The sequence below is a fragment of the Maritimibacter sp. UBA3975 genome, assembly GCF_002384975.1.
In the GTDB taxonomy this organism is placed as follows: domain Bacteria; phylum Pseudomonadota; class Alphaproteobacteria; order Rhodobacterales; family Rhodobacteraceae; genus Maritimibacter.
Genome location: NZ_DGCP01000017.1, coordinates 138,982 through 194,642, shown reverse-complemented (window position 1 = coordinate 194,642; position 55,661 = coordinate 138,982). Strand labels below are relative to the sequence as shown.

General features: G+C 66.1%; 53 protein-coding genes (2 of these 53 only partly in view). 28 read left to right on the top strand and 25 right to left on the bottom strand.

Annotated features, from left to right (window positions below):
* On the bottom strand, positions 1–1,551 hold the 5' portion of the coding sequence (locus B2585_RS17640; RefSeq protein WP_292025250.1) for an aminopeptidase P family protein. The gene continues 249 nt to the left of window position 1, outside the view; 1,551 of the gene's 1,800 nt are visible here — the first part of the coding sequence; its start codon is at positions 1,549–1,551; its stop codon lies beyond the left edge, outside the window.
* Complete coding sequence (gene cobT / locus B2585_RS17635) at positions 1,551–3,431, bottom strand: cobaltochelatase subunit CobT (RefSeq protein ID WP_292025249.1); 1,881 nt, start codon at positions 3,429–3,431, stop codon at positions 1,551–1,553. The genes B2585_RS17640 and cobT overlap by 1 nt, the downstream gene beginning before the upstream one ends.
* 169 nt (positions 3,432–3,600) lie before the next feature.
* On the opposite strand from cobT, the gene B2585_RS17630 reads away from it, so the two are divergent.
* Entirely contained in the window at positions 3,601–4,203 is a 603-nt protein-coding gene (locus B2585_RS17630) for an NADPH-dependent FMN reductase (RefSeq protein ID WP_292025248.1), read from the top strand.
* Between the two features lie 64 nt (positions 4,204–4,267).
* On the opposite strand, the gene B2585_RS17625 is transcribed toward B2585_RS17630, so the two are convergent.
* The 3 genes from B2585_RS17625 to cobS all read right to left on the bottom strand — a co-directional run bounded on the left by B2585_RS17625 (position 4,268) and on the right by cobS (position 6,837).
* Positions 4,268–4,651 carry a hypothetical protein gene (locus B2585_RS17625; RefSeq protein ID WP_292025247.1) on the bottom strand — a complete coding sequence of 128 codons (384 nt, stop codon included), beginning with the start codon at positions 4,649–4,651 and terminating at the stop codon, positions 4,268–4,270.
* Positions 4,652–4,874: 223 nt separating this feature from the next.
* Positions 4,875–5,867, bottom strand: a complete 993-nt coding sequence (locus B2585_RS17620) for a hypothetical protein (RefSeq protein ID WP_292025246.1) — start codon at positions 5,865–5,867, stop codon at positions 4,875–4,877.
* Complete coding sequence (cobS, locus tag B2585_RS17615; RefSeq protein WP_292025245.1) at positions 5,851–6,837, bottom strand: cobaltochelatase subunit CobS; 987 nt, start codon at positions 6,835–6,837, stop codon at positions 5,851–5,853. The genes B2585_RS17620 and cobS overlap by 17 nt, the downstream gene beginning before the upstream one ends.
* Positions 6,838–6,975: 138 nt before the next feature.
* On the opposite strand from cobS, the gene B2585_RS17610 reads away from it, so the two are divergent.
* The 6 genes from B2585_RS17610 (at position 6,976) to B2585_RS17585 (ending at position 11,426) form a co-directional block, all read left to right on the top strand.
* Positions 6,976–7,515 (top strand): sigma-70 family RNA polymerase sigma factor, encoded by a 540-nt coding sequence (locus B2585_RS17610; protein ID WP_292025658.1) that lies wholly within the window; start codon positions 6,976–6,978, stop codon positions 7,513–7,515.
* Positions 7,512–8,192 (top strand): anti-sigma factor, encoded by a 681-nt coding sequence (locus B2585_RS17605; RefSeq protein ID WP_292025244.1) that lies wholly within the window; start codon positions 7,512–7,514, stop codon positions 8,190–8,192. The genes B2585_RS17610 and B2585_RS17605 overlap by 4 nt, the downstream gene beginning before the upstream one ends.
* 76 nt (positions 8,193–8,268) lie before the next feature.
* Positions 8,269–9,168, top strand: coding sequence for a haloalkane dehalogenase (locus tag B2585_RS17600; RefSeq protein WP_292025243.1), 900 nt, complete (start codon positions 8,269–8,271; stop codon positions 9,166–9,168).
* 213 nt (positions 9,169–9,381) lie between these two features.
* Positions 9,382–9,936 (top strand): fasciclin domain-containing protein, encoded by a 555-nt coding sequence (locus B2585_RS17595; protein ID WP_292025242.1) that lies wholly within the window; start codon positions 9,382–9,384, stop codon positions 9,934–9,936.
* A 94-nt stretch (positions 9,937–10,030) separates the two neighbouring features.
* A complete protein-coding gene (gene msrB, locus B2585_RS17590; RefSeq protein WP_292025241.1) occupies positions 10,031–10,495 on the top strand; it encodes a peptide-methionine (R)-S-oxide reductase MsrB in 465 nt (154 codons plus the stop codon).
* Positions 10,496–10,664: 169 nt separating this feature from the next.
* Positions 10,665–11,426 (top strand): ion channel, encoded by a 762-nt coding sequence (locus tag B2585_RS17585; protein ID WP_292025240.1) that lies wholly within the window; start codon positions 10,665–10,667, stop codon positions 11,424–11,426.
* 16 nt (positions 11,427–11,442) lie between these two features.
* Here B2585_RS17585 and B2585_RS17580 read toward each other — a convergent pair whose 3' ends face one another.
* On the bottom strand, positions 11,443–12,300 hold the full coding sequence (locus tag B2585_RS17580) for a hypothetical protein (protein ID WP_292025239.1): 858 nt from the start codon (positions 12,298–12,300) through the stop codon (positions 11,443–11,445).
* Positions 12,297–12,926 (bottom strand): J domain-containing protein, encoded by a 630-nt coding sequence (locus B2585_RS17575; RefSeq protein ID WP_292025238.1) that lies wholly within the window; start codon positions 12,924–12,926, stop codon positions 12,297–12,299. Before B2585_RS17575 ends, B2585_RS17580 begins: the two co-directional genes overlap by 4 nt.
* A gap of 132 nt (positions 12,927–13,058) precedes the next feature.
* On the opposite strand from B2585_RS17575, the gene B2585_RS17570 reads away from it, so the two are divergent.
* Positions 13,059–13,316 (top strand): BolA family protein, encoded by a 258-nt coding sequence (locus tag B2585_RS17570; RefSeq protein WP_292025237.1) that lies wholly within the window; start codon positions 13,059–13,061, stop codon positions 13,314–13,316.
* On the opposite strand, the gene B2585_RS17565 is transcribed toward B2585_RS17570, so the two are convergent.
* Together B2585_RS17565 and B2585_RS17560 are read right to left on the bottom strand one after the other, a co-directional pair.
* On the bottom strand, positions 13,317–13,769 hold the full coding sequence (locus B2585_RS17565; RefSeq protein WP_292025236.1) for a DUF4177 domain-containing protein: 453 nt from the start codon (positions 13,767–13,769) through the stop codon (positions 13,317–13,319).
* Positions 13,770–13,840: 71 nt separating this feature from the next.
* Complete coding sequence (locus B2585_RS17560) at positions 13,841–14,314, bottom strand: thioesterase family protein (protein ID WP_292025235.1); 474 nt, start codon at positions 14,312–14,314, stop codon at positions 13,841–13,843.
* Positions 14,315–14,588: 274 nt separating this feature from the next.
* Here B2585_RS17560 and B2585_RS17555 point away from each other — a divergent pair, with 274 nt between their 5' ends.
* The 5 genes from B2585_RS17555 to B2585_RS17535 all read left to right on the top strand — a co-directional run bounded on the left by B2585_RS17555 (position 14,589) and on the right by B2585_RS17535 (position 19,762).
* Complete coding sequence (locus B2585_RS17555) at positions 14,589–14,918, top strand: zinc ribbon domain-containing protein YjdM (RefSeq protein WP_292025234.1); 330 nt, start codon at positions 14,589–14,591, stop codon at positions 14,916–14,918.
* 253 nt (positions 14,919–15,171) lie between these two features.
* Positions 15,172–16,854, top strand: a complete 1,683-nt coding sequence (locus tag B2585_RS17550) for a dihydroxy-acid dehydratase (protein WP_292025233.1) — start codon at positions 15,172–15,174, stop codon at positions 16,852–16,854.
* A gap of 117 nt (positions 16,855–16,971) precedes the next feature.
* On the top strand, positions 16,972–18,012 hold the full coding sequence (locus tag B2585_RS17545; RefSeq protein ID WP_292025232.1) for an aldo/keto reductase: 1,041 nt from the start codon (positions 16,972–16,974) through the stop codon (positions 18,010–18,012).
* A 114-nt stretch (positions 18,013–18,126) separates the two neighbouring features.
* Positions 18,127–18,711 (top strand): cell wall hydrolase, encoded by a 585-nt coding sequence (locus B2585_RS17540; protein WP_292025231.1) that lies wholly within the window; start codon positions 18,127–18,129, stop codon positions 18,709–18,711.
* Between the two features lie 25 nt (positions 18,712–18,736).
* Positions 18,737–19,762, top strand: a complete 1,026-nt coding sequence (locus B2585_RS17535) for a glutathione S-transferase C-terminal domain-containing protein (RefSeq protein WP_292025230.1) — start codon at positions 18,737–18,739, stop codon at positions 19,760–19,762.
* Positions 19,763–19,769: 7 nt separating this feature from the next.
* On the opposite strand, the gene B2585_RS17530 is transcribed toward B2585_RS17535, so the two are convergent.
* Positions 19,770–19,994, bottom strand: a complete 225-nt coding sequence (locus B2585_RS17530) for a hypothetical protein (protein ID WP_292025229.1) — start codon at positions 19,992–19,994, stop codon at positions 19,770–19,772.
* A gap of 125 nt (positions 19,995–20,119) precedes the next feature.
* Here B2585_RS17530 and B2585_RS17525 point away from each other — a divergent pair, with 125 nt between their 5' ends.
* Positions 20,120–21,709, top strand: a complete 1,590-nt coding sequence (locus B2585_RS17525) for a winged helix-turn-helix domain-containing protein (protein WP_292025228.1) — start codon at positions 20,120–20,122, stop codon at positions 21,707–21,709.
* Positions 21,710–21,721: 12 nt separating this feature from the next.
* Here the strand turns inward: B2585_RS17525 and gatB are convergent, their stop codons facing one another.
* Complete coding sequence (gatB, locus tag B2585_RS17520; protein ID WP_292025227.1) at positions 21,722–23,239, bottom strand: Asp-tRNA(Asn)/Glu-tRNA(Gln) amidotransferase subunit GatB; 1,518 nt, start codon at positions 23,237–23,239, stop codon at positions 21,722–21,724.
* Between the two features lie 175 nt (positions 23,240–23,414).
* On the opposite strand from gatB, the gene B2585_RS17515 reads away from it, so the two are divergent.
* Both B2585_RS17515 and B2585_RS17510 read left to right on the top strand, forming a co-directional pair.
* Positions 23,415–24,020, top strand: a complete 606-nt coding sequence (locus B2585_RS17515; protein WP_292025226.1) for a transglycosylase SLT domain-containing protein — start codon at positions 23,415–23,417, stop codon at positions 24,018–24,020.
* Positions 24,021–24,143: 123 nt separating this feature from the next.
* On the top strand, positions 24,144–25,229 hold the full coding sequence (locus B2585_RS17510; protein WP_292025225.1) for a transglutaminase-like domain-containing protein: 1,086 nt from the start codon (positions 24,144–24,146) through the stop codon (positions 25,227–25,229).
* Here B2585_RS17510 and B2585_RS17505 read toward each other — a convergent pair.
* Together B2585_RS17505 and pepN are read right to left on the bottom strand one after the other, a co-directional pair.
* Positions 25,226–26,272: a hypothetical protein gene (locus B2585_RS17505; protein ID WP_292025224.1), complete on the bottom strand. Its 1,047-nt coding sequence runs from the start codon at positions 26,270–26,272 to the stop codon at positions 25,226–25,228. The two genes, B2585_RS17510 and B2585_RS17505, sit on opposite strands and share 4 nt — an antisense overlap.
* 93 nt (positions 26,273–26,365) lie before the next feature.
* Positions 26,366–28,918: an aminopeptidase N gene (pepN, locus tag B2585_RS17500; RefSeq protein WP_292025223.1), complete on the bottom strand. Its 2,553-nt coding sequence runs from the start codon at positions 28,916–28,918 to the stop codon at positions 26,366–26,368.
* A gap of 115 nt (positions 28,919–29,033) precedes the next feature.
* Between pepN and B2585_RS17495 the strand changes: the two genes are divergently transcribed.
* Both B2585_RS17495 and B2585_RS17490 read left to right on the top strand, forming a co-directional pair.
* Positions 29,034–29,225, top strand: a complete 192-nt coding sequence (locus B2585_RS17495; RefSeq protein ID WP_292025222.1) for a hypothetical protein — start codon at positions 29,034–29,036, stop codon at positions 29,223–29,225.
* A 189-nt stretch (positions 29,226–29,414) separates the two neighbouring features.
* Positions 29,415–31,568, top strand: a complete 2,154-nt coding sequence (locus B2585_RS17490) for a malate synthase G (RefSeq protein ID WP_292025221.1) — start codon at positions 29,415–29,417, stop codon at positions 31,566–31,568.
* Between the two features lie 139 nt (positions 31,569–31,707).
* Here the strand turns inward: B2585_RS17490 and B2585_RS17485 are convergent, their stop codons facing one another.
* Complete coding sequence (locus B2585_RS17485; RefSeq protein WP_292025220.1) at positions 31,708–32,103, bottom strand: (R)-mandelonitrile lyase; 396 nt, start codon at positions 32,101–32,103, stop codon at positions 31,708–31,710.
* Positions 32,104–32,239: 136 nt separating this feature from the next.
* Between B2585_RS17485 and B2585_RS17480 the strand changes: the two genes are divergently transcribed.
* From B2585_RS17480 to B2585_RS17470, 3 genes are all read left to right on the top strand, one after another.
* Positions 32,240–33,295, top strand: coding sequence for an alpha/beta fold hydrolase (locus tag B2585_RS17480; RefSeq protein ID WP_292025219.1), 1,056 nt, complete (start codon positions 32,240–32,242; stop codon positions 33,293–33,295).
* Between the two features lie 95 nt (positions 33,296–33,390).
* Positions 33,391–34,170 carry a gamma-glutamyl-gamma-aminobutyrate hydrolase family protein gene (locus B2585_RS17475; RefSeq protein ID WP_292025218.1) on the top strand — a complete coding sequence of 260 codons (780 nt, stop codon included), beginning with the start codon at positions 33,391–33,393 and terminating at the stop codon, positions 34,168–34,170.
* 79 nt (positions 34,171–34,249) lie between these two features.
* Positions 34,250–34,699 (top strand): c-type cytochrome, encoded by a 450-nt coding sequence (locus B2585_RS17470; RefSeq protein ID WP_292025217.1) that lies wholly within the window; start codon positions 34,250–34,252, stop codon positions 34,697–34,699.
* A 5-nt stretch (positions 34,700–34,704) separates the two neighbouring features.
* Here B2585_RS17470 and B2585_RS17465 read toward each other — a convergent pair whose 3' ends face one another.
* From B2585_RS17465 to B2585_RS17455, 3 genes are all read right to left on the bottom strand, one after another.
* Positions 34,705–37,137, bottom strand: coding sequence for a Hint domain-containing protein (locus tag B2585_RS17465; RefSeq protein WP_292025216.1), 2,433 nt, complete (start codon positions 37,135–37,137; stop codon positions 34,705–34,707).
* A gap of 301 nt (positions 37,138–37,438) precedes the next feature.
* Positions 37,439–39,658, bottom strand: coding sequence for a xanthine dehydrogenase family protein molybdopterin-binding subunit (locus B2585_RS17460; RefSeq protein ID WP_292025215.1), 2,220 nt, complete (start codon positions 39,656–39,658; stop codon positions 37,439–37,441).
* Between the two features lies 1 nt (position 39,659).
* A complete protein-coding gene (locus B2585_RS17455; protein ID WP_292025214.1) occupies positions 39,660–40,124 on the bottom strand; it encodes a (2Fe-2S)-binding protein in 465 nt (154 codons plus the stop codon).
* Positions 40,125–40,235: 111 nt separating this feature from the next.
* Between B2585_RS17455 and B2585_RS17450 the strand changes: the two genes are divergently transcribed.
* Positions 40,236–40,838, top strand: coding sequence for a TetR/AcrR family transcriptional regulator (locus tag B2585_RS17450; protein ID WP_292025213.1), 603 nt, complete (start codon positions 40,236–40,238; stop codon positions 40,836–40,838).
* 30 nt (positions 40,839–40,868) lie between these two features.
* Here B2585_RS17450 and B2585_RS17445 read toward each other — a convergent pair whose 3' ends face one another.
* Positions 40,869–41,630 carry an SDR family NAD(P)-dependent oxidoreductase gene (locus B2585_RS17445; protein WP_292025212.1) on the bottom strand — a complete coding sequence of 254 codons (762 nt, stop codon included), beginning with the start codon at positions 41,628–41,630 and terminating at the stop codon, positions 40,869–40,871.
* A gap of 149 nt (positions 41,631–41,779) precedes the next feature.
* Here B2585_RS17445 and B2585_RS17440 point away from each other — a divergent pair, with 149 nt between their 5' ends.
* The 3 genes from B2585_RS17440 (at position 41,780) to B2585_RS17430 (ending at position 45,429) form a co-directional block, all read left to right on the top strand.
* Positions 41,780–42,229 (top strand): methyltransferase family protein, encoded by a 450-nt coding sequence (locus B2585_RS17440; protein ID WP_292025211.1) that lies wholly within the window; start codon positions 41,780–41,782, stop codon positions 42,227–42,229.
* 136 nt (positions 42,230–42,365) lie between these two features.
* Positions 42,366–43,940 (top strand): Re/Si-specific NAD(P)(+) transhydrogenase subunit alpha, encoded by a 1,575-nt coding sequence (locus B2585_RS17435; protein ID WP_292025210.1) that lies wholly within the window; start codon positions 42,366–42,368, stop codon positions 43,938–43,940.
* A 13-nt stretch (positions 43,941–43,953) separates the two neighbouring features.
* Positions 43,954–45,429 carry an NAD(P)(+) transhydrogenase (Re/Si-specific) subunit beta gene (locus B2585_RS17430; protein ID WP_292025209.1) on the top strand — a complete coding sequence of 492 codons (1,476 nt, stop codon included), beginning with the start codon at positions 43,954–43,956 and terminating at the stop codon, positions 45,427–45,429.
* A gap of 292 nt (positions 45,430–45,721) precedes the next feature.
* On the opposite strand, the gene B2585_RS17425 is transcribed toward B2585_RS17430, so the two are convergent.
* Together B2585_RS17425 and B2585_RS17420 are read right to left on the bottom strand one after the other, a co-directional pair.
* Positions 45,722–46,165: a hypothetical protein gene (locus tag B2585_RS17425; RefSeq protein ID WP_292025208.1), complete on the bottom strand. Its 444-nt coding sequence runs from the start codon at positions 46,163–46,165 to the stop codon at positions 45,722–45,724.
* Positions 46,166–46,486: 321 nt separating this feature from the next.
* Positions 46,487–47,032: a pseudouridine synthase gene (locus B2585_RS17420; RefSeq protein ID WP_292025207.1), complete on the bottom strand. Its 546-nt coding sequence runs from the start codon at positions 47,030–47,032 to the stop codon at positions 46,487–46,489.
* A 239-nt stretch (positions 47,033–47,271) separates the two neighbouring features.
* Here B2585_RS17420 and B2585_RS17415 point away from each other — a divergent pair, with 239 nt between their 5' ends.
* Positions 47,272–48,429, top strand: coding sequence for a type III PLP-dependent enzyme (locus B2585_RS17415; protein WP_292025206.1), 1,158 nt, complete (start codon positions 47,272–47,274; stop codon positions 48,427–48,429).
* A gap of 88 nt (positions 48,430–48,517) precedes the next feature.
* Entirely contained in the window at positions 48,518–49,804 is a 1,287-nt protein-coding gene (locus B2585_RS17410) for a DUF3422 family protein (protein WP_292025205.1), read from the top strand.
* Positions 49,805–49,885: 81 nt separating this feature from the next.
* Here B2585_RS17410 and B2585_RS17405 read toward each other — a convergent pair whose 3' ends face one another.
* Genes B2585_RS17405 through glmU form a run of 5 tightly spaced genes read right to left on the bottom strand, consistent with a single transcriptional unit; the run spans position 49,886 to position 55,455 of the window.
* Entirely contained in the window at positions 49,886–50,998 is a 1,113-nt protein-coding gene (locus B2585_RS17405; RefSeq protein ID WP_292025204.1) for a 5-methyltetrahydropteroyltriglutamate--homocysteine S-methyltransferase, read from the bottom strand.
* Positions 50,999–51,057: 59 nt separating this feature from the next.
* The gene (locus tag B2585_RS17400; protein WP_292025203.1) at positions 51,058–51,735 is read right to left on the bottom strand and encodes a DNA alkylation repair protein; all 678 of its coding nucleotides are present in this window, start codon (positions 51,733–51,735) and stop codon (positions 51,058–51,060) included.
* The gene (locus B2585_RS17395) at positions 51,732–52,274 is read right to left on the bottom strand and encodes a pyridoxamine 5'-phosphate oxidase family protein (protein ID WP_292025202.1); all 543 of its coding nucleotides are present in this window, start codon (positions 52,272–52,274) and stop codon (positions 51,732–51,734) included. The genes B2585_RS17400 and B2585_RS17395 overlap by 4 nt, the downstream gene beginning before the upstream one ends.
* 3 nt (positions 52,275–52,277) lie before the next feature.
* Complete coding sequence (glmS, locus tag B2585_RS17390) at positions 52,278–54,098, bottom strand: glutamine--fructose-6-phosphate transaminase (isomerizing) (protein WP_292025201.1); 1,821 nt, start codon at positions 54,096–54,098, stop codon at positions 52,278–52,280.
* A gap of 4 nt (positions 54,099–54,102) precedes the next feature.
* Positions 54,103–55,455, bottom strand: a complete 1,353-nt coding sequence (gene glmU, locus B2585_RS17385; RefSeq protein ID WP_292025200.1) for a bifunctional UDP-N-acetylglucosamine diphosphorylase/glucosamine-1-phosphate N-acetyltransferase GlmU — start codon at positions 55,453–55,455, stop codon at positions 54,103–54,105.
* An 87-nt stretch (positions 55,456–55,542) separates the two neighbouring features.
* On the opposite strand from glmU, the gene B2585_RS17380 reads away from it, so the two are divergent.
* On the top strand, positions 55,543–55,661 hold the 5' portion of the coding sequence (locus B2585_RS17380) for an HAD-IA family hydrolase (protein ID WP_292025199.1). It continues 541 nt past the right edge of the window; the window shows 119 of its 660 coding nt (coding positions 1–119); the start codon lies at positions 55,543–55,545; its stop codon lies beyond the right edge, outside the window.

Sequence of the window (55,661 nt, the reverse complement as noted above, 5' to 3'; positions counted from 1 at the left end):
ACCGAACGCGCCGTCGCGGTAATAGCCCGGCTCGTTCGACAGGATCATCCCCGGCTCCAGCGGCACGTCCGACAGGCGCGACAGGCGTTGAGGGCCCTCGTGGACGGACAGGTAGGAACCGACCCCATGACCGGTGCCGTGGTTGAAATCCTGATGCGCAAGCCAGAGCGGATAGCGCGCGAGCGCGTCGAGATGCGCGCCGGCCACGCCGGTCGGGAAACGCGCCCGGGAAATGGCGATCATGCCCTTGAGCACGCGGGTAAAGGCCGCACGCTCCTCATCCCCCGCGTCGCCCACGGGCAGGGTGCGGGTGATATCGGTGGTGCCGTCGGCATACTGCCCGCCGCTGTCCAGCACCACGAGGTCGCCGTCGACGAGCGTCCGGTTCGTCTCGCGGGTTACACGATAGTGCATGATTGCGCCGTTCGGGCCGGAGCCGGCGATGGTCTCGAACGAGATGTCGCGCAGCGCATTCGTCGCCCGGCGCTGGCTCTCAAGTTCGGTCACGAGGTCGATTTCGGTGATTCCGCCCTGCGTCACCGTCGCGTCATACCACGTCAGAAACTCGACAAGGGCCGCCGCATCGCGCAGGTGGGCCGCGCGCGACCCTGCCACTTCGGCCTCGTTCTTGCGCGCCTTGGGCAGGGCGCAGGGGTCTTGGCCCCACTCTACCTCGATGCCTTCGTCTTCGAGAATACGCGAAACGGCAATGGGCGCGGTCGCCTTGTCCACTCGGACCGGGCCGGTGAGTTCGCTCAACGCCTCGGCAAAGTCGGCGACATCCGCGAAGGCGATGGTGTCGCCACCCGGCGCGACGGCGGAAAAGTCGCGCGGTGTCGCAAAGACAAGGCATTTGCCCGCATCGGTAACGATGGCGACGCCCTGCATCACCGGCACGCGGGGGATGTCGTTCCCGCGAATGTTGAGAAGCCAGCAGATCGAATCCGGTGCCGTAAGGATCGCCGCGCTCTGGCCTGCGTCACGCAGGCGTTCGACCAGCGCGTCCAGCTTGGCCGCTGTCGTCTGCCCGGCGAGATCGACGGGATGATCCACCACGGGTTCGGCGGGCGGGGCGGGGCGGTCGGACCAGATCCGGTCCACGAGGTTGTCGCAGGCAACCATCTCGATCCCGCTGCGTTTGAGCGCCGTCTCGATCGTCGCGATTTCCCCGGCGGTGTGCAGCCACGGATCGAACCCCACCTTGGCCCCGGACGAAAGCCGCTCCGCCAGCCACGGCCCCGGCTTGATCTCGGGCCAGTCGACGGGCGTATAGGCGTCCAGATCGACCTGACCGCGCACCTGCGCCCGGTAGCGGCCATCGACGAACACGCCCGCCTCATCTGCGAGCGCGATGCAGAACCCGGCCGAGCCGGTGAAGCCGGTGAGCCAGGCAAGCCGCGCATCGCACTCGGCGACATACTCGCCCTGATAGGCGTCGGCGCGCGGCACGAAGAACCCGTCGAGCCCTTCCGCGCGCATTTCGCCCCGCAGGCGGGTCAGCCGCTCTGCGCCCTGTGTCGGGTCCGCCGTGGTCTCGAACGTCTGAAACATTACGAAGCTTTCCGCATCCCCATGATCCGCGCCCGCGCCCTTGGGTCACTGTCGAACAGGGCCGCAAGTTGCTCGGTCATCGCGCCCGCGAGCTGTTCGACATCTGTGATCGTCACCGCCCGGTCGTAATAGCGGGTCACGTCATGCCCGATCCCGATGGCCAGAAGTTCCACGATCTTCTTGCGCTCCACCATCGCGATCACGTCGCGCAGGTGTTTCTCGAGGTAGTTCGCCGGGTTCACCGAAAGCGTGGAATCGTCGACCGGCGCCCCGTCCGAGATCACCATGAGGATCTTGCGCGCTTCATGCCGCCCCATCAGCCGTCGATGCGCCCATTCAAGCGCCTCGCCGTCGATGTTTTCCTTAAGCAGCCCCTCTTTCATCATCAGGCCAAGGTTCGCACGCGTGCGCCGCATCGGCGCGTCGGCGGACTTGTAGATGATGTGGCGCAGATCGTTGAGCCGCCCGGGCGCTTGCGGGCGTCCGTCGGCCAGCCATTGTTCGCGGGCCTGACCGCCCTTCCACGCGCGAGTGGTGAAGCCGAGGATCTCGACCTTCACATCGCAGCGCTCCAGCGTCCGGGCAAGCACGTCGGCACAAATCGCGGCGATGGAGATCGGGCGGCCGCGCATGGAGCCTGAATTGTCGAGGAGGAGCGTCACGACCGTGTCGCGGAACTCCATGTCTTTCTCGACCTTGAACGACAGGGGTGTCGTCGGGTTCGCAACCACGCGTGCAAGCCGGCCTGCGTCGAGCACGCCCTCTTCCTTGTCGAACTCCCACGACCGGTTCTGCTGCGCCTGCAACCGCCGTTGCAGCTTGTTCGCAAGCCGCCCGACCGCGCCCTTGAGCGGTTCGAGCTGTTGGTCGAGGTAGGCGCGCAGGCGTTCCAGCTCGGCGGTTTCGGCGAGGTCTTCGGCCCGGATTTCCTCGTCATGGTCGCCTTTATAGACCTTGTAGTTCGGGTCAGCCTCCGAGGCCGGGGGCGGGGGCGGCGGCTCCATCGGCGCGTCGGCCTCGGGCATCTCGGCCTCATCGCCCATCTCCTCGTCGGCAAGCTCGTCCATCGAGACCTGCGCCTCGGTATCGTCCTGCTGCTGATCCTGCTCCTGCTCGGGCGTGGCGCCGCTGTCGTCCTCCGACTCGTCGGCGTTCTCCTCGCCCTCCTGGTCCTGCTGGTCCTCGTCGTCCTCCTCGGCCTCGTCCTGCTGGTCGTCGTCCATGTTGTCGTCGGGATCGTCGCCCAGCTGGTCGCCGTAGCCCAGATCGTCGATCACCTGTCGCGCGAACTTGGCGAAGCTCGACTGGTCCGACAGCTTGTCCTGAAGGCTTTCGAACGTGTCGCCGGCCTGTCCCTCGATGAAGTCGCGCCAGAGGTTCATCACCTCGTTCGCGCCGAGGGGGAGGTCGCGGCCCGTCGCCATTTGCCGCACGAAATACCCGGCGGCGTCCGGCAGAGGCGCATCGGTCTGCTGCGTGATGCCGGGGAAGCCGCGCTTGACCGCGTCCTCGGCGATCTTGTGGTCGATGTTGGAGGCCGTGCCGGGCATGACCCGTGCCCCCATCGCCTCGCACCGCGCCGTCTCCATCGCTTCATAGATCGCGCGGGCCATGTCGCCGGTCGGCGCGTATCGGGAATGGGTGCCGGTATCATGGAACTTGTGCCGCATGGCGAGCGCATCGGCGGTGCCGCGTGCCAGCAGAACCTCCTCGCGGCTCATGCGCCGCGTCACCTGCGGCAGGCGCATCGTATCGCCCGAAGTGCCGGAGGGGTCCACGGAATAGCTCACCTGAAGGTCGCGGTCGTCCGCCATGACCTTCGTCGCTTCTGCCAACGCCTTCTTGAACGGGTCGGCCGGATTGTCGGGGCTCTTTGCCATGGGGGAGTTAAATCATCGGGCCGGGGCGGGGGCAAGCGCAGACGCGGCGGCATCGGCACCATGCCGCGACTGCACAGACTCTGCGCAATTTCGCACCGAAGCCCCTGTTGAAGCCGGGGCTTTGTGCGCTCAAGTCTAGGTCAGCACAGACGCATCAGGAGATACCCCAATGACCAAACCCCGCATCGCTCTTATCATCGGGTCAACCCGCGAGACCCGCTTCGCAGACAAACCCGCCGCCTGGCTGCTTGAGAAAGCGCAAGCCCGCACCGACATGGATGTCGAGCTCGTCGATCTGCGCGACTTCGACTTGCCGCTGTTCAACGAGGTCGCCTCGAACATGTGGGCGCCCTCGCAGGACCCGAACGTCATCAAGTGGCAGCGTAAAGTGGCCGAGTTCGACGGCTACATCTTCCTCGTCGCCGAATACAACCACTCGATCACCGGCGCTCTGAAGAACGCGCTCGATCAGGCTTATGTCGAGTGGGTTCACAAGCCGATGGCGGCGATGGGCTACGGCGGTGTCGGCGCGGCCCGCGCCGTTGAGCACCTGCGCGGCATCGGTGTAGAGCTTCAGATGGCTCCGATCCGTCACGCCGTTCACCTTGCCGGCGGCGAGTTGATGAAGGTGCACCCGATGGGCGCCGATGGCCCCATGTCCGAAGTGGACGAAATCCTCGCCCCCTCCGCTGACGCGATGTTCGACGATCTCGCCTGGTGGGCGCGCGCGACGATGCAGGCGCGCCGGGAAGATCAGGCCAAAGCCGCCTGAGCCGAACCGTAAAGCAACCGCGAAAACCCGCCCGTCGTGGCGGGTTTTCGTCTGCCTTGCGACCCTAAGACAGGATCAGTGCCCGGCAGCTCCCGATCTCCAGCGCCGCCCGGTCCGCGGCCCAGTCCGCATCCGCCGCGTTGTCGTTGAACGTCGCACGGGTGAGGAGGCGGGTCTGGGCATGTTTCGCCTCGATCCGACGGGCCAGTGCATCGCGCCGACGATCCGGTGGCGTCACCGTTTCAAGCAGCGCGATCATCGTCGCGCGCTCGGCCTCGGTCCGTTCGGCGGTGTCGTCGCCAAGGAGCCACTGGAATTCCATCTGGGCCGAGAGCCGACCTGTGCAGGTCGCGAACTGGCCGACAAGGTCGGTGGATACGGCCCATGAGGCCGAAGGGAGCATGAGGGCAAGGCCTGTCGCCTGAATGATTGTTTTCAACCTGCTCATGAATTGAGCTTTCCAGCAAGTTTTGCGCCAATCAAGTGCGCAGTTTGGAAACTTTCGGGCCGCGACGCGCGACCCGCCGTCTCACCTCCAACGCATTTTCCCAGGAAATGGTTGCCGGATTGGTAATCAGACAAGCGATCGCGACGGGGCTGGCCCGAGCGAAACGCTTAAATGTCAGAGTGTTATTTCAGCCGGGATGCGTGAAGGCTTCCGAAGGTGCCGGTCAGGAGATCACGCCCGCCGCCTGCAACGCGTCCACTTCGGTGCGGTACTGCCGGTCGACACGCTCGTAGACATAGGTGTTCTCGAGGTTCGGCGCCCGGCACAGAACATAGTTCGCCACGTTGGAATTGCCGTGCACGAAATGGCTGCACTTGGCCAGCAGGTGCGCCTCGGCGATGATGTCGATCCCGAGCTTGTAGGGCGAGAACACCTTGCCCGCGTTCTTCTCGTGGCTGTCGTGCATCTCGCCGAACTCCGAGCGTGACGCGGGATAGACGAGCACCCGGTCCCCCCATTGCTCGCGGCATTTGCGGATCACCTCGAGCGAATCCGAGCAGCAGAAGACCTTTGCCTTCGGTTTCCCACGGAGCGCCTTGTCGACGGCGTAGAAGTAATGCTCGTAAGGCACCGGGTTCGCGGGGTCGATCAGCTGGCGCAGACGCGCGGCCCCGCCGTCGAGCCGCCCGGGACCACGCAGGTGCAGGCCGATCACGGGGCCGTTGAAGAACGCTTGCGCGAAGTCGTTGAAGAAAGCGCGGGTGATGAGCTTCGGCCGCACGAATTTCTTGAGCAACTCGCCCCCCAGATGCCGGTCCTTCGGCAGGGCGAGCGCGTCGCGCAGGCCGTGACGGTAGCGCGGGCAGATCGGATGATCCTCGGTCAGAACCGTATCCGGGTAGTGCAGGCGGGCATTGGCCATGCCTTTGACCCAATGCACACCGTCGAACAAGGGCTGGAAGTAATAGGCCCAAGGGTCGGTCTTGCCGAACATCTTGTCGCGATAGACGCTGTCGGGCCAGGTGGCGACGAGTTTCCGTCCGTCCTGTTCGGCCAGATGCGCAAAGCCGACGGCCGTGTTGACCGAGCCGAACATGCCCGCGCCGCCGAGGTTGAGCCGCATGACCGACAGATCCTGCGGCGTGTCCTCCGCCCGTTCCGCGTCGGGGGTGTCGCCACCCCCGGACGTGGTGTCCTGGTCAGCCGAGGGCGACATTCGCAGCGCTCTCCGGTAGCTCCTCGTCGAAGCAACGCTGATAGAACTCGGCGACCGTCTGGCGCTCCAGCTCGTCGCATTTGTTGAGGAAGGTCAGCCGGAAGGCATAGCCGACATCGCGGAAGATCTCGGCGTTCTGGGCCCAGTTGATGACGGTCCGCGGCGACATGACCGTGGACAGGTCGCCGTTCATGAAGGCGGTCCGCGTCAGGTCGGCAACGGTGACCATCTGGTTGATCTGCTTGCGGCCCTTCTCGGTGTTGTAATGCGGCGCTTTCGCCAGAACGATCGCGGCCTCGGCATCGTGGCGCAGGTAGTTCAGCGTCGCCACAAGGCTCCAGCGGTCCATCTGCGCCTGGTTGATCTGCTGCGTGCCGTGATACAGGCCGGTCGTATCGCCCAGACCCACCGTGTTCGACGTCGCGAACAGGCGGAAGAACTTGTTGGGCGTGAGAATCTCGTTCTGGTCGAGCAGCGTGAGCTTGCCGTCATGCTCCAGCACGCGCTGGATGACGAACATCACATCCGCACGGCCCGCGTCATATTCGTCGAACACGATGGCGACCGGGTTGCGCAGCGCCCAGGGCAGGATGCCCTCGTGGAACTCGGTCACCTGCTTGCCGTCGCGCAGCTTGATCGCATCCTTGCCGATCAGGTCGATGCGGCTGATGTGACTGTCGAGGTTCACACGCACGGTCGGCCAGTTGAGCCGCGCGGCGACCTGCTCGATATGCGTCGATTTGCCGGTGCCGTGGTAGCCCTGAATCATGACCCGGCGGTTGTGGGCGAAGCCTGCGAGGATCGCCATGGTCGTGTCGGGATCGAACTTGTAAGTGGAATCCAGATCCGGCACACGGTCGGTCGCCTCGGCGAACCCCTTGATCTGCATGTCCGTATCGATGCCGAACACCTCGCGCACCGAAACATCTTCGGTCGGTTTGGCGTTGATATCACTCGTTCCGTCAGCCATGCGGTGTCCCTTGCGCCGTCATTTCGTCTGACGCGGCACCATAAAGCAATGGCGGGCGAGGAAAAGGGGGGGCAAGACGTGGCATCCGTTGCGTGACGCAGGATAATCCCTACAGTGGCGGAAGGTTCACGAGGTGCCATGGCTACGAGAGACGAGATCGACAACTGGATCGCCCGCTGCGCCCTTGGGGACCGATCTGCGTTCAAGAATCTATATGATCACACATCGGCGAAACTTTTTGGCGTGACGCTCCGTGTCTTGAAGGACAGGGGCGAAGCCGAAGATGCGCTTCAGGAAGCCTACGTGAAGATCTGGAAAGGATCCAAGCGTTATGCCTCCGGCGGTGCGAGTCCGATGACATGGCTCATCACGATTGCGCGCAACCACGCGATCGATCGGCTCCGCGTCCGCAAGACGACGGAAGGCGACGACAAGATTGCCGAAATGCCCGACGCCGCACCTGGGCCCGAAGCCCGGGCCGTCGCCGCGTCCGAGGCGAAGAGGGTCGAGGAGTGTTTCAGCACGCTCGAACCAGACCGGGCGACGGCTGTGCGCCGCGCCTATCTCGAGGGTGATTCCTATGCGGATCTCGCCCGGCACTTCGACGTGCCATTGAACACGATGCGAACCTGGCTGCGCCGCAGCCTGATCAAACTGAGGGAATGTCTCGAACCATGAGCGAGACCGAGCTGCCAGATGACGACCGTGCCCAAGCCGGGGAATACGTGCTTGGCCTGATGTCGATGGAGGACGCCGCGGCGTTCCGCGCTCGGATTTCGCGCGAACCGGGTCTGGCTGCGCTCGTTCTTGCGTGGCAGGAGGACTTCGCCCAGCTCACGGACGAGGTGGAGGCCGTGCCGCCGCCGTCCCGCGTCTGGCGTCACCTCGAGCGCGATCTCTTTGGCGGTGCGACCGGCCCGCGCTGGCTTCTCGCCGGTATTCCGGGCCTTCTGGCCGGTGCCCTTGCCGTCATGTTGCTCTTCGTGCCGCTGCCCGGCGATCTTGTCCGGCCGCCGGCTGACCCGGTCTATCACATCGACCTCGCAAGCGCGGAAGGCACGCTGATATTCGCCGCAGGCTATGACGGCGAGACCAACGAACTGTTCGTGCGGCCTGAAACCGACGCCCCGGAAGAGGGCACCGTGCGGGAGCTCTGGATCATCGCGGGGGACAATCAGCCGGTTTCCATGGGCCTCCTGCCCGATGATGAACCGGCGCGCCTTGCCGTGGATCCCGACATCGCGCGGCAACTCGCCGGTGCGACGCTCGCGATTTCCGTCGAACCTCCGGGCGGCTCCCCCACGGGCGCGCCGACCGGCCCGGTGATTGCGACGGGGCCCGTCGAAACCCTCTGACTTCCCACGCGAAGATTGCCACCACAGGTGTCTGCGACCAGTATGGCCCAACAGCCATGAGGGAAGGGGGATAGCCATGGAAGCCTTGAGGACACCGGAAGACCGGTTCGAAAACCTCCCCGGCTACGATTTCGCCCCGAACTACGTCGACGACCTGCCGGGGTACGAAGGCCTGCGGGTCCACTATCTGGACGAGGGCCCCGCCGACGCCCCCCGCACCTTCCTCTGCCTGCCAGGGGAGCCGACCTGGGCCTACCTCTACCGCCACATGATCCCCGTGTTCGCAGGGACAGGTGCCCGGGTCGTCGTCCCGGACTGGCTGGGCTTTGGACGCTCTGACAAGCCGGTGTCGGACGACATCTATACCTTCCACTTCCATCGCGACATGATGCGTGCCCTCATCGCGCGGCTCGACCTGCGCAACGTCACGCTTGTCGTGCAGGACTGGGGCGGCATCCTTGGCCTGACCCTGCCAGTGGACGACCCCGACCGCTTTTCGCGCCTCATCGTGATGAACACCGGGATTCCGGTGGGTGAAAGCCTCGGCGATGGGTTTCAGGCGTGGAAGGATTACGTCGCCAGCCGCCCGGACCTGGATTGCGCCGCCCTGATGAAGCGCTCCTGCCCGCATCTGAGCGAGGCCGAAGCGAACGCCTACGAGGCCCCGTTCCCGGACCAGCGCTACAAGGCCGGGGTGCGCCGGTTCCCGCAACTCGTCATGGTCGCGCCGGACATGGATGGAATCGAAACCGCGAAACGCGCCCGGGCGTTCTGGAAGAGCGACTGGGCGGGCGAGAGCTTCATGGCCATCGGCGCGCAGGATCCGGTCCTCGGCGTTCCGGTGATGCAGGCACTGCGTGACACCATCAATGGCTGCCCGGCCCCGATGATCATCGAAGAGGCCGGGCATTTCGTGCAGGAGTGGGGCGGCCCGGTGGCCGAAGCGGCCCTGCGCCATTTCGGCGATATCGACTGACCAGACCGGCCCCGCCACCGGCCTCGCCGGGCTCCGGCAGCTCGGCGCCCGAAAAAAATGCGAAGATTTATCGGCTATAAGTAGCTGAAATTAAGAACTTTTTGTCGAGGCGCCTGAAATTCTTCAGCCCCGCTGAAACTAGAGCCGCACACCGCCCGTGGCTTCCAGTGATCCCGGCCACAAGGACGGGGCTACACACACAGGGAGACTACAATGCTTCGCAACAAACTCTTCACCGCCGCCGCCGCCCTCGCGCTTTCGACAGGGGCCGCCGCCGCGCAGGACAACCCGATGGTCGGGGGCGCCGCCATGTTCGCCGACAAGAACATCGTCGAGAACGCCGTGAATTCGGCCGACCACACCACGCTCGTCGCCGCCGTGCAGGCTGCCGGCCTCGTCGAGACGCTGTCCGGCCCCGGCCCGTTCACGGTCTTCGCGCCGACGAACGCCGCCTTCGCCAACCTTCAGGCGGGCACGGTCGAGACGCTTCTCGAGCCGGAAAACAAGGCCGCACTGACCAAGGTGCTGACCTGCCACGTCGTCGCGGCCGACGCGATGTCCATGGCGATCAAGGGCATGGTCGATGACGATGGCGGCACCCACCCGGTCGAAACCGTCGGCGGCTGCATCCTGCAAGCCACCTACGACGGTGACATGATCATGCTCGAAGACGAGCGCGGCCGTGTCGCGGAAGTGACCATCGCCGATGTCGACCAGTCGAACGGCGTGATCCATGTGATCGACGAGGTTCTGTTGCCCGCGATGTAATCCCGGGGGCATCGAGCAGAGGGCAGGGGGCGCGTGGCAGCAGTCGCGCCTCCTGCCCGCCTCCCAGAAACGCACGCAACCCAAGGAGACCGACATGAAACGCCGCTCATTCCTGACAACTGCCCTGGCCGCCCTGGCCACGCCGGCCCTCGCCGGCAAGGCGGGCGTAACCTACGAGGTGACGCGCTCCGAGGAAGAATGGCGCGCCATGCTCACCGAGCTGGAGTATTCCGTCATGCGCGAAGAGGGGACCGAACGTCCCTATACCTCGCCGCTCAACGACGAGAACCGCACCGGCACGTTTCTCTGCAAGGGGTGCGACCAGCCGCTCTACGCGTCCGAGACGAAGTACGACAGCGGCACAGGCTGGCCGAGCTTTTACCAGGCCAAGTCCGGGGCCATCGGCACCAAGGACGACCGGAAACTCCTCTCCGTTCGCACCGAGTGTCACTGTTCCCGCTGCGGCTCTCACCTAGGTCACATCTTCGATGACGGCCCCGAGCCCACCGGCAAACGGCATTGCATCAATGGCGTCAGCCTGACTTTCGCGCCGGCATAACGCCGGTCAAGAAACGGGCCGTGCCGACCCAGTTTGGCGCGGTCCCAGCGGCGGGCCGATATGTCTGTCCCGTCCCCCGGTCCGCCGCACCCAGTTTGTAACGAGTATCATCAGCGCCTTGCCCTCCCGGCAGGGCGCTGTTTTTGTGTCCCGGAAAGAGAGGCGGGCCATGCGGGCATTCCTGCGCGAATTGTACGAGGGCGAGACGGACCGGGCGCACCGGTTCCGCTACACCCTGCTCGGCTTCGACATCGCGACGATCCTGTTCGTCATCGCGACCTCCTTCTTCGAACATGGCCGGGCGATCGAGATCATCGACCTCGTGATCGGCGTCATCATCCTCGCCGACTTCATCGCCCATGCCACCGTCGCCGCATCCAAGACCCGCCACTTCATGAAGCTTTCGACCTGGGCCGATCTCGTCGCGATGGTCAGCTTCCTCGCCCCCATCGCGGGCGAGGGCTTCGGCTTCCTGCGGATCCTGCGCACGCTGAGGCTCCTGCACACCTACCAGCTTGCCGCCCGGCTCCGGCAGGACTTCGCTTTCTTCCGGCAGAATGAGCAGGTGCTTCTGGCCACGGCCAACCTCGTCGTCTTTCTCTTCGTGATGACGGGCCTGATCTATGCCACCCAATACGGCCAGAACCCGCAGATCTCCAACTACGCCGACGCGCTCTATTTTACCGTGACCACGCTCACCACCACGGGGTTCGGCGACATCACGCTCGAAGGCACATGGGGGCGGATGCTTGCGGTGCTGGTGATGATCGTCGGCATTACGCTGTTCCTGCGGCTGGCCACCGCGCTCTTTCGCCCGCCCAAGGTGCAGCACGAATGCCCGACCTGTGGCTTGATGCTGCACGACGCGGACGCGGTACACTGCAAGCACTGCGGCGAGACGGTGAAAATCGAAACGGAAGGCGTGGTATAGGCGCCGTCACGGGCGCTCACGCCCCGCGCCGCTGATCCGCCTGCAACGCCCGCAGGCCGTCGGCATTGCGCGCGGCCCACTCCGGCAGGGTTTCCGGCGCGCGACCGAGCACCTCGCCCACGTCGCCGGCCTGCATCGTTTCGCGCGTCAGCCGCGGGAGCGTGTGGAGCATGAGCATCACGGCGATGAAAGGCCATGCCTCCCCGTTCCGCCGCGCATGGCGCACGAAGCCGAGGACCGATTTGGGATCGTACCGGAACGTGGTCCCGGCGGCCCGGTTCACGATCTCCAACGCTTCGGCAAAGCCCACGCCCGTCCCGGTGGTGACCCGCACAGCCTCGGGCGCCGTCTGCGCCGTCATCGCCCATGCCGCCGCCGCCCCCACGTCGCGCGCAGACACCCAGTCGAAACCGAGCGACCCGGCGGGAAGGACGATCTTGCCCGACCGCGACAGTTCCCCGGCCAGCGTCGTCGTCAGGTTCTCCATGAAATAGCCCGGCCGCACGAGGCAATGCGCAAAGCCCATCTCGCTTATGACGGCCTCGATCTTGGCATGGGGCAGGTAGGACTTCCGCTCCGCCCCGGCGACCGACAGGAACACGATCCGGGTCGCGCGGTCGTAGCGGTTGAGAAAGGCGCGGAACGGCGCGGGATCTGCCAGTTGCGGCGGGCGCATGAGGAACATGGCGTCGAACGGGCCGTCCGGCCCGGCCCCGGTGGCAAGGTCCACGGTCACCGCCGGGCAATCCCCGTCCCACCGGGCCGGGTCGCGCAGACCCGCGACCACCTCGTGTCCAGAGCCTGCGAGGGCGGCGAGCACCTCGCGCCCCACGTTGCCCGTCGCCCCGGTGACGAGGAGACGGCGCCCAGTCACTTGAAGTTCCGGCTGTCCTTGATCTGGTCCCAGGCCCAGACGACCTCCTGCAACTGCTCTTCCTGCGAGCGGTCGCCGCCGTTCATGTCCGGGTGCAACACCTTGATGAGCGCCTTGTAGGCCTTGCGCACCTCGGCCTTGGACCAGTTGTCCCGCGCGTCGAGAATCTCGATGGCGCGTCGCTCCGTCGGGGGCAGGCGGCGGGTGCCGGAAGCCTGTTTGCCGGGATTCTGCGTCGCGTTCGCGCCCAGCACCTGATGCGGATCGTCGACACCCAGACGCGACCATGCGCGCTGTTCGGCGGCCGAGCGGAAGGACTGCGTATCACGCTCCCACACCCGGTCCTTGGCTTCCTGCGCGTCCATCTCTTCCTCGGTCGCGCCGTTGAAGAAGTTCCACTTGAGATTGTACTCGCGCACATGGTCCTTGCAGAACCAGAGGTATTCGTCGAGGTGATCCGGACTGCGCGGCGCGCGGTATTGCCCGGACTCCTGACATCCCGGATGTTCGCAGACCCGGGTGGAGGTTTCGAAGGCGCCCGACATGCCTCGTTTTCCCCGCGTGCGCTTCTTCTTCGCCGCGGAGACCGACATGTCGAACCCGAAAGGATCGCTGCTCTTGTCCATGAACACACTCTTTTAGACTCGGACGAGGGAGTTTAGAGCATTTTGGGCGCGTGAGAAGGGACCGTCCGAAAAAAGGCGGCGCACCGCCGAAAAACTTTTGTGACCGCCCCGACAGGGGAGAAAGGACAACACATGGCCCGCGAAGACGAGATCAGGACGGCGCTGGAGGCGGCATTCGCCCCGCGTGAACTGGAGGTCGTGAACGAGAGCGACCTGCATTCTGGCCATGCGGGCGACGACGGGTCGGGTGAGAGCCATTTCCGCGTGCGCATCGTGGCGGACGCGTTCGAGGGGCAAAGCCGGATCGCCCGTCACCGGGCCGTTCACGCGGCGCTTGGGGCGGAGCTCATGGGCAAGATCCACGCGCTCGCGCTCGACATCTCAGCCTGATTATTTGACGACCGATACCGTCGGCTCGGTCTTCTTTTCTTCGGGCGCGGCGTCCTTGGCGTCCTCGTCGTCGGCCTCCTCGGCCAGCACGTCATTCTCGACCGCGTCGGCCATCGTGCCAGAGGCGGCGACGGTGTTAGCCTCGGTGGCGGAGGGCAGGCGGGGGGCGGAATCGGCGGCGATCTCATCGACGCTGCGGCCGATCCCCACGACATCCGGCGCCACCTCGCGGCGAAACACCAGCATGTTCTGAAACACGGTCGACCGGCCCGTGAGGCCCGAGCGTTCCTCGGAGGGCAGCGTGTCGGTGCGCAGGTATTCCCAGCCGTCGGCGGCCATCTCGTTCATGCACTCGGACAGCGCATGGGCAAAACGGCCCTCGACGCCCTTCACACCCTTGGCCCGCTTGCCCTTTTTCGGGGCGGGGACGACGTTGTATTCATACCTTTGCATCGCGGTTCTCCGTTGCGCCGTGTGTGCCTAGCATGATCGAAACGGGATTGTCCAAGCGTGGTTTGTGCAGGCTATTTTCGCTTGATCCCGATGGCCCGTCCGGCGCGGTCGGGCCAGGGGTCGGCGCCGTGCTTTTCGTGAAACTTTTCAAGGCGTTCGTAGACATCGGGCGGCATCGGCGCCACTTTCGGCCCGCTCATGTCGATATGCAGACCCAGCGCCTCGCCCGTCGCGGCGATCCAGCCGTCTTCGTGGTGGATCTCCTGATAGGTGTGAAAGCGTTTCTCGTCGAAATCGAGGAGCCAGCTATGCACCCGGACACGCGCGTCCAGATGCAGCTCGCGCAGGTAGCAGATGTGGAATTCGGCCGTATAAGTCGTGTGATTCCGGTCGGTTACATAGTCAGGGCCAAAGCCGATCTCGGGATAGAAATCATCCGCCGCATTGTCGAACAGCACGTTGTAGAACGCCATATTGAGATGGCCGTTGTAGTCGATCCACTCCGGCTTGATGGTCTTGATCTCGGATATATGCGGCGTGCCCATGCGTCCCTCCCTGCGCGTTTTTTGCGAGGGTAGGGTGCGGGCGTCCGAGTGCAAGCGGAACGTGGGGTCGGTGCGTTAACCACCGCCGCCGGGGCCGCCTTTGGGGGCAGGCACAGGGCGTGCACAAAGCGTATGACATCTGTACATACGCACGTCTGCACAAGGGGCCGTTAACCTTTGCGGCGGGCGGTTGTCGGGCCTCCGCCCGCGTCACCGCGCCGCTCCCCGGCTGTTCGGGCTGGCGCTTTGCGGTCGGGCGGGCTAGGCGCTGGGCATGACCGATACCCTGCCGCCGTGCCCCGATTGTGCTTCGACCTTCACCTATGAGATGGACGCGCTGTTCGTCTGCCCGGAATGCGGGCATGAGTGGACGGCGGAGGCCGAGGCGGAGGTGCGTGACAGCGTGGGCAATATCCTCGCCGACGGGGACACGGTGACGGTGATCAAGGACCTGAAGGTCAAGGGCTCCTCCGCCGTCGTCAAGGTGGGCACCAAGGTCAAGGGCATCCGGCTGGTCGCGGGCGATCACGATATAGACTGCAAGGTGCCGGGGATCGGGCAGATGGGGCTGAAGTCTGAATTCGTGAAGAAGGTCACCGGGTAACCTGGCGGAGCGGGCGGCGGGGCCGCCCGCGCTTGGCAAGCTCCGGCTCGCGCGGGCGCGATCCGAAGCGGAAGGGGCGCTGCCCCCTCGGCGCTCTTGCGGATGGGACGGGTCGGTGCCGGGTGGCCACGTCAGGCGCAACTGACGGGCGAGGTGGTCCTGTTCGCGCGCCACCCACGCACCACACAATCGGGATGCACCGCGTCTGCGTTTGCGCCACACTGCCCGCAAAAGACGCAGGGAGGCGCATGACATGACCGACAGCCGCAAGCGACATTCGCGCACCATCACCGAAGGGCTCGACCGCGCCCCGCACCGCGCCTTTCTGCGCGCGATGGGCCATGACGATGAGGCGCTGGACAGCCCGTTCATCGGGATCGCGCATACGATGAGCGAGGTGACGCCCTGCACCATGTCGCTCGGCCCCCAGATCGACGCGGCCCGGCTGGGTGTGACGCGCGAGGGGATGACGCCCTTCGCCTTCGGCACGATCACCGTGGCCGACAGCATGTCGATGAACCACCGGGGGATGCGCTTCTCGCTCGTCTCGCGTGAGATCATCGCCGACAGCGTGGATGCCGTGGTGCGCGGCCATGCCTATGACGGGCTGATGACCTTCGCGACCTGCGACAAGACGCTGCCGGGGATGATGATGGCGATGGCACGGATCGACCGGCCGTCGGTCTTTCTCTACGGCGGGGCGGCGCTGCCGGTGCCGTGGAAGGGGCGCGAGGTGGGCGTGGTCGATGTCTATGAGGCCGTCGGGCAGGTCTATGAGGGCACGACCAGCGAGGATGACCTTGCCGCGATGGAGCGGGTCGGGGTGCCGACCGTGGGCGCCTGCGCCGGGCAGTTCACGGCGAACACGATGGCGCTGGTCGCGGAAGTGCTGGGGCTGGCGCCCATCGGGTCAGCCTATCTTCCGGCCGTCTATTCCGAGCGGCTGGTGCTTGTGAAACGGGCCGCGGGGCTTTTGCGCCGCGCGCTGGAGGCGGACGGGCCGAAGCCCTCGGACCTCATCACGCGGGCCTCTCTCGAGAACGCGGTCGTCGCCGTGGGGGCGACCGGGGGGTCGACCAATGCCCTGCTTCACCTGCCGGCGATTGCGAACGAGGTCGGGCTGCGGTTCACGCTGGACGACATCGCGGGGATACTGGAGTCGGTGCCGCTGGTCGCGGACCTGAAGCCCGGCGGGGCCTTCTGGGCGCGCGACATGCACCATGCGGGCAGCACGCCTGCGCTCCTCAAGGTGCTGGACGCCGAAGGCGTGTTGCACCGCGACACGCTGCATATCGAGGGCCGGACGATTGGCGAGATCGCGGATGACGGACCGGCGGCCGATGGGGCAGTTGTCCGTGCGGCGGGGAACCCGGTGACGCCCACCTCCGGTGTCGTGGTGCTCAAGGGCTCGCTCGCGCCCGAGGGGGCTGTTCTCAAGGTCGCGGGGCTGAAGCACCGGGTCCATGAAGGGCCGGCGCGGGTCTTCGACTGCGAGGAAGATGCCGTGGCCGCCGTGCGCAAGCGCGACTACGCCGCCGGGGACGTGATCGTGATCCGCAACGAAGGCCCGCGCGGCGGGCCGGGGATGCGCGAGATGCTGGGCGTGACCGCGCTTCTTTACGGGCAGGGAATGGGCGAGCAGGTGGCGCTCATCACCGACGGGCGATTCTCGGGCGCGACGCGGGGGCTGTGCATCGGCCACGTCGGGCCGGAGGCCGCGGTAGGCGGGCCGATCGGGCGGCTCAGGACCGGCGACATGATCCGGATCGACGCCGACACCCGTGTGCTCGACGTTCTCGTGCCGGAGAGCGAGCTTGCCGCGCGCGAACCCGCGCCGGTGCCCGACTGGCTGGTTCCCGAAACGCCGACCCTGCGCAAATACGCCTCCCTCGTCGGTCCGGCGCATCTGGGGGCGCTGACGCACGAGGGGGAGTGAGGCCGGTCGCGACGGCGCATCCTCCGGCGGGTTTTGGCGGAGAACACGGGGGGCCGTTGCAATCCTGCGATCGGGGCGTGCAAGGTCGGGGCGACCCATCCATGAAAGGATACCTCCATGCGATATCGCCGTCTCGGCCATAGCGGCCTGTTCGTCTCGGAACTCTGCCTCGGCACCATGACCTTTGGTGGCGGGAACGACATGTGGGGCCAGATCGGCCAGTTGGGGCAGGAAGAGGCTGATGCGCTGGTCCAAACCGCGCATGAGGCCGGGGTGAACTTTTTCGACACCGCCAATGTCTATGCCTCCGGCCGGTCGGAGGAGATCCTCGGGCAGGCGATCCGCAACCTCGGCGTGCCGCGCGAGGAAGTCGTGCTCGCGACCAAGGTGCATGGTCAGATGGGCGAGGGGCCGAACGCGCGCGGCGCGTCGCGGGGCCATATCCTCGACCAGGCGAAGGCGAGCCTGAAGCGGCTTCAGGTGGATCATATCGACCTTTACCAGCTGCACGGCATCGATCCGGCGACCCCGGTGGAGGAGACGCTGGAGGCACTGGATATGCTCGTGCGGCACGGGCATGTCCGCTATATCGGCGTGTCGAACTGGGCGGCCTGGCAGATCGCGCGGGCCGTGGGCGTGGCCGAGGCGCGGCGGCTGGCCCCCATCGTGTCGTTGCAGGCCTATTACACGCTGGCGGGGCGCGACCTCGAGCGCGAGATCGTGCCGATGCTGACCGACGCGAACATCGGGCTCATGGTCTGGAGCCCGCTTGCGGGCGGGTTCCTGTCGGGCAAGTTCGACCGGGACGGCAAGACCCCCGAGGGGCGGCGCGCGGCGTTCGACTTTCCGCCCATCGACAAGGACCGTGCCTATGACGCGATCGAGGTGATGCGCGGCATTGCGCATGCCAAGGATTGCACCGTGGCGCAGGTGGCGCTTGCGTGGCTTCTGCATCAGCCGGTGGTGACGAGCGTTCTGGTCGGGGCCAAGCGGGAGGACCAGTTGACCGACAACCTCGGCGCGGTGGATGTGCGCCTGAGCGGCGAGGACCTTGCCGCGCTCGACAAGGTCACGCGGTTGCCGGTGGAGTATCCCGGCTGGATGATCGAGCAGCAGTCGAGCTATCGCCGGCAGTTGATCGAAGACGAACGGCGGTAGGCGGGATCGTGCCCGCCGGTCCGGGCAAGGCGGGGCATTGCGGCCAAAACCTTGATTTCCTGCGCTTCGCGGGGGTATTCTTCCTGCCAAAGGGACAGTGACGAAGGCTTCGCGATGCAAGGAATCCGGTGGACGGGGACGGTGGCTTTGGTGGTCGTGGTGGCGACCGTGGCCGGGTGCGCCAAGCGCAACGACACGCAGTTCTCCACCAAGGACCATGAATGCATGTCACGGGCGATGTATTTCGAGTCGAACCGGTCGAGCCGTGACGGAATGGTCGCGGTGGGCAGCGTGGTGATGAACCGGGTGGCGTCGGACGATTTCCCGAACAACGTCTGCGGCGTCGTGGGCCAGCGGGGCCAGTTCGCGCCGGGCGTCATGTCCAAGAAGATGACCGAAGAAGCCTCGGTCGCGCGGGTGAGCGAGGCGGCGGCGGCGGTTCTGTCCGGCGAGCGCCATCCGCATACGGGCAACGCGCGGTTCTTCCACGCGCTCTACTACCGCGCCAATTACGACAACATGCATTATGTCGCCTCGGCGGGGGGCAATGCGTTTTACGAGAAACGCCACCCGTCCGCGGTGACGCAGCCGACGCCGGTCGCGAACCGCGAGGGGGTGACCGGCGGGGGCGAGACGGTGTTCGCGATGGACGCGCCGCGCCAGCGCCGAGGGTTGCTCGGCCGGATGTTCGGGCGGTGAGGCACCGGCCCGCTACCGAGACGATATGACCCCTCCCGATCCGAAAACGTCCGTCGAAGAGGACCAGTCGGGCGCGGCCGAGCGCCGGGCCAAGGGCGAGTTCGTGCGCGGGGTGAGCGGGTTTCGTCACGCGCTGGGCGATCCGGATTTCCCGGCGGAGCCGGGGCGTTATCACCTGTTCGTCGCGTTGAACTGCCCGTGGTGTCACCGCGTCGTGCTCGCGCGCGGTGTTCTGGGGCTGACGGATGCGATCACGATGGACGTGGCCTTTCCGAACCGCACGGAAGAGGACGACCCGGACGGCGGCGGACTTTGGGAGTTCGCGCCGGAGCGGGTCGCGACGCTGACGGGCGGGACGCTGCCCGAATGCACGCGCGAGACCGGGACGGGGCGGGGGCTGCGGCTGGCCAAGGAGGTTTACCGGGCCGAAGGGTCCGAAGAACAGTCGCTCCCGTTGCTCTATGACAAGAAAACCGGTCGGATCGTGAACAACGAAAGCGCCGAGATCCTGCGGATGCTGAACGAACACGCCGGGGCGCTGGGCAGCACGGACGCGGAACGGCCTGACCTCTATCCGGCGGATGACGCGCTGCGGAGCGAGATCGACGGGCTGAATGCCGAAATCTACACCGCGATCAACAACGGGGCCTACAAGGCGGGGTTCTCGTCCGATCAGGCGGTCTATGCGCAGGCGCTCGCGGCGTATTTCGAGGCGCTCGCGGCGCTGGAAGCGCGGCTTGCGGATGGCCGTGCGTTCCTGACGGGCGACAGGTTCACCGAGGCCGACCTGCGGCTGTTCCCGACGCTGTTCCGGCACGATCCGGTCTATTACGTCCGGATGAAGCTGAACGGGGCACGTATCCTCGATTATCCGAACCTGTGGCGCTGGTTGTGCCGGGTTCATGCCCTGCCGGGTGTGGCGGAGAGCGGGTCGCTGATCCATTGCCGGCAAGGGTATTTCGGGCGGTCGTGGAACCGGGTGGTGCCGCTCGGCCCGTTCCATCCGATGCCCTATCCGGAGGCCTATGGGCATCCGGAGCTGGCGGGCTGACCCCGGCTTACCTGTAATCGTGCTGCATGAAGAAGGGCAGGGTGATGTCCGGCTTCGGGGCGATGCCGAGGTCTTCGGGCTGAAGGCCGGTGTCGTGGAGCAGCTTGGCGGCGAGTTCCGGGTCGCGGGTCCAGCTGGGCATCGGCCCCTTGCGCGGCGCTTTCGCGGTCGGGCGGGCGGTGAACAGGCGGGTGAGGAAGACGGCGGGGCGGGTGCGGGTGGCTGCGAACATCTGGTGGTTCCTCGTGGTGTGTGGTGTTGATCGTGGAACCACCTTGCGCCGGTCCCGCCACCTCTGCTTGAGCGCCATGTGGGGATGTCTTGGTGATTTCGTGGGGACGCGATAGCGTTATCCTCATGGAGTACGCTTTCGGCGATTTCACCCTCGATCTGACCCGCAGCGAGCTTCGCGGCGCGCTGGGTCCTGTCGAGATGGAACCCAAGGCCTTTGCGCTTCTCACCCATCTTCTTGAACATCACGGGCGGCTCGTGGCGAAAGAGGACTTGATCGACGCGGTTTGGCAGGGGCGCATCGTGTCGGACTCGGCGATCTCGACGGCGGTGAAGGCCGCGCGGCGGGCGCTGGGCGATGACGGGAGCGAGCCGGTGTGGCTCAAGACCATCCGCGGGCGCGGCTTCCGGTTCGACGGTGAGGTCGCGCGGCGCGCGGGGGGCGCAGAGGACGCAGCGCCCGTGCCGGTCGGCCGGAACCCCGCGATGGCGATCTTCGACCGGCCCTCGGTGCTGGTCGTGGGGTTCGATTGCCTGGGCAACGACGACCGCGACTCCTCGCTCGCGCTGGGGCTGGCGCAGGAGGTGCGGCTCAACCTGTCCTATTGGCGGTGGTTCCCGGTGATCGGGCCCGAGGCGCTTGCGTTCAAGACGGCGGGACAGATCGACGTGCGGGCGGTCGCACGGGAATTGGGCGCGGCCTATGCCCTGTCGGGCGCGGTGCGCTCGATGGGCGACAAGGTGCGCGTGAACGTGGCGCTGACCGCGATCGAGGATGGCAACCTGATCTGGTCACGCCATTTCGACGGCTCGCTCGAAAACCTGTTCGATTTCGAGGAGGAGGTCAGCCGGGCCATTGTCGCGCAGATCGAACCTGAGTTGTCGCGCGCCAATTCGCACCGCTTGTCGCAGGCGCGGCCGGCGGACCTGTCGGCCTGGCAGCTCTTGTTACAGGCGGGCGACGCGGAACGGCGCGGGGGCGGCGGCTATGGCTCGCCCGCCGCGAACGAGACGCAGAAGCATCTGGTGCGGCAGGCGTTGGAGAAGGACGACCGGCTTGCGCGCGCCTGGGCGTGGCTCGCCAAGTGCCATTGGCAGGAAACGATCATGGGGTGGAGCACGGATCGGGAGGCGTCGATCAACGCGACGCTCGACGCCTCGCAGCACGCGCTGGAGATCAATCCGGGCAACTGGGAGGCGCGCGGCTATCGGGCGCTGGCCCTGATGTTCGGGCGGCGCGAGCATACGGAGGCCGAGTTCCACGCGCGGGAGTCGGTGCGCCTGAACCCCTCCGATGCGACGGCCCGCCATGTCCTTGGCTGCGTGCTGGAGAATGTCGGCGAAACCGCCGAGGCGCTGGAGCATCTGAACGCGGTGTTTCAACTGAACCCGAACCACCACAATGCGGCGGGCGTGCTGGGTGATGTCGTTACCTGCCACATGCTGCTGGGGCAGCACGCGCAGGCCGTCGACGCCGCGATCCGCCTCATGTCGCTCGCCCCGAATTACTCACGCGGATTGCAAAGGTGCATCGCCGCGCTGTTCACCGCCGGCGAGGTCGCTCAGGCACAGGCGGCGGTGGCGCGGCTGAGCGAGGTGCAGCCGGAGTTCGACGAAGGATATGTGCGCAGCACCTATCCGTTCCGCGATCCGGCCACGCTGGAACTGTTCGTCGACAGCCTGCGGCAGGCGGGCGCGTTCGGCGCGGGCGCCTGAGCGGGCCGGGCGTTACAGGCCCAGCTTGGCCGCCACGATTTCGTTCACAGCCTTTGGGTTGGCCTTGCCGCCGGTGGCCTTCATCACCTGACCCACGAACCAGCCCGCGAGTTTCGGGTTCTGCTTGGCCTTTTCGACCTGATCGGGGTTGGCCGCGATGACCTCGTCCACGGCGGCCTCGATGGCGCCGGTGTCGGTGACCTGCTTCATGCCCTCGGTTTCCACGATTTCTTCGGGGTCGCGGTCCTGGGTATAAGCGATGTCGAACACGTCCTTGCCGATCTTGCCTGAGATGTCGCCCTTCTTGATGAGCGCGACGATCTGGCCAAGGCGGGCCGGGCTGATCGGGCTGTCGGCGATGTCGCGGTCGTCCTTCTTGAGGCGGCCGAACAATTCGTTGATGACCCAGTTGGCCGCACCCTTGCCGTCGCCCGCGACCGCGACGACTTCTTCGAAGAAGCTGGCGTTGGTGGTGTCGGCGGTCAGGACGCTGGCGTCGTATTCGGACAGGCCGAAGTCCTTGACGAATCGTGCCTTTTTCTCGTCCGGCAGTTCGGGGAGCGTTTCGGCGATGCCGTCGACCCAGTCCTGCTCGATTTCGAGCGGGAGGAGGTCGGGGCAGGGGAAGTAGCGGTAATCATGCGCCTCTTCCTTGGACCGCATGGACCGCGTTTCATTCTTGTCCGGATCGTAGAGGCGGGTTTCCTGCACGACCTCGCCGCCGTCTTCGACGATGGCGATCTGGCGGCGGGCCTCGTAATCAATCGCGGCCTGAATGAAGCGCATGGAGTTCATGTTCTTGATCTCGCAGCGCGTGCCGAGGTGCGAGAAATCCTGCGTTTCCATGTACTTCTCATACTGGCCCGGGCGGCAGACCGAGACGTTCACGTCGGCGCGCAGGTTGCCGTTCTGCATGTTGCCGTCGCAGGTGCCCAAGTAACGCAGGATCTGGCGCAGCTTGGTGACGTAGGCCGCAGCTTCCTCCGGCCCGCGAATGTCGGGGCGCGAGACGATTTCCATGAGCGCGACGCCCGCGCGGTTGAGGTCGACGAAGGACATGTTCGGGTCCATGTCGTGGATCGACTTGCCCGCGTCCTGCTCCAGATGGATACGCTCGACGCGCACCCGGCGGGCCACGCCGGGGGCCATGTCCACGATGATTTCGCCTTCGCCCACGATGGGGTGATAGAGCTGCGAAATCTGGTAGCCCGGCGGCTGGTCAGGGTAGAAGTAGTTCTTGCGGTCGAAGGCGGAGAACAGGTTGATCTGGGCCTTGAGGCCAAGGCCCGTGCGCACCGCCTGTTCGACGCAGAATTCGTTGATGACCGGCAGCATCCCCGGCATCGCCGCGTCCACGAAAGCGACGTTGGAGTTGGGTTCGGCCCCGAATTGGGTCGAAGCGCCCGAGAACAGCTTGGCTTTGGAGGACACCTGCGCATGGACCTCCATCCCGATGACGAGTTCCCAATCTTCCTTCGCACCGGCGATGACGGTGGGTTTCGGGGTCTCAAAGGCGAGATGGTCGAGCATTGATGATCCTCACGGCTGGCGTCCCGAGCCTTCTAGGACAGGGCAAATCGGGGGGCAAGGGCGCGTTTTGAGCGAGAATCGGCCTATCCGGAGCCTGCTGGGGAACCCCCGATTTGCTTTGCAAGAGGGAATCGCGTCTTTGCGCCGAAGCCGAAACAAAGGACGGATGGAATCAATGGGACTGAAAACCGCGATCATGGCAGGTATCGCGGCGTTTGCCCTCACGGGTTGCGCCGATATGGATTTCGAAGAAGTTTTCTCGACGAAGAGCCAATCCGACATCGAGATGACGATGCGCTGGGACCACTCCCCCAATGGCGCCGTCTGGACCGAGACGACCATGAACGCGCTGGACAGCCACGGTCAGAACCTGACCGCGATCATTCCGGGCGACATCGACACATGGTGCCCCGGCTACCGCGACCAGGACCTCGCCGGACGCAAGGCGTTCTGGACTGGGCTTCTCTCCACGCTCGCGAAACACGAAAGCACCTGGCGTCAGGCCGCCGTGGGCGGCGGGGGCCGCTGGTTCGGCCTCGTGCAGATCGCACCCTCGACCGCACGTCTTTATGGCTGTGAGGCCCGCTCGGGTCAGGCGCTGAAGGACGGCAACCTCAACTTGTCCTGTGCCGTGCGGATTATGAACCGCACCGTGGCGCGCGACGGCGTGATCTCGGCCGGGATGCGCGGCGTGGCCGCCGACTGGGGCCCGTTCCATTCGGGCGTCAAGCGCAACGACATGATCGAGTGGACGCGCCAGCAGAACTACTGCCAGGGCTGACGGATAATCGAGCAGGACGGATCGGGGGGCCTTGTGCCCCCCTTTTCATTTCGGCAAGACGTCTTTCAAGACGGGACCGCGTGCGCGCAACCGACGCGTGCCGACAACAGCAGGAGACCCCCGATGGATCGCCGCACTTTCCTCAAGACGACCTCCGCCGCCGGCCTTGCGGCCATGACCCCGGCCCTGGCGCGCGCCGAATATGCGCCCGCGCCCGGCGGGTGGCGGCAGTTCGCGCTGACCACCACGGTTGATCTGCCGCGGGACGGGAAGGGGGCGCAGGCCTGGGTGCCGGTGCCGTCGATCGAGGCCGCGTCCTGGTCGCGGCTGGGCGAGACGCGCTGGACCGGCAACGCGACCCGCGCCACGCTGGAGACCGATGCGGCGTCGGGCGCGCAATTCGTTCATGCGGTCTGGGAGGCAGGGACGGAGCCTGCGACGCTCGAGGTCGTCTCGCGCGCCGAGACGCAGGACAGGGCGGTGCCCGGTGCGCGCAGTGTCGCGCCGCTGTCGGAAGCCGAACGGGCCCGTCACCTCGCGCCGACCGAGCTGATCCCGACGGACGGGATCGTCGCCGAAACCGCCGCGATGATCGTGGACGGGGTGCAGGGCGACGCCGAGCGGGCGCAGCGCATCTATGACTGGGTGGTCGAGACCACTGAGCGCAACCCCGAGACGCGGGGCTGTGGGCTGGGCGACATCGCCTCGATGCTGCACACGGGCGATCTGACCGGCAAATGCGCCGATCTGAACGCGCTCTATGTCGGGCTGGCCCGCGCCGCCGGTCTGCCCGCGCGTGACCTGTACGGGCTGCGCGTCGCGCCGTCGGCCTTTGGCTACAAAAGCCTCGGCGCCGGGTCCGAGGTCGTCACCAAGGCGCAGCATTGCCGCGCCGAGGTCTGGATCGAAGCGCGTGGCTGGGTGCCCGTGGACCCCGCCGACGTGCGCAAGGTCGTGCTGGAGGAGCCGCCGAAGACGCTCACGCTGGCCGACGGGGAGGTGCAGGACGTGCGCGCGGCGCTGTTCGGGGCGTCCGAGGGGAACTGGCTGTGCTACAACGATGCCCATGACATCGTGCTTCCCGGCTCCACGCAGGGGCCGATCCCGTTCCTGATGTATCCGCAGGCCGAGATTGACGGAGTGGCGCAGGATGAGCTGAGCCCGGACGATTTCGCCTATGCGATCACGGTGCGCGAGTTGGCCGCCTAAGCCTTTTCCGGCGGGACCGGCTGGCGCCCCGTCGTCATCCGCGTGCCCTCCGGGGTCAGCGATATCATGCGCCGGGGGTCGCCCCAGAGCGCGGCGGATTCGGAAAACCACGAATGTCCCGCGACGATCCGCGTGCCGCGTGACAGCGCGGCGATGTCGACCATCATGCGCGTCAGACGATCATTGAAAGCCTCGCCTGCCTCGCCGATGTGATCGCGCCACGCCGTTTGCGGCAGGTCGTCGGGGGGCAGGGCCACGCCACCGCTTCGTGCCGCGAGCCGTTCGGCGGTTTCGGCATTGTCGCTGATGCACAGGATCGCGCCGAGGCCCGCCGTATCCGCCACCTCGCGGGCCGTGTCGGCGACGAGGTTGAGGTAGTCGTCGAACTCCGCCTGTCCGCCTTCGAGGCGGCCGTGAAGATGCTCGCCATTGCCGTGGCGCAGGTGGACACCCACGAAAGGCTCTGACGGGCAGACCGCGATGGCGCGCCGTTCGGTGTCGGCGTTGGGCACGAGCAGGGGGCGCAAGGATCGTATCCGCCCGGTGAGTTGCGTCGGGGGAAGGACCGAGTCGACATAGATCACGTCGAACGGGCGCAACGCGTCGGGCGAGAGCGCGTCGTCTTCCTGTTCGAAAAAGGTCGCGTCCGTGAGCTGCGGGAATTCCGCCTGCGCGCGGCGGCGGGCTTCCTTGCGTCCGATCAACGCGCAACGCTTGCCCTCCAGCGCCTCCGGGGTCAGGCGGTCGCGGATGGCCGGCAAGCCGAACGTGACGGGCAGGCCGGGGTCCGGCACGAGGGTCAGGTGATCCGCGAAGATGCCGGTCGCGGTGCCGTCCCGGTCGAATTCGGTGCTCTGTCCGGTGCTGACGAAACCGGCCCAGATGTCACGGGCGAGGCTGCTGTAGCCTGCGAGGCTGAACAACAGGTGGCCCAGACCGACCCCGCCCGCCGGGCGGTAGATCACGGTTTTCGCGGGCTCGTTCGTGCCGCGTCGGGCGAGCCAGCGGCCAAGCCGGGAGACGCGATCTGAAATTTGCTTCACGGGGCCCCTCCTCGGCAAGGCGCGAAGCGCGCATGGCTCTGCCCTGTTCGATAGCGCAAATGCCACGCGCGCCGCAACTCGGACGCTGTGACGTCACGCGTCCCGGATCCGCCCGATCATTTCGGTCGTGTCGCGGCTGAGGCCGGGCGTGGCGAGGATGCGGTCGAGTTCGGCGGCGATCAGGCCCTGCCGGTCCGCGTCGTAGCGTCTCCAGGTCTCGAACGCGCCGGAGAGCCGGGCGGTGATCTGAGGATTGAGCGGGTCGAGCTTGATGAGCCAGTCGGCCAGCAGCGCGTAACCGGACCCGTCCTTCTGGTGGAAGCCCGCCGGGTGGCCTGCGAAGGCACCGAAGACCGAGCGGAAGCGGTTGGGGTTCTTCATGGTGAAAGCCGGGTCTTCGGTAAGTGTGCGTACTACATCGGCCGCATCCTCAGGTGCGGCATGGGAGACCTGCAACATGAACCACTTGTCCATGACCAGCGCGTCGTCCTGCCATGTCTCCCGGAATTCAGCCAGCGCGGCGTCGGCCTTGCCCGCGTCCAGCAGGCACGACAGGGCACCCAGCGACAGGGTCATGTTGTCCGCCGCCTCATACTGCGCCTGTGCGGCCTTGCCCCCGTCGAGACGGGTGGTGAGTTTCAGGAGTTGCAGGCCGAGCGCCCGTTTGCCCGCCTGTTCGGCGTTGGGTTCGAACGGTTCGTCCACCGTCATCTCGGCAGAGAGGCGCGGGAGCAGGTCGTGGAGGTATTCCGCGCGGGCCTGTTTGAGCGTTTCGGCGGCCTCGTGGATCGCATCGGGGTCGGGTGTCATGCCCGCATCGGCGAGCGTCTGGGCCATGTCGTCTTCGCCCGGCATCTGGAGCGCGAGCGCGCGGAAGGCCGGGTCGGCGCTGTCGTCGCGCAGCATGGTGGCGAGCGCGTCGAGGTAGGCGGCCTGCGGGGCGTTGCCGCCGGTGACCATGCCGGTCAGCACCTCTTTTGCCAGCGAACGGCCCGCTTCCCACCGGTTGAATTCGTCCGTGTCGTGGGCGAGCAGGAAGGCGCGTTCGTCTGCGCTCGTCTCGCGCTCCACGATCACCGGGGCGGAGAAGCCGCGCAGGATCGAGGGGACGGGTCTGGCGGCGAGGCCGTCGAAGGTGAAGGTCTGCGTGCCTTCGGTCATTTCGAGCACCTGCGTGCCGACCACTTCGTCGCCGTTCGGGCCGATGAGGCCGACCGCGATGGGAATGACGAAGGGTTCCTTGACCTCCTGACCCGGCGTCGGCGGGGTCGTCTGGGTGAAGGTCAGTTGATAGGTGCCGTCGTCCCAGTTCTCCGTGACTCGCAGACGCGGCGTGCCAGCCTGTTTGTACCAGCGTTTGAACTGGGTGAGGTCGCGGCCCGTCGCGTCCTGAAACACCGTGAGCCAGTCGTCGATGGTGCAGGCTTGCCCGTCGTGGCGGTCGAAATAGAGGTCGAGCGCCTTGCGGTAGCCATCGTCGCCCACAAGCGTCTTGAGCATCCGGATGACCTCGGCGCCCTTCTCGTAGATCGTCGAGGTATAGAAGTTGTTGATCTCGACAAAGCTGTCGGGCTGCACCTGATGGGCGAGGGGGCCGTTATCCTCGCGGAACTGGCGGCCGCGCAGGGACATGACGTCGGAGATGCGGCAGACGCTTTCCGACCGTTCGTCCGCCGAGAAGGACTGATCCCGGAACACCGTCAGACCCTCTTTCAGCGAGAGCTGGAACCAGTCGCGGCAGGTGATGCGGTTGCCGGTCCAGTTGTGGAAATACTCATGCGCGATGATCGCCTCGATCCGCTCGAAATTCGCGTCCGTCGAGGTTTCGGGCGAACAGAGCACCGCGGAGGTGTTGAAGATGTTGAGCCCCTTGTTCTCCATCGCGCCCATGTTGAAGTCGGAGACGGCGACGATCTGGAAGATGTCGAGGTCGTATTCGCGGCCGTAAACCTCTTCGTCCCATGTCATCGACTTTTTCAGGGCTTCCATGCCGAAGGCCGTCTTGCCCTCGTCACCGGGGCGGACCCAGAGTTTCAGGTCGACGTGTTTGCCGGACATGGTGGTGAAGCTGTCTTCGCGGGCCACGAGATCGCCTGCGACCAGCGCGAAGAGATAGGCGGGTTTGGGCCACGGGTCAGTCCACTCGACCCAGCCGTCGCCCGATGCCGTGAGATTGCCGTTCGACAGCATCACCGGCTCGTCGCCCTCGATGCGGACCGTGAAGGGGGCCATCACGTCGGGGCGGTCGGGATACCATGTGATCTTGCGAAATCCTTCCGCCTCGCACTGGGTGCAATACATGCCGTTAGACATGTAAAGTCCTTCAAGCGCGGTGTTGGCGGCCGGGTCGATCTCCACCTCCGCCTCCCAGACGAAGGGCGCGTCGGGCACGTCGGCCTCGATCCCGCCTTCGACCTGTTTCGGGGTCACGGGGGTTCCGTCGATGGATGAAGAAATGGCCGCAAGCCCCTCACCATGCAGAAAAAACCGCTTCGATACGGCGTCCGGGTTGGGCCGGAACGCGATGCGCGAGATCACGCGGGTCGCGTTGGGCGACAGGCGGAAGGTGAGGTCCACCTTGTCCACCAGATATTCGGGCGGCGTGTAGTCGGACAGGAAAATGGCCTGGGGGCTCGCGTCTTTCATGGCTCACCTTTTCGGGAGAATTTGAACTGCTGCGTCGGTGAGGACGTTACCCCCGTGAAGATCGGGTCACAACTGACTCGGCCAATAACAGGAACGATACAGGAGGCACGCCGCTATGAGCGCACCCGACACATCCCTTGAACGCGAACAACGCCGCCACGCTCCGGCGCTTGTGGGCATCGCGCTCGCGGTGCTGATCGGCGGCATCATGGGCGCGGCCATGACCTATTGGGCCATCGAGCGCTCCGACACGGCGCCGGCGACAGAGGAAGCAACATCCGACGCCACGGGTATGCCCGTGGACTGATCCCCGACATCCGCCACCACTTTGGCGGATCACCCGCTCCGGCCGACCGTCCCCATCCACCTAGGCCGGAGCGGGCTTTTCACGTTCTTCCCCGCGTCTTTCGCTGTGTTGCCTATAGGAAACTTTTTTCCTAATGGTGGAGAAAGGGCCTGTGTGCCCAATCCTGACCCAGCAACCTTGGAGACGCCAATGACCCGGCGGGTGGAAAAATTCGGCCTGAAGATCGCCCCGGAAATCGCGCTGTTCGTGGAGGCGCGGGCGCTGCCCGGCACCGACGTGCGGCCGGATGATTTCTGGAAGTCCTTCGCCGCGATCGTGGCCGACCTCACCCCGAAGAACCGCGCGCTGCTCGCCACCCGCGACAGGATGCAGGGCCAGATCGACAGCTGGTACCGGGAGCGGGCAGGGCAGCCCGTGGACGTTGAGGCCGACCGGAGCTTTCTGCGCGAGATCGGATATCTGGTGCCCGAGGGTGACGACTTCTCGATCGAGACGGACAACGTGGACCCCGAGATCGCGACGATTGCCGGGCCGCAGCTTGTCGTGCCGATCACCAACGCCCGCTATGCGCTGAACGCTGCGAATGCGCGGTGGGGGTCGCTCTACGACGCGCTTTACGGCACCGATGCGCTGGGCGACACGCCCACAGGCAAAGGCTATGACCCCGACAGGGGCGCGCGGGTGATCGCCTGGGCCAAGGCCCATCTGGACGCGGTCGCGCCGCTGGCGGGCGGGTCCTGGGCCGATGTGACGTCGCTCACCGTCCGGGATGGCGTGTTCATGGTGGACGGGCCGATGGGCGAGACGGGACTGGCCGATCCGGGCCAGTTCGCGGGTCACGCCAGCGAGTTGTGTCCGCTTCAGGTCATCCTGCGGGTGAACGGGCTTCACATCGAAATCCTTGTCGATCCGAAGACCGACGTGGGCAAGCAGGACCCCGCAGGCATTTCCGATGTCTGGCTGGAAAGCGCCATGTCCGCGATCATGGATTGCGAAGACTCGGTGGCCTGTGTGGATGCCGAGGACAAGGCGCTGGCCTATGACAACTGGCTGGGCCTGATGAAAGGCACGCTGAGTGAAGAGGTCACGAAGGGGGGCGAGACATTCACGCGCACGCTCCACCCCGACAGCACCTATACCGCGCCCGATGGCGGGACGCTGACGCTTAAGGGGCGCGCGCTGATGCTCGTGCGCAACGTGGGCCACCTGATGACGAACCCGGCCATCCTCGACGAGAACGGCGACGAGGTGTTCGAGGGGATCATGGACGCGATGATGACCACGCTGGCCGCGCTCCATGACCGGGACCGGCGGGCCAATTCGGCCCATGGCAGCGTCTATGTTGTGAAGCCCAAGATGCACGGGCCCGAGGAAGTGGCCTTTGCCGACGAGCTGTTCACCCGTGTCGAGGCCGCGCTGGGCCTGCCGCAATATACCGTGAAGCTCGGCATCATGGATGAGGAGCGCCGCACTTCGGCCAATCTCAAGGAATGTATCCGGGCGGCGAAGCACCGGGTCGCCTTCATCAACACCGGCTTCCTCGACCGGACGGGGGACGAGATTCACACGGCAATGGAAGCGGGGCCGATGGTGCGCAAGGGCGAGATGAAGAATTCGGCCTGGATCACGTCCTACGAAGATCGCAACGTGGATATCGGGCTGGCCTGCGGGCTGAAAGGACGCGCGCAGATTGGCAAGGGCATGTGGGCGATGCCGGACCGGATGGAGGCGATGCTGGAGGCCAAGATCGGCCACCCGAAGGCGGGCGCCAACTGCGCCTGGGTGCCGTCGCCCACCGCCGCGACGCTCCATGCCACCCATTACCACCATGTGAACGTGGCGGCGGTGCAGGATGAGATTGCCAAGGGCGGCGCGCGCGGCACGCTGGACGACCTTCTGACCATCCCCGTGGCCGATGGCACGAACTGGTCAGAGGACGAGATCCGCGAGGAGATCGAGAACAACGCGCAGGGCATCCTCGGCTATGTCGTGCGCTGGGTGCAGCAGGGGGTCGGCTGCTCCAAGGTGCCGGACATTCACGATGTCGGGCTGATGGAGGACCGCGCGACCTGCCGGATTTCGTCGCAGGCGCTGGCCAACTGGCTTCACCACGGCGTGGTGAGCGAGGGCGAGGTGATGGCCGCGCTGCGCAAGATGGCGGGGGTCGTGGACCGGCAGAACGCGGACGATCCGGACTACACCCCGATGGGTCCGGGGTTCGACGGGATCGCGTTTCAGGCGGCCTGTGACCTCGTGTTCAAGGGGCGTATCCAGCCGTCTGGCTACACCGAGCCGGTGTTGCACCGGCGCCGGCTGGAATTGAAAGCCGCAGAGGGGTGGTAAGCCACGCGGTGTGCGGCGCAAGCGCCGCACGCTGTGCAAGCCGCGCCTGAAGGCGCGGCGGTGCGGGGGCCAGCCCCCGCGGCCGCATTCGGGAAATGCGGCCACCCCCGAAGTATTTTTGGAACAGAGAAGGGCGGGGTCAGGCGCTGTAATCGGCGTCGGAGACATGTTCGAGCCATGTGACCGCGGTGCCGTCGACGGAGTCGTGGATGGCGATGTGGCTCATCCCCGTGTCGGGGGCGGCCCCGTGCCAGTGTTTCTCGCCCGCCTCGAACCAGATCACGTCGCCGGGCCGGATCTCTTCGACTGGGCCGCCGTCGCGCTGGGCGCGTCCCTTTCCTTGCGTGACGATGAGGGTCTGGCCTGCCGGGTGGGTGTGCCACGCGGTGCGCGCGCCGGGCTCGAAGGTGACGAGGGCGCCAGCGGCGCGGCCGGTGTCCTCGGAGGTGAAGAGCGGGTCGAGGCGCACGGCCCCGGTGAACCAGTCGGGGGAGCCGCTGCGTGAGGGAGTCGTGCCGGCGCGGGTGATTTTCATGGAAGCCTCCTGTGACGTGGGAGTGAGCCTGATCGCTTGCGCGGCGCGGTGCAACAGTGCGGGCTAGGTGTTTTCCCCGAATTGTCGGGCGGCGCGTGTCGGGTGAGAGTGTGGCGAGCCTTGGAGGAGAGAGCCCATGACCCAGATCCCGACCATCACCGAAGCGCGCCGTGTCGCGAGCGACCGGATCGAGACCCGCGTTCTGTTTGCCGGTCCCGAAGACGGGGTGCCGGTGATCTTCGTCCACGGCAACCTGTCGGCCGCGACCTGGTGGGAAGAGACCATGCGGCGCCTGCCCAAGGGTTTCAGGGCCATCGCGCCGGACCTGCGCGCCTATGGCGAGGCCGACGCGGGCGCCAAGGTGGATGCGACGCGCGGGGTGCGCGATTTTTCGGACGATCTGGCGGCGCTGATGGACACTCTCGGCCTGGAGGCCGCGCATATGGTGGGCCACAGCCTGGGCGGCGCGGTGCTGTGGCAGATGCTGGCCGACCATCCCGGGCGCGTCCTGTCGCTCACGCAGGTCTGCCCGGGTGCGCCGCAGGGGTTCGGAGGCTGCAAGCCCGACGGGACGCCCTGTTTCCCCGACAACGCGGGGTCGGGCGGGGGCGCGGTGAACGCGGATTTGATCGCGTTGATGAAGGCAGGGGACCGGGGGGCGGAGACGCCGAACCATCTGCGCAACGTGCTTAACGCCGTCGTGTGGAAGCCGCCCTTCGTGCCCAAGCGGATCGAGGAGATCCTGACCTCGGCGCTGGCGCAGCACCTGGGGGACGAGGATTATCCCGGCGACATGACCGCGACCGAGAACTGGCCGGGCGTGGCACCGGGAAAACTCGGGCCGGTCAACGCGCTGGCCCCGATCCATCAGGCCGATCCGCTGGGCTTCACCAAGGTGGGCGCGCAGGTGCCGATCCTGTGGCTGCGGGGCGCGGAGGACCAGGTGGTCGCGGACGGGTCGCTCTTCGATCTCGGGACGCTGGGGAGCGTGGGTGCCGTGCCGGGCTGGCCAGGGGCCGATGTTTTTCCGCCGCAGCCGATGATTTCGCAGACCGAGGCGGCGCTCGCGACCTATGAGGCGGGCGGGGGCCGGGTGGAGCGCGTGGTTCTCGACGATTGCGGACATTCGCCCTATCTCGAAAAGCCCGAAGCCTTCGACGCGGCCTTTCACGGGTTCCTCGCGGGGGTCTGACCTGCACAGCCGGTCTGCAACGACGCGGCGTTCGGCCCCTTTCCCTCGGGCGGGGCAAGGGTTACGTTTGCGGCGTAGGCGACACAGGACGAGATATGAAACGCCCCCTGATCGGCATCATCGGCAACCAGGGCCTTTTGAACGACACCTACCCGATCCATGCGGGCGGTGTGATGAACTCCACCGCCGTCGCGGAGGTCGTGGGCGGCGTGCCGCTTCTGATCCCCGCCGACCCGGCGCTGGTGTCGGTGGAGGAGTTGCGCGAGACGTTCGATGGTTTCCTGCTGACCGGCGGGCGGCCCAATGTGCATCCCGAGGAATACGGCGAGCCGCCGACCGAGGCGCATGGGGCGTTCGACCGCAACCGCGATGCCATCGTCCTGCCGCTCGTGCGGGCCTGCGTCGAGAGCGGGCAGCCGTTTCTTGGCGTCTGCCGGGGGTTTCAGGAGGTCAATGTCGCGATGGGCGGGACGCTTTACCCAGAGATCCGAGAGCTGCCGGGGCGCATGAATCACCGGATGCCGCCCGACGGGACGATCGATGAGAAATTCGCCCTGCGCCACGCCGTGACCTTTACCGAGAGCGGGGTGTTTCACCGCCTGATGGGCGCGCCCAAGGTGATGACCAATACGCTGCACGGGCAGGGGATCAAGACGCCGGGCAGCCGGATCGTGATCGACGGTCATGCCGACGACGGCACGCCAGAGGCGATCTATGTCGCCGATGCGCCGGGCTTCACCCTCGCCGTGCAATGGCACCCGGAATACAACGCCGCGAACGACCCCGTCTCGCGCCCGCTGTTCGAGGCGTTCGGGGACGCGGCGCGGGCCTGGGCGGACGGGAAACGGCCGCAGACGGTGCGCAAGGCAGGCTGATCGTCCCTCACACGGATGTGGGTTGAGCTTCCAGCAGGGGGAAGCCTTAGACCTGCCGTGACACAGCGTGAGGAAAAACATGAAAACGGTATGGATTGCAGGGGCCGTGGTGGCGGCCGCGGGCGCGGGCGCGTGGTGGGCTTTCGGTCCGACGCAGGAGCCGTCGGTCGAACAGGCGACGACCGCGCCGGTGGCATCCGGTGATAGCGGGCAAGAGATGGTCGCGGTGACCATGCCAGCGCTCGAGGGGGAGGCTGCGATGGGTCAGCGGGTCTTCACCTCCAAATGCGCGAGTTGCCACGGGCCGAACGCGGGCGGGATCGAGGGGGCGGGGCCGCCGCTCATCCACAAGATCTATGAGCCGGGGCATCATGGCGACATGGCCTTCTACCTCGCCGCCGCGCAGGGCGTGCGGGCGCATCACTGGAAATTCGGCAACATGCCCCCGGTGGAGGGGATCAGCGAGGCCGAGGTCGGTGCGGTGGTGCGTTTCGTGCGCCGGGTGCAGGCGGCGAACGGGATCGACTGAGCCGGTCAGGCGGCGAGGATTCGCGCCTCGAACTGGCGCAGCACACGGCGTGCCGTGCGGCCATAGGTGTTCGCATCGGTGCGCAGCGCCGGGAACAGGGTGAACAGCTCCTCGCGCGCGGCGGGGTCGATGGCGCCGAGGCCGACGCCGCCGGGGTGGAAGCTTTCAGACGCCGCGCCATTGGCCATGACGACCTGATGGGTGTCGAAGAGCAGGTGGTAATAGGTGATCCAGGGCACCTCCACCTGCCGGATGTCGTCCAGCCCGGCAAGGTGCTTGGCGGGGACGATCACTTCTGGACTGTCGAAATAGAGGTTCGCGCGGCCACCGGTGTAGAGCATCCGGTGCTGCGGCGAGACGTAGAGCGGGGTGTCGTTGCCGAACGCGCCACGGGCGAAACGGACCGGGGCGAAGTTGGCCGTGCCGGGAACGGTGCGCCGCCCGATCCAGCGGACCGGCTGGGGTCCGTCATCGCGGGTGAGGACGAGGTCGCCCGGGCGCAGGTCCTGGATCGGGCGGCGGCCCCGGGGCGTGTCGATTCCGGTGCCGTGGGCGAAGCAGATGATGACGTTCTCGATGTTCGAGAAGGTGACGGTGGTGCCGTCCGCAAGCGCGACGCTGCCCGATTCCGCGTCCGTGTAGCTGATCTCGCCCCAGTCCACGAGACCGGCGAAGTCGAGCGTGTCGCCGCCCCCGTCCTCATCCGTTTCGCTCCCGATGATCGTGATCGTCGCGCCGGGACCGCCGAGCGCGGTGCCGGGGTCGAGGTAGAAGATGTCGTCGCCGTCGCCGCCGGTCGCGCTGTCGTTCGCGCCGAGGTAGAACACGTCGTCGCCCGCGCCGCCGAAGAGCGTGTCGGCCCCGGTGCCGCCGGTGATCGTGTCGTCCCCGTCCTCGCCATAGATCGTGTCGTCGCCCGCGCCGCCGAAGATGTTGTCGTTGCCGCCCGCCTCGGGGATCGTGTCGAAGCTGACGTCGGTGACGTTGATGCCGTGGGTGCCGGAAAGGCTGTTGGAATAGACCACTTCGAAGGAAGCGACGGGGCCGGGGATCTCGACGAGGACCGAGCCCTGCGCGTCCTGCGGGTTGTCCAGCGTGCCGCCCGCCGTGACCGTGTTGCCGGACACGGTGTCGTTGCCGGCAGCGGTCAGGACGACCGGGACCGGGTTGCCGTCGGCGTCGTAGGCGGTGACGGACAGCACGTCGATGTGGTTGCCCGCGAAGCTGTCCACGTCGTTGAGGCGGAACGAGACGTTCTCGACCTCGTCCGTCATGCCGGAGCCGGTGGCGGGGGCGAAATCCACCGTCAGGCGGCCGGTAGCGGCGTCGCCGTTGCCGTAGATGTAGGCCGAGGAATTGGGGGCGAAGCCTTCGCCCGGCGCGACATAGTTGGTTTCCGAGGTCGCCACCTCGAACAACGCGTTGTTGCCGAGCGTGGTGAAGGAGACCGAAACGTCCATCGTGCCGGTGTTCTGGGTGAAGCCGCTCGCGATGGAGGTGCCGTCGCCGCCTGCGAGGTTCCAGTTCAGATCCTCGGTCGTGGCGGCGGTTCCGCCGTTGTCGCCCCAGATCGTGTCGTCGCCGTCCTCGCCGAAGATATTGTCGGCCCCGGCGCCGCCATAGACCGTGTCATTTCCGTCGCCAGCATAGACCGTGTCGTCACCGCCAAGGGCGAAGATCAGGTCTTCGTCGCCGTTCGGGCCGGTGCCGTCGCCGTCATCGACGAGGTCGCCGTCCGGGTCGCCGTAGTAATCCGCGTCGATGGTGTCATCGCCCGAGGTGCCTTCGATCACCCCGTCGCCGAAGACGGGGGTGCCGCCCGCGAAGAAGAAATCGGTGGTCCCATTGGGGTCGTCGGTGCCGAAGTCGTAGGTTTCGTACCCCGCCATCGTTGCGCCGCTGCCGGAGCCGGGCAGGATGAAATCGTTTCCGGCCCCGTCCGTGATCCCGGCCTGCGCGACCTGGCTGTAGCCGGTGGTCCACTGGATGTCTTCGTAGATGAATTCGGCGGTGAAATTGCCGTCTCCCCGGTCGGTGAGCACCACCTGGAACGAGTTGTTGCCGGAGCCTGAGTAGCGCGCGACGTTATCCCATGTGATGGTGATCGTGCCGGATGCGGGGTCGAGATCCCAGTAGATCTCGCCGCCCGCGTTGACGTTCACATCGCCCCAGAAGGGCGCGATGGTCGGGATCGTCTCGTTCGCGAGGTTGCCGGTCTGGTAGTCGGTGTTGGGCTGCCCGAACGAGATGTTGCCGTTCGAGTTGACGTAAAGCCCGCCGTAGGTCGTGCCGAAGAAGTCGATCCCGCCCGAGAAGACGCTGGAGGTATCGACATAGACCGAGCCGTCGTCGACGTTGCCCGCTGCCTTGGGGGATGAGGAATAGACGCCCTCGCCGTAGCCCGCAGGCCCGCCGAGGCCTGAATTCATCGTGGCCATGGTCGTGCCTCACGCCCATGGCGAAACCGGGCGGTGGGGCACGTCACGATGGGGAAACCAGACGGCGACACCGTCGAACGCGCTAATATACCAATGGCGAATAATGCTGCCACGTACATTGAAACCACTCTGCCTCGAGCCGCCGGTTATGGTCCGGTCGTGCCTGAGTGATTTGTAACGAACCGGTTCATTCAGTCCGATAGGTGACGTAACGTCAATTTTCAGAAAACAGTAAGGATTCCCGCCATGTGGCGGGAATCCGTGATTTTTTGCAACAGGGACTGACCCTTTCGGAAGGGCGTCAGGCCGTGAACTCGACCTCGTGGCGGAAGGGCATTTGCCGCAGGCGTGTGCCGTTCAGGTCGAAGATCGCGTTGGCGAGCGCGGGGGCGGCGGGCGGTGTGCCCGGTTCGCCCACGCCGCCGACGGCCCCGCCGAGGGCGAGGGCTTTCACCTCGAAGGCGGGGGAGTTGCTCATCCGGAGCGCGTCGTGATCCCAGAAGTTGCCTTCCACGACCATGCCGTCCTCGAATGTGATCTCGTCAAACATCGCAGCGGACAGGCCGTAGATCGCGCCGGACACGAGCTGCGCCTCGACGTTGCCCGGGTCGATGATCTTGCCAAGGTCGGCGGCGATCCAGACCTTGTCGATCTTCACCGCGCCGTCCTGATCCGAAACCTCGATGATCTCGGCCACCGGCGTCCCGAAGGAGTAGGTTACGGCGACGCCGCGCCCCTTGCCCGCAGGTGTCTGCCCGGTCCAGTTCGCCATGTCGCGCACGGTGCGCAGGACTTCCGCGGTCTCGGCGTCGGTCCCTTCGATATGGGCGAGGCGGAAGGCGAGCGGATCGGCGCCCGCCTTGTGCGCCAGTTCGTCGATGAAGCTCTCCATGAAGAAGGCGTTCTGCGAATTGCCGACGGAGCGCCAGAAGCCCACGCGCGGGGTGCGTTCGGGGACGTAGCCGCGGATGAGCACGTTGGGGAAGCCGTAGGGCTGTTCCGCGACGCCTTCGGTCACCATCGGGTCGGACATTGCGCGGTCCATGCCCATGAAGGCCTTCATCGTGGCGCGCATCACCGAGCCCGCCGCGAGGTCGGCCTTGAACGTGTCGATCTTGTCGCCGTCCAGACGCGCACGCATCCGCGCGATCGCGCCGGGGCGGTAATGGTCGTGGCGCATGTCTTCTTCGCGCGACCATGTGACGTTGACGGGCGTTCCCTCCATCTCCTGCGCCACTTTCGCGGCATAGATGGCGTATTCGTTGAAGCCCCGGCGGCCGAAGCTGCCGCCCATGATCGTGGTATGGACGGTGACCTGATCCTGCTTCAGCCCGACGGCATCCGCCGCCTGCTGCTGCGTGATGATCGGACCCTGCACACCGGCCCAGATTTCCAGCGCATCGCCGGTGTAGAGCGCGGTGGCATTCATGGGCTCCATCGGCGCGTGCGACAGGAAGGGCGCGCGGTATTCGGCCACGAGATCCTCGTCGCTTTCCGTCACCTCGCCGTGGTCATGCGGGGTCGAGTTCACGTCGAGGTCGAAGGCGGCTTCGAGATCCGCGAAGATCTCGTCCGTCGTCGCGCCATAGGGGGCTTCGCCCCATTCGAAGGTGATCGCCTCGGCGGCCTGAATGGCGAGCCAGGTGTTGTTGGCCACCACGGCCACGCCGTCGCCAAGGTCGATGATCTTCTCGACCCCCGGCATCCCTTCGGCCTCGGAGGCGTCATAGGAGACCATGGTGCCTTCGATCCGCGGGGTCATCTTGACGGTCGCGAACTTCATGCCCTCGGCGCGTGTGTCGATGGCGAAGGGCGCGGTGCCGGTCGCCTTGGCGGGCTGGTCGAGCTTGGTCAGCGCCTTGCCCACCAGCTTGAACTCCGACGGGTTCTTGAGCGGCGGGTTTTCCGGCGGGGTCATGGCGGCGGCGGCCTCGGCGAGGTCGGCGTAGGGGATCGACGTGCCGTCGGTCGCCACGATCGCGCCGTTCTCGGCGCGGAGCTGGTCACGACCGACGCCAAGCCGGTCGGCGGCGGCGGAGATCAGCATCTCGCGGGCCGCGGCACCGGCGATGCGGTTCTTCTCCCACGCGTCCACGGCGCTCATCGAGCCGCCGGTGACCTGCATCCCCATCATGCGGGGCATCGCCTCCATGACGGTATTCACGAGCTTGCCCGGCGGTTCGCTGTCATAGCCGCGCGGCAGGATGAACTTGGAGTTGGCATAGGCCTTGGCGGGCGGGCCGTGCTCGACGCGCACCATGCTCATCGGCACTTCCAGTTCCTCGGCCACGAGGGCGGCAAGGGAGGTTTGCACGCCTTGCCCCATCTCGGCGCGCGGCACGATGACCGTGACGCCGTCCTGGTCGATGATGACGTAGGAGTTGAGCGACGCGCCCTCGGACGGGTCGAGCGGGTTCTTGGGGTCGCGGGTGACGGCATAGGCTCCGACAGCCACGCCGCCGGTGACGGCGACGGCGCCGACCATGAAGACGCGGCGAGTGATTTTTCCGAGACGGGACATATCAGGCCTCCTGCATCGCTTTGGCGGCGGAATGGATGGCGGCGCGGATGCGGGGGTAGGTCCCGCAGCGGCAGAGGTTTCCCTGCATCGCGTCGTCGATGTCCTGATCCGTCGGATTGGGGTTGTCGGAAAGCAGGGCGGCGGCCTGCATGATCTGGCCGGACTGGCAGTAGCCGCACTGGGCCACGTTATGTTCGACCCAGGCGGCCTGAATGGCGGCCATGTCGTCAGGGGTGCCGACACCCTCGATCGTGGTCACGTCGCCCTCGACCGCGTCGAGCGGAAGCTGGCAGGAGCGTTGGGCGATGCCGTCCACCTGAACGGTGCAGGCCCCGCAGGCCGCGACGCCGCAGCCGAATTTCGTGCCGGTGAGACCCAGCTCGTCGCGCAGCACCCAAAGCAGGGGCACCTCGCCGGGCAGGTCGACCTCGTGCGAGGTCCCGTTGACGGTGATCGTGTAACTCATGGCTGGTCTCTCCCGTGACTGGCTGTTCGCGCGCCATCATTTCTGACAAAATGCACGCGAAATGTCATCTTGTCAATTGACAGTTTTCGTCCATTTTGTCAGAACACTCTCATGCAGGTTGATACGGTGCGCCCCGAGCGGGCGGATGAAAAACAGGTGGCGATCCTCGACGCGGCGTTCGATGCGTTCCGGGCTTACGGGTTCCGGCGCGTGTCGATGGCGGATATCGCGCGGGGCGCGGGCATGTCGCGCGCGGCTGTCTATCTGCATTTCAAGAACAAGGAAGCGATCTTCAACGCGCTGGTGCAGAGCTACTTCGACCAGGTGGCAACGCAGATGGCCGGGGTGCTGGCGGCGGCGCCGGACCCGGTGGCCGGGCTGCGCGCGGCACTCGCGCTCAAGGTGGCCAAGCCCTTCGACGCGCTCATGGCATCGCCGCATGGCGCGGAGCTGATGGACGCCAAGTCGACCGTGGCCGCCGAGATGGCCGCAGCGGGCGACGCGCGTTTGACGGGCGTGCTGGCCGACTGGCTGGAAAGCGCCGCGCGCGACGGGCGCGTGACGCTTGAGGCCTTCGGCACGGCGGGCGAGACGGCCTCGGTGATCTACGAGGCCGTGCATGGCGTGGTGATGGCGGCGCGCGATTACGACCGGCTTCTGACCGATCTTGACCGGCTGGCCCGGCTGTTCGGACGGGCGCTGACCCCGGCGTAAGCGGCGGTCCCGGTCAGGAAAACCGGGGCGTCACATCTGGCCGCCCGCGATTTCGATGGTCTGGCCGTTCACGCTTTCCGATCCCGGGCTGACCATCCACATCGCCGCCGCCGCCACTTCTTCGGGCCGGATCAGGCGCTTGTGCTTGTTCACGTCGCGCATCATCGCCATCGCCGCCTCGCGGTCGCCGCCGATCTTTTCGGCAATCGCGTCCACGTTGCGGCTCACGATGTCGGTGTCGACATAGGCCGGGCAGATCGCGTTGAAGGTGAGATTGGAGCCGAGATAATCCTCGGACAGCGAGCGGATGAGGCCGATGACGCCGTGTTTCGAGGCCGAATAGGCGCCCGCGCCCTTGAGCCCCTTCACCCCGGCGATGGAGGAGATGGCGATCACGCGGCCCCAGTCTTCGCCCTCCATGTCGTGCAGGCATTCGCGCACCGTGAGGAACACGCCGTCGAGGTTGACCGCCATGACCTTGCGCCACAGCTCGGTGGGGGTCTTGGACAGTTTGCGCCCCTCGGCAATGCCCGCGTTCGCCACGCAGATCGTGATCGGCCCGCGCGCGTCGCGCGCCGCCGTGACCGCCGCGCGGATGTCGTCCTCGCTGGTCACGTCCATCGTCGCGGCGTGGAGATTGTCATGGGTCGCGGCGGCGTCGTCGAGCACGTCCGCGCGCCGTCCGGTGATCGTCACCTGCGCACCTGCGTCTGCCAGCGATGTGGCGATGGCGAGCCCGATGCCCGTGCCGCCGCCGGTGACGAGGGCGTGTTTTCCTGTCAGATCTGTCATGGGTCCTCCCGTTTTGACCCACGCTACGGACCCCACGGCCAAGCGCAATCGCAACGTCACGGAATTGCTGCACCTGCGAGGGGTTGCGCTCGCAATAATCTTTGCCGATAAACCGGGCTCGATGAAATTATGTTGCGCGAAGGATTCTGGTGCTGCGCTGGATCGACATACCGCCGTTCTGGCTCCTGGTCGCGTTGGCCGGGGCTGTCGCGATCGACCGGGCGCTGCCCGGCTGGGGCTTCGGTCTGACCTGGACCGTCTGGCTGGGCTACGGCCTGGTCGCGGCGGGGCTGGCGCTCATGGTCGCGGCCGTGGCGCAGTTCCTTGCCGCGCGCACGAGTTTCATTCCGCGCCGGAGGCCGGAGGCGTTCCTGAAGTCGGGGATCTACCGGCTCACGCGCAACCCGATCTATCTGGGCGACGCGCTGGTGCTGACCGGGGTGATCGTGATCCTCGATGCGCCGGTTGCGCTGATCCTCGTGCCGCTGTTCGGGTGGTTCATCACCCGGCGCTTCATCCGGGGCGAGGAAGCGGGGCTGGTCGCGGCCTTCGGGGACGAAGCTCACGCCTATATGGCCCAGGTGCGTCGTTGGTTGTGACGTGGGGGCAGGCGGGGTAGTGAAAGGTTAATCTTACGAACGCCCCGTCACGGTCGCAGACCGCGCGCGGGGACGATAGACACACATTCGAGACCGCGCAGAGATGTCGCGGTGCCAGTGGGAGAAGGACGACAACGTGAAGATTGGTGTTCCAAAGGAAACCATCGCGGGGGAAAACCGCGTCGCCATGACGCCGGAATCGGCGGGCATGTTGCAGAAACTGGGCTATGACTGCCTGATCGAAACCAAGGCGGGCGAGGGTGCCGATTTCGCCGATTCCGATTACGAGGCCGCAGGCGTCAAGATCGTGAAGACGGCCGCCGCGCTCTGGAAAGAGGCGGACATCATCGCCAAGGTTCGTATCCCGACGGATACCGAGCTCAAGCGCCTGACCAAGGACAAGACCCTGATTACCTTCTTCAATCCCGGCGGGAACGAAGAGGGTCTGGAGCTGGCCAAGTCCAAGGGCGCGACCGTCATCGCGATGGAAATGGTGCCGCGCATCAGCCGCGCGCAGAAGATGGACGCGCTGTCGTCGATGGCCAATATCGCGGGCTACCGCGCGGTGATCGAGGCGGGCAACAACTTCGGCCGGTTCTTCACCGGGCAGGTGACGGCGGCGGGCAAGGTGCCGCCGGCCAAGGTGCTCGTGGTCGGGGCCGGTGTGGCCGGTCTGGCCGCCATCGGCACGTCCACCTCGCTGGGTGCGATCACCTATGCCTTCGACGTGCGCCCTGAAGTGGCCGAGCAGGTCGAATCGATGGGCGCCGAGTTCGTCTATCTCGACTTCGAGGAGGAGCAGGAGGACGGCGCGTCCACGGGCGGTTATGCCTCGGTCTCGTCGCCGGAGTTCCGCGAAGCCCAGCTTGCCAAGTTCCGCGAGCTGGCCCCCGAGGTGGACATCGTCATCACCACGGCGCTGATCCCGAACCGCGAAGCGCCCGAGCTATGGACCGAAGACATGGTCGCGGCGATGAAGCCCGGCTCGGTGATCGTGGACCTTGCCGCCGAAAAGGGCGGCAACTGCAAGCTGACCGTTCCGGACGAGAAGATCGTGACCAAGAACGGTGTGACGATCATCGGCTATACCGACTTCCCGTCGCGCATGGCCACGCAGTCCTCGACGCTCTATTCCAACAACATCCGCCACATGATGACCGATCTGACGCCCGAGAAGGACGGCAAGATCAACGTCAACATGGAGGATGACGTCATTCGCGGCTCGACCGTGACGCACAAGGGCGAGATCACCTTCCCGCCGCCACCGCCCAAGACACAGGCGATCGCGGCGCAGAAGAAGACCGAGAAGCCCAAGGAACTGACGCCCGAGGAGAAACGCGCGCAGGAGGTCGCGGCCTTCAAGCAGCAGACCAAAACGCAGGCGACGCTTCTCGCGGTCGGCGGCGGGCTGATCCTGCTGGCGGGTCTGTTCGCCCCGGCGAGCTTCATGCAGCACTTCATCGTCTTCGTGCTGGCCGTCTTCGTGGGCTTCCAGGTGATCTGGGGGGTGAGCCACTCGCTCCACACGCCGCTCATGGCCGTCACCAACGCCATTTCGTCGATCATCATCCTCGGCGCGCTCATGCAGATCGGATCGGGGTCGTTCCTCGTGATCGTTCTGGCGGCCGTGTCGGTCTTCATGGCCGGGATCAACATTTTCGGCGGTTTCCTCGTCACCCGGCGCATGCTCGCCATGTTCCAGAAATCGTAAGGGAGACGGATACATGGAATTCGGATTCACAACTGCGGCCTATGTGGTCGCCGCCGTCCTCTTCATCCTGTCGCTGGGCGGGCTCTCGGGCCAGGAAAGCGCGAAACGGGCTGTCTGGTATGGCATCGTCGGCATGGGGCTGGCGGTCTTCGCAACGCTCATCGGCCCCGGTGCGGGCCTGTGGCTGCTGTCCATCGTTCTGATCGCGGCGGGCGGGATCATCGGTTTCTACGTCGCCAAGCGCGTGCAGATGACCGAGATGCCGCAACTCGTGGCCGCGATGCACTCGCTCGTCGGTCTGGCGGCGGTCTTCGTGGGCTACAACGCGCATCTGGAGATCGGCCGCGTTGCCGAGATCATGGCGAACGCCCCCACTTCGCTCACTGCTGCCGGCATGGCCGTGTGGCTGCATGAGCAGGGGCTGGGCACCTTTGGTGAGCTCATCTCGCACAAGACGAATGTCGAGCTGAACATCCTTCAGGTCGAGCTGTTCCTGGGCGTGTTCATCGGTGCCGTGACCTTCACGGGCTCGGTGATCGCCTACGGCAAGCTCGCGGGCAAGGTGAACTCGGCGGCCAAGAAGCTGCCGGGGGGCCATGCGCTCAACGCGGGTGCGGCGATCATCTCGCTCATCGGGCTGTTCTGGTACGTCAACACCGGCGGGCTGCTGCCGCTGGCCATCATGACGGTCGCGGCGCTGTTCATCGGCTACCACCTCATCATGGGGATCGGCGGGGCGGACATGCCGGTCGTCGTTTCGATGCTCAACTCGTATTCGGGCTGGGCGGCGGCGGCCATCGGCTTCTCGCTGGGCAACGACCTGTTGATCGTGGTCGGCGCGCTGGTCGGGTCGTCCGGTGCGATCCTGTCCTACATCATGTGCAAGGCGATGAACCGGTCGTTCATCTCGGTGATCCTCGGGGGCTTCGGCGGCACGTCGGGTCCGGCGATGGAGATCGAGGGCGAGCAGAAGGCCATCGAGGCCGACGGCGTGGCCCAGTCGCTCAAGGAAGCCGACAGCGTGGTCATCGTGCCCGGCTACGGCATGGCCGTGGCGCAGGCGCAGAACGCGGTCAGCGACCTGACCAAGAAGCTGCGCGCGCAGGGCAAGAACGTGCGTTTCGCCATCCACCCGGTCGCGGGCCGTCTGCCCGGTCACATGAACGTGCTGCTGGCCGAGGCCAAGGTGCCCTATGACATCGTGCTCGAGATGGAGGAGATCAACGACGACTTCCCGGATACGGACGTCGTGATCGTCATCGGCTCGAACGACATCGTGAACCCGGCGGCGCAGGAAGACCCCAACTCGCCCATCGCCGGGATGCCGGTGCTGGAGGTCTGGAAGGCCAAGGACGTGTTCGTGTCCAAGCGCGGGCAGGGGACCGGCTACTCCGGCATCGAGAACCCGCTGTTTTACAAGGAAAACACGCGGATGTTTTACGGCGATGCGAAGGATTCGGTCACGGCGCTGCTTGCGCTGCTCGACTGATCTTCGATTGGTTCAAGGAAAAGGCCCCGCAGTGCGCGGGGCCTTTTTCGTTCGGGGCGGCATGGTGGCGGAATGATTGACAGGGGCGCGCAGGCTCCGCCCAATGGCGGGGTCTTGTTGTGGGAGCGCCTGATGCTGAGAAAACTCCTGATCGCCCTCGGCGTCGTGATACTTCTCGCCATCCTGTCGGTGCTGGCGATCCAGATCCCGCAGCGGCTCGGTTGAGGCTGCTGATCCACAAAAAAAGGCCCATGCGTAACGCACGGGCCTTTGACGCCGGTGGGTGTCGGGGTTAGCGGTTCCCGTTCCCGTTCCCGTTCCCGTTCCCGTTCCCGTTCCCGTTCCCGTTTCCGTTGTTGCCGTTGTTGCCGTTATTCCCGCTGTTCCCGTTCGACCCGGAGTCGCTCATCCCGTTGGAGCCGGAGCCCCAGTCGTCGCGGCCGTTCGGGTTCTCGCCAGCGTTGCCGACATCCTTGTCGTTGCCCGGGTTGCCTGTGCCCGTCGATCCGCCAGTGCTCGACCCCGTGTCGCCGGAGTTCGACGCATCTGAACCGCCCGTGTCGCTTTGATCCGATGTGCCGCTATCGTCCGCGCCGCTTTCGGATGCGGTGGTGGCGATCCCCGTGACTTCCTCGAGCGTGAGGTTGGTGGCGGCGATCTCTTCCATCATTCCCGAGATCCCTCCGGCGACGTTCATGACGCCATGGGACACGTCCCCGACAATAGTCTGGGCCATCAGGATGGAACCTCCCCAGAAGACGACGAAATCGGCGGTTATGGCGCCCGTTTCATCGGACAAGAAGCGTTTTACGGCAGTCAGCAGCATTTCAGTACCATTTTTTTTGCGTAGACGCCGGAGCAGACCAGCGTTGATACGGTAAGGAATACCCATCCTTTTCGTCCGCAAGTCGATGAACTCGGGTCCGAGTGGGGGCATTTTCGCGACGGTCCGACACAAAAAGGGCGAGCCCGCCTTAATCGACACGGTTTTAGGCGAATGCGTCAGAATTGGTCGGGAAAACCTGTCCGAAAGGCTGTCCGGGGCCCGGACGCGCCCTTATCGGGCGTCCTGCCAGGTGCCGGGGGCGATTGCGTCGAGCGCCCAGTCGCCCACCTGCCAGCGCACGAGGCGCAGGGTGGGAAAGCCGATCGCGGCGGTCATGCGCCGCACCTGACGATTGCGGCCCTCGGTGATCGTGACTTCGATCCAGCGGTCGGGAACCGACTTGCGAAACCGGACCGGCGGGTCACGCTCCCACAACGTCGGCGGGTCGATCAGACGTGCGAGGGCAGGGCGGGTGCGCCCGTCCTTGAGGTCGAGCCCCCGGCGCAGCGGTTCGAGATCGGCCTCGTCCGGCGCGCCCTCCACCTGCACGAGGTAGGTTTTCGGGGTCCGCGATCTGGGGCTTGAGATGCGGGCCTGAAGCCGTCCGTCATCGGTGAGAAGCAAAAGCCCCTCGCTGTCGCGGTCCAGCCGACCGGCCGGATAGACCCCCGGCACGTCGATGAAATCCGACAGCGTGCGGCGTGGCGTGGGCGACTTGGTGTCGGTGAATTGCGACAGCACGTCGAAGGGTTTGTTGAACAGAATAAGCCGGGCCATGTGTTCCCCATAAGCGGCTTCGGCAAAAACTTCACGCACGGATTCAAAAACTCTTGCAACGACTCATGTTCTGCCCCACATGCGATTTTCAAGACGCCAACGCACGCGCCTCTGGCCACGACCGGCAGACCATATGATCGGGGAGACCCGCGAGGATGGATCGGCACGCGTTTATGCAGCGACGGTAACGTCTCCCTTGGAACCTTGGGGTACTACACCCCTGTCTATTGGAGATAGACATGACCTACGTTGCACAGGGCGATTTCGCCCCGATCACCCGTCTCGAAACCGCTGTTCAGTCGATGTCCGTGGACCGTCCGACGCTCGTCCTCGACGTGGACCGTGTGGAGTACCAGTTCCACCAGCTCGCGCAGGGCCTCGGCCGTGCCAACATCCACTACGCGGTAAAGGCGAACCCGACCCGCGAGATCATCGAGCGCCTCGTCAACATCGGCTCGCATTTCGACGCCGCCTCGCGCGCCGAGATCGAACTGTGCCTGTCGCAGGGGGCGGACCCGGCGGACATCTCGTTCGGCAACACCGTGAAGAAGGTGGGCGACATCGCCTTCGCCTGGCACGCGGGCGTGACCCTTTTCGCCGCTGACGCCGAAGAAGAGCTGGAGAAGATCGCGGAGCACGCGCCGGGCGCGGAAGTCTATATCCGCATGATCGTGGAGAACTCGCAGGCCGACTGGCCGCTCAGCCGCAAGTTCGGCTGCCGGGGCGAGAAGGCCATCGATCTCATGGCCTATGCGGTGGAGCTTGGCCTCAAGCCCGTCGGCCTGTCGTTCCACGTCGGCTCGCAAACCAAACGCGCCGAGATGTGGACCGGCGTGCTCGACGCCGTGGCCGAGATCTGGCACCGCGCGGTGGCCGAAGGTTATGACCTCGACCTGCTCAACATCGGCGGCGGGTTTCCGGCCTTCTACGGCGAAGCCATCGACGCGCCCGCGACCTATGCCGCCCGCGTCATGGAGCTTGTCACCGCGCGTTTCGGCGACGTGCCGCGCGTGATGGCCGAGCCGGGCCGGGGTCTTGTGGCCGAATGCGGCGCGATCATCGCGGAAGTGCTGCTTGTGTCCAAGAAATCCGACGACGACATGCACCGCTGGGTCTATCTCGACATCGGCCGGTTCTCGGGCCTTGCCGAGACCGAGGGCGAAGCGATCCGCTACCAGATCGCGACCCCGCGTGACGGGGGCGAGATGGGCCCCTGCATCCTGGCCGGCCCGTCCTGCGACTCCGCCGACGTGCTGTACGAGAAACGCCCGATCATGCTGCCGCTGGCGCTGAAATCCGGCGACCGGGCGATCATCCGCAATGCGGGTGCCTATACCTCGTCCTACTCGTCGGTCGGTTTCAACGGCTTCCCGCCGCTGGACGTGGTCGTTCTCTGACCGCGACCGCGCGACAATCCACCACTGTTCTGACCCGGTTCCCTCGCGTAACGTGTTCGTCACGAAACGCGAGGAACAGGGTCGGGACATGGCCACCATCCAGGATCATCCGCAGCGCTATGCGTTGGCGAACGAATTGCATGCACGGCCCTTCCCTTCGCTGGAAGCGCCGTGTTTCGCCGTCTACTTGGCCATCAAGCAGCCGGAAGATGCCGCCGCGCGCGACCGGCGGGCCGATGTCGCGCATCTGACCGCGCTGCTCGACCGGCACGGCACCGCGCATCCCAAGCCGGGTTCGAACCATTACTTCGGGGATCTCGGAAAATACCGGCTGAAGTGGGAAAGCCATACCGAGTTCGTGACCTACACGATTTTCGGCACCGGAAATTCCGACCGGCCCTTCGACCCCAAGATGTTCGACGTCTTCCCCGAGGACTGGCTGGCCGAGGCGCCGGGGGCGCGCATGACCTCGGCGCTGATCCGGGTGGAGCCGATGCCCGACACGCCCGACCTGCGCGACAAGATCGCGTCGTGGTTCGTGCCCGAGAGCGTGGCGGCGTCCTATGTGCTCGACCGCGACGGGATCGTGGCGGGGGATTTCCGCATCGACGAGGGGGGGCACGCCCGGTTCGCGCTGTTCGCTGCCGACGGGTGCTCACCGCGCCGGATCGGGCGGATCGTGCAGCGGTTCTGCGAGATCGAGACATATAAGCAGATGTCGATGCTCGGCCTGACCCGGGCGCGGTCCATCCAGGGGCGGCTGGGCGAGATCGGGGACGAACTGTCGGGCCTCGTCTCGGGGCTGGGCGACGAAACGGGCGCGTCCGAGGCGCGGCTTCAGGAGCTTCTGACGATTTCGGCGGAGCTTGAAAAGCTGAACGCCGAGACGACGTTCCGGTTCGGGGCGACGGGGGCCTATGAGGCCATCGTGAACCAGCGGATCGAGGTTCTGCGCGAAGAACGTTGGGACGGGCGCCAGACGCTGCGCGAGTTCATGACGCGCCGCTACGACCCCGCGATGCGGACAGTGAAGGCGGTGGAGCGGCAGCTGGCCGACATGGCTGAACGGGCGATCCGCGCGGGCGACCTGCTGCGCACCAAGGTGGATGTGGAGCGGTCCGCCCAGAACCAGTCGCTGCTCGAGAGCATGGACCGGCGCGCGGACCTGCAACTGCGGCTTCAGGAAACGGTCGAGGGGTTGTCGGTGGTGGCGATCAGCTATTACGCCGTGAGCCTTCTGGGCTACCTGACGGCGCCTGTGGCCAAGGCGCTGCATGTGGACAAGGTGTGGTGGACGGCGGCGCTGGTGATCCCGGTGGTGCTGATCGTCTGGCGTGCAGCGCGGTCGGTGCGAAAACGGCTGGTCGACCGCTAGGCTTTCGGGCGGCGCGGTCGGAGGGGCCCCAAAGAAAAAGGGCGCCACCGGGGCGCCCTTTCCTTTTGCCGTCAGGTGCCGTCAGACGCCGCCCCAGATCTCCTCGGCGCAGCGCACGATGAGCTCCAGTTTCTTGCGCTGGTCGTCCTCGGTCACCGCGTTGCCTTCCTCGGTCGAGGCAAAGCCGCATTGCGGCGCGATGCCCAGCTGGTCGATGTCGACGTATTTGGAGGCCTCGTCGAACTTGGACTTGAGCCAGTCGATCTCTTCCAGCTCCGGCGTCTTGGTCGTCACGAAGCCCGGCAGGATGCGCTGCTTGCCTTTGGGCAGCAGTTTCAACGGCTCCAGCCCGCCCGCGCGGTCGGTGTCATACTCCATGAAGAAGATGTCGACGCCCGTGTCGAAGATCGCCTCGGCGGCGAGGTCATAGGCGCCCTCGGCGGCGTGGGTCGAGCGGAAGTTACCGCGGCACATGTGCATCCCGATGGTCATGTCGGCGGGCCGGTCCTTGATCGCCTCGCGCATCATCCAGCTGTATTTCTGGATGAGCCAGTCGGGGTCCTGCCCGTTGGCCTTCTTCTCCTCACGATGCTTCGGGTCGCACAGGTAGGCGAAGAAGATGTCGTCCATCTGAAGATAGCGGCACCCGGCCTCATAGAACTTCGCGACCGCTTTCTTGTAGGTCGCCGCGATGTCGGCGAAGAGCGCCTCGGGGTCCTTGTATTCCGCCGGGTGGATATCCTCGGGCGCCGTGCGGAAGTGGCAGCAGGACGGGCCGGGGATCGAGATCTTGGGCACGACCTTGGTATTGGCTGCCACGAATTTGAAATGGTCGAGCATCGGGTGGTCGTCGGGGAAGTCGAGCTTCTGCGTGATCGTCGGGAAGATCGGGCGCAGCTTGACGCCGGCGAACTGCACGCCCTCGTCACGTTCGTCGAGGTCGAGGCCGGTCAGCATCCCCATGAAGTCGTAGTGCCAGAAGGAGCGGCGCGCCTCGCCGTCGGTCACGGCCTTGAGCCCCACGTCTTCCTGCATCTTGATGAGCGCCGGGATCTCGGCGTCCTCGACGGCCTTGAGCTCCTCGGCGGAGAGGGCGCCGTCCTCGAAATGCTTTTTCCGGGCCTCCTGGATCGCCTTGGGGCGCAGGAGCGAACCGACGTGATCGGCGCGGAACGGGGGTGTCAGGTCTGCCATGAAATCCTCCAACTGTGGTTTGGCGCGACGTTATGCCGTTGCCGTTGCGTCCACAACAGTCAGGCGAGGTATTTCCCGGCTTCCTTGCGCGCGAAGGGCTTCATCCGATCGCCGTGGGTGGCGAGGAAGGCGCGGGTGCGCTCGGGGTCGTGCTTGGACAGGTCGCGCAGCCACCACGCCACAGCTTTCTGGATGAACCATTCGCGGTCGTCGACATATCCGGCCGCCCAGCCCAGCACACGCTCGCGGATCGCGAGGTCTGCGGGCTTGGGGTTGTTCTGCTTGGTCCAGGGCAGGGTGATGACGAGCGCGGCGCGCCGGGTCCACATATGGTCCGATGTGGTCCAGCCTTCGACCTCATCCACCCGCGCGGGGTCGGCCACCAGCCGCTTCTGCCCCGCCATGCAGGCGTGGTCGGCAATGGCCCAGCTGTCGAAATCCGGCACCCAGGACGCGATGAGCCGCCATGCGTCCTCGTCGCCCTTGATCCGGGCCTGCGTAAGCAGTTTCGCCGCCGCCAGACGCGCCTCGTAGATGTCGGTGCGCCAGAGCGCGTCGGCCAGTGCGACCCGCTCGTCGACGGTGTGCGATTGCCGCCAGTCTTTCGTGATGTCGTTGATCGCGGGGTTCGGCACGCCGAGGTATTCGCGCTCCACCTTGTGATAGGCTGCCGCCCCCTCGGCGCGCCCCGGCTCGATACGCGCGCGCAGCACGTCGAGGGCGGCTTCGGGGGTCATTCGAAGATCCCGGTATCGGCCCCGTCGATGGTCTTGAGGTTCTTTTCCTCCCAGTAGGCCACGATGCCGTCGTCGCCCTTGTCCTCGGCCCACGTCACCAGCGTATCGCGCTCGCGGTGCTCGTCGAAGAAGGGGACCGCGTAGCCGCAGGAGGTCTGCACGAGGTCCACCGTCATGTCATAGACCTGCCGCGCGCCGGTGGGCGTGCCGAAGAGGCCCGCAAGCTCCGCAAAGTCCGCGTCGCGCGGATGCACGGTGCGGGCGGTGCCGTAGCAGCGCAGAATGAGGGGCCGGGTGGTGAAGCTGCACCACATCAGCGTCATGCGGTTCACGTCACGCAGATGCCCGGCGGTTTCGTTGCCCGATCCTGTGAGGTTGAGCCAGACGATCCGGTTCGGCCCCATGACGCGCAAGCTGTCCATACCCTTGGGCGAGACGTTGACGCGCCCTTCACGCGCGGCGGAGCCCACGAAGAACAGGTGCTGGTCCTCGATGAAGGCCTTGTGCGGGGCTGCGATGGTGTCGAACTGCTTGGCCATGGTTCACTCCACCGTCACGGATTTGGCAAGGTTGCGGGGCTGGTCCACGTCCGTCCCCTTTGCGATGGCGGCGTGGTAGGCGAGGAGTTGCGCCGGCACGGCGTAGAGCATCGGCTGGATCAGCTCCGGCGCATCAGGCATCGTGATCGTGCGCCAGACGTTGCCGCCGGACTTGGCGATGGCGCGCGCATCGGCGATGAGGAGCACCCGGCCACCGCGCGCCATGACCTCCTGCATGTTCGAGACGGTCTTCTCGAACAGCCCGTCATGGGGGGCGAGGACGACCGTGGGCGTTTCCTTGTCCACCAGCGCGATGGGGCCGTGTTTGAGTTCGCCCGATGCATAACCTTCGGCATGCAGGTAGCTGATTTCCTTGAGTTTTAGGGCGCCCTCAAGGGCGAGTGGAAACATCTGGCCGCGGCCCAGGAACAACACGTCACGCGACTGCGCCACCTTGCGCGCGGCCTTGTCCAACTCGCCCTCGATGGAGATCGCGTGGCTCATGAGCCCCGGCAGTTTGCGCAGATCGGCCAAGTGGCCCGCGAGCGCCTCGGCGTCGATCTCGCCCCGCTCGACCCCGGCCTTGAGCACCATGACGGCGAAGGTGGCCAGCATGGCTGTGAACGCCTTGGTGGAGGCGACAGACACCTCGACCCCGGCATGGATCGGCAGCGCCACGTCGCTTTCGCGGGCGATGGAGCTTTCGGGGCTGTTGACGAGGCTCACGATCTTGGCGGCCTTGCCCTCGGAGTAGCGCAGCGCGGCCAGCGTGTCGGCGGTTTCGCCCGACTGGCTCACGAAGACCGACAGGGTGCCGGTCGGAAAGGGCGGCTCGCGGTAGCGGAACTCGCTCGCCACGTCGATGTCAACGGGCAGACGGGCGTAGTGTTCGAACCAGTATTTCGCGACGAGGCCCGCGTAATAGGCCGTACCACAGGCGACGATGGAGACACGGCTGACCTGCGTGAAGTCCACGCCGGGCAGGTCCATCGTGATCCCGTCTTCGGCAAGGTAGGCGTCGAGCACGCGGTCCACCACGCTGGGCTGCTCGGCGATTTCCTTCATCATGAAGTGTTTGTAGCCCAGCTTCTCGATCCGCATCGCATCCATGCGGACCTGCCGGATCTCGCGGTTGGCCGGACGCCCGGCGGCGTCGAAGATCTCGGCCCCCGCACGGGTGATCACCGCCCAGTCGCCTTCGTGCAGATAAGTCAGCCGGTCTGTGAGGTTGCTCAGCGCGATGGCGTCTGAGCCGACATACATCTCGCCATCCCCGTGACCGATAGCCAGCGGGGAGTTCTTGCGGGCCGCGATCATCAGGTCGTCTTCGCCCGCGAACAGGAACAGGAGCGAATAGGCCCCTTCGATCCGCGTGAGCACCTTCTGCACCGCGTCCCGCGGGCTGAGGCCCTGTTCCAGGAACATGTCCGTGAGCGCCGCGACCGTTTCGGTGTCCGTCTCGCTCTCAAGCGTGCAGCCCGCCTCGGTCAGTTCCGCGCGCAGTGCGGCGAAGTTCTCGATGATCCCGTTGTGGACGAGCGCGACGCGACCCGACTGGTGCGGGTGGGCGTTGGGCGTGGTGACGCCGCCGTGGGTCGCCCAGCGGGTATGACCGATGCCCGCCTTGCCGGGCAGGGGGTCGTGAACCAGCAGGTCCGACAGGTTCACCAGCTTGCCGACCGCGCGGCGGCGGTCCAGCGTGCCCGCGGCGTTCACGGTGGCGATGCCCGCGCTGTCATAGCCGCGGTATTCCAGCCGACCCAGCGCCTCGACGATGATCGGCGCGACTTCGTGGTCGCCCAGGACGCCAATGATCCCACACATGCTGCTACTTGCCTTTCTGCCGGGCCTTTTTGGCGCGGAGCTTGTCGAAAAGTTTGACGGCGAAGCCGGGCTTCACCTCCATGCGGGCGCGGCCCACACCCATCGCCCCGTCCGCTATATCGCGGGTGACGACGGTGCCGGTGGCGGTCATGGCATCGGCCCCCACGCGCACGGGCGCGACGAGCATCGTGTCCGACCCGATGAAGGCGCGCGCCCCGATCTCGGTGCGGTGCTTGAACACCCCGTCGTAGTTGCAGGTGATCGTGCCCGCGCCGATGTTTGCGCCTTCGCCCACGCTCGCGTCGCCGATGTAGGACAGATGATTGACCTTGGCCCCTTCGGCGATCTGGGCGTTCTTGATCTCGACGAAATTGCCCACCTTGGCGCGCTCGGCCAGTTCCGCACCGGGGCGCAGGCGGGCATAGGGGCCGACGACGGCCCCCGCGCTGACATGACAGCCCTCAAGATGGCTGAAGGCCCGGATGCGCGCGTTGCTTTCGACTGTGACGTCCGGGCCGAAGACCACGTTGGGCTCCACCACCGCATCGCGCCCGATGACGGTATCGGCGCAGAAGAACACGGTTTCGGGCGCGACCAGCGTGACGCCGTTCTCCAACGCCTCGGCCCGCTTCATGTCCTGCAACTGGGCCTCGGCGGCGGCAAGCTCGGCGCGGGTGTTGATGCCCAGCGTCTCGGCCTCGTCACAGGTCACGGCCTCGGCGCGCAGGCCCTTGGCGCGCGCGACTTCGACGATATCGGTGAGGTAGTATTCCCCCGCCGCATTCTCGTTGGACAGCCCGTCGATCAGCTCGAAAAGCGTCGCGCTGTCGGCGGCGACCACGCCCGAATTGCACAGGGTGATGGCGCGTTCCTCGTCGCTCGCGTCGTTGAATTCGACGATGCGCAAGAGCTCCTTGCCGTCCATGACGAGGCGGCCGTACCGCTTGGGATCGGCTGCTTCGAACCCGAGGATCACGACGTCGGCGCCGGAGGCCCGCGCCTCCATCATCGCCTCGAGCGTTTCGGGCCGGATGAAGGGCGTGTCGCCGTAAAGCACGATGGCATCGCCGGTGAAACCGCCAAGCGCCGTGCGCGCCTGATCGACCGCGTGGCCGGTGCCCAGACGCTCTTCCTGCAACACCACCTCGATCTCGTCGTCGCGGTCGGTCGCGGCCTTGGTCACGGCTTCGGCCCCGTTGCCGGCGACCAGCACGACCCGGTCCGGGGCAAGGGCCGACCCGGCGGCGAGCGCATGGGCAAAAAGTGGCGTGCCCCCCAGTTCGTGAAGCACTTTCGGGAGGTCGGAATTCATCCGTTTGCCCTGTCCCGCCGCGAGAATGATGAGGGCCGTCGCCATGATCTGCTCTTTTCTTGTCCGCGCACTCGTTTTAACGCTCGCCGCGTAACACGCAATGGTCATGGCGGGAAGTCCCGGGGGTTTGGCATGAAAACGGTGATCTTCGATCTGGACGGAACGTTGGCCGACACCTCGCGCGATCTCATCTGCGCGGCCAACGCCTGTTTCTCGCGCCTGGGCCACGGCGACGTTCTCGACCCGGTGGC

Coding starts and splice junctions, on each gene's coding strand:
- cobT (WP_292025249.1), bottom strand. CDS start 3,431: ATGGCAAAGAGCCCCGACAATCCGGCCGACCCGTTCAAGAAGGCGTTG.
- B2585_RS17630 (WP_292025248.1), top strand. CDS start 3,601: ATGACCAAACCCCGCATCGCTCTTATCATCGGGTCAACCCGCGAGACC.
- B2585_RS17625 (WP_292025247.1), bottom strand. CDS start 4,651: ATGAGCAGGTTGAAAACAATCATTCAGGCGACAGGCCTTGCCCTCATG.
- B2585_RS17620 (WP_292025246.1), bottom strand. CDS start 5,867: ATGTCGCCCTCGGCTGACCAGGACACCACGTCCGGGGGTGGCGACACC.
- cobS (WP_292025245.1), bottom strand. CDS start 6,837: ATGGCTGACGGAACGAGTGATATCAACGCCAAACCGACCGAAGATGTT.
- B2585_RS17610 (WP_292025658.1), top strand. CDS start 6,976: ATGGCTACGAGAGACGAGATCGACAACTGGATCGCCCGCTGCGCCCTT.
- B2585_RS17605 (WP_292025244.1), top strand. CDS start 7,512: ATGAGCGAGACCGAGCTGCCAGATGACGACCGTGCCCAAGCCGGGGAA.
- B2585_RS17600 (WP_292025243.1), top strand. CDS start 8,269: ATGGAAGCCTTGAGGACACCGGAAGACCGGTTCGAAAACCTCCCCGGC.
- B2585_RS17595 (WP_292025242.1), top strand. CDS start 9,382: ATGCTTCGCAACAAACTCTTCACCGCCGCCGCCGCCCTCGCGCTTTCG.
- msrB (WP_292025241.1), top strand. CDS start 10,031: ATGAAACGCCGCTCATTCCTGACAACTGCCCTGGCCGCCCTGGCCACG.
- B2585_RS17585 (WP_292025240.1), top strand. CDS start 10,665: ATGCGGGCATTCCTGCGCGAATTGTACGAGGGCGAGACGGACCGGGCG.
- B2585_RS17575 (WP_292025238.1), bottom strand. CDS start 12,926: ATGGACAAGAGCAGCGATCCTTTCGGGTTCGACATGTCGGTCTCCGCG.
- B2585_RS17570 (WP_292025237.1), top strand. CDS start 13,059: ATGGCCCGCGAAGACGAGATCAGGACGGCGCTGGAGGCGGCATTCGCC.
- B2585_RS17565 (WP_292025236.1), bottom strand. CDS start 13,769: ATGCAAAGGTATGAATACAACGTCGTCCCCGCCCCGAAAAAGGGCAAG.
- B2585_RS17560 (WP_292025235.1), bottom strand. CDS start 14,314: ATGGGCACGCCGCATATATCCGAGATCAAGACCATCAAGCCGGAGTGG.
- B2585_RS17555 (WP_292025234.1), top strand. CDS start 14,589: ATGACCGATACCCTGCCGCCGTGCCCCGATTGTGCTTCGACCTTCACC.
- B2585_RS17550 (WP_292025233.1), top strand. CDS start 15,172: ATGACCGACAGCCGCAAGCGACATTCGCGCACCATCACCGAAGGGCTC.
- B2585_RS17545 (WP_292025232.1), top strand. CDS start 16,972: ATGCGATATCGCCGTCTCGGCCATAGCGGCCTGTTCGTCTCGGAACTC.
- B2585_RS17540 (WP_292025231.1), top strand. CDS start 18,127: ATGCAAGGAATCCGGTGGACGGGGACGGTGGCTTTGGTGGTCGTGGTG.
- B2585_RS17535 (WP_292025230.1), top strand. CDS start 18,737: ATGACCCCTCCCGATCCGAAAACGTCCGTCGAAGAGGACCAGTCGGGC.
- B2585_RS17530 (WP_292025229.1), bottom strand. CDS start 19,994: ATGTTCGCAGCCACCCGCACCCGCCCCGCCGTCTTCCTCACCCGCCTG.
- B2585_RS17525 (WP_292025228.1), top strand. CDS start 20,120: ATGGAGTACGCTTTCGGCGATTTCACCCTCGATCTGACCCGCAGCGAG.
- gatB (WP_292025227.1), bottom strand. CDS start 23,239: ATGCTCGACCATCTCGCCTTTGAGACCCCGAAACCCACCGTCATCGCC.
- B2585_RS17515 (WP_292025226.1), top strand. CDS start 23,415: ATGGGACTGAAAACCGCGATCATGGCAGGTATCGCGGCGTTTGCCCTC.
- B2585_RS17510 (WP_292025225.1), top strand. CDS start 24,144: ATGGATCGCCGCACTTTCCTCAAGACGACCTCCGCCGCCGGCCTTGCG.
- pepN (WP_292025223.1), bottom strand. CDS start 28,918: ATGAAAGACGCGAGCCCCCAGGCCATTTTCCTGTCCGACTACACGCCG.
- B2585_RS17495 (WP_292025222.1), top strand. CDS start 29,034: ATGAGCGCACCCGACACATCCCTTGAACGCGAACAACGCCGCCACGCT.
- B2585_RS17490 (WP_292025221.1), top strand. CDS start 29,415: ATGACCCGGCGGGTGGAAAAATTCGGCCTGAAGATCGCCCCGGAAATC.
- B2585_RS17485 (WP_292025220.1), bottom strand. CDS start 32,103: ATGAAAATCACCCGCGCCGGCACGACTCCCTCACGCAGCGGCTCCCCC.
- B2585_RS17480 (WP_292025219.1), top strand. CDS start 32,240: ATGACCCAGATCCCGACCATCACCGAAGCGCGCCGTGTCGCGAGCGAC.
- B2585_RS17475 (WP_292025218.1), top strand. CDS start 33,391: ATGAAACGCCCCCTGATCGGCATCATCGGCAACCAGGGCCTTTTGAAC.
- B2585_RS17470 (WP_292025217.1), top strand. CDS start 34,250: ATGAAAACGGTATGGATTGCAGGGGCCGTGGTGGCGGCCGCGGGCGCG.
- B2585_RS17465 (WP_292025216.1), bottom strand. CDS start 37,137: ATGGCCACGATGAATTCAGGCCTCGGCGGGCCTGCGGGCTACGGCGAG.
- B2585_RS17460 (WP_292025215.1), bottom strand. CDS start 39,658: ATGTCCCGTCTCGGAAAAATCACTCGCCGCGTCTTCATGGTCGGCGCC.
- B2585_RS17455 (WP_292025214.1), bottom strand. CDS start 40,124: ATGAGTTACACGATCACCGTCAACGGGACCTCGCACGAGGTCGACCTG.
- B2585_RS17450 (WP_292025213.1), top strand. CDS start 40,236: ATGCAGGTTGATACGGTGCGCCCCGAGCGGGCGGATGAAAAACAGGTG.
- B2585_RS17445 (WP_292025212.1), bottom strand. CDS start 41,630: ATGACAGATCTGACAGGAAAACACGCCCTCGTCACCGGCGGCGGCACG.
- B2585_RS17430 (WP_292025209.1), top strand. CDS start 43,954: ATGGAATTCGGATTCACAACTGCGGCCTATGTGGTCGCCGCCGTCCTC.
- B2585_RS17425 (WP_292025208.1), bottom strand. CDS start 46,165: ATGGCCCAGACTATTGTCGGGGACGTGTCCCATGGCGTCATGAACGTC.
- B2585_RS17420 (WP_292025207.1), bottom strand. CDS start 47,032: ATGGCCCGGCTTATTCTGTTCAACAAACCCTTCGACGTGCTGTCGCAA.
- B2585_RS17415 (WP_292025206.1), top strand. CDS start 47,272: ATGACCTACGTTGCACAGGGCGATTTCGCCCCGATCACCCGTCTCGAA.
- B2585_RS17410 (WP_292025205.1), top strand. CDS start 48,518: ATGGCCACCATCCAGGATCATCCGCAGCGCTATGCGTTGGCGAACGAA.
- B2585_RS17405 (WP_292025204.1), bottom strand. CDS start 50,998: ATGGCAGACCTGACACCCCCGTTCCGCGCCGATCACGTCGGTTCGCTC.
- B2585_RS17400 (WP_292025203.1), bottom strand. CDS start 51,735: ATGACCCCCGAAGCCGCCCTCGACGTGCTGCGCGCGCGTATCGAGCCG.
- B2585_RS17395 (WP_292025202.1), bottom strand. CDS start 52,274: ATGGCCAAGCAGTTCGACACCATCGCAGCCCCGCACAAGGCCTTCATC.
- glmS (WP_292025201.1), bottom strand. CDS start 54,098: ATGTGTGGGATCATTGGCGTCCTGGGCGACCACGAAGTCGCGCCGATC.
- glmU (WP_292025200.1), bottom strand. CDS start 55,455: ATGGCGACGGCCCTCATCATTCTCGCGGCGGGACAGGGCAAACGGATG.